The sequence below is a fragment of the Pantoea sp. YU22 genome (genome assembly GCF_003970755.1).
Classification (GTDB): Bacteria; Pseudomonadota; Gammaproteobacteria; order Enterobacterales; family Enterobacteriaceae; genus Pantoea; species Pantoea piersonii.
In genome coordinates, this window is sequence record NZ_RYDU01000006.1 from 172,376 (window position 1) to 230,046 (window position 57,671).

General features: G+C 56.3%; 55 protein-coding genes (2 of these 55 running past the window's edge). 35 read left to right on the forward strand and 20 right to left on the reverse strand.

The features are described 5' to 3' along the window. From EKL29_RS11390 to EKL29_RS11420, 7 genes are all read left to right on the forward strand, one after another. Positions 1-963 carry the 3' portion of a putative FMN-dependent luciferase-like monooxygenase gene (locus EKL29_RS11390; protein WP_126689734.1) on the forward strand. The gene continues 48 nt to the left of window position 1, outside the view, so only the last 963 of its 1,011 coding nucleotides appear in the window; its start codon lies off the left edge, out of view; its stop codon occupies positions 961-963. Next, a complete protein-coding gene (locus tag EKL29_RS11395; protein WP_126689735.1) occupies positions 960-2,072 on the forward strand; it encodes an alkylhydroperoxidase domain protein in 1,113 nt (370 codons plus the stop codon). The genes EKL29_RS11390 and EKL29_RS11395 overlap by 4 nt, the downstream gene beginning before the upstream one ends. Positions 2,073-2,074: 2 nt before the next feature. Beyond that, on the forward strand, positions 2,075-3,211 hold the full coding sequence (locus EKL29_RS11400; RefSeq protein ID WP_376749714.1) for an amidohydrolase: 1,137 nt from the start codon (positions 2,075-2,077) through the stop codon (positions 3,209-3,211). Positions 3,212-3,231: 20 nt separating this feature from the next. Then, positions 3,232-4,080 (forward strand): VOC family protein, encoded by an 849-nt coding sequence (locus EKL29_RS11405; RefSeq protein ID WP_120456476.1) that lies wholly within the window; start codon positions 3,232-3,234, stop codon positions 4,078-4,080. An 85-nt stretch (positions 4,081-4,165) separates the two neighbouring features. Beyond that, a complete protein-coding gene (locus EKL29_RS11410) occupies positions 4,166-5,488 on the forward strand; it encodes a glycoside hydrolase family 10 protein (RefSeq protein ID WP_311779014.1) in 1,323 nt (440 codons plus the stop codon). Between the two features lie 108 nt (positions 5,489-5,596). Beyond that, positions 5,597-5,833, forward strand: a complete 237-nt coding sequence (gene hipB / locus EKL29_RS11415; RefSeq protein ID WP_126689738.1) for a type II toxin-antitoxin system antitoxin HipB — start codon at positions 5,597-5,599, stop codon at positions 5,831-5,833. After that, positions 5,833-7,140: a type II toxin-antitoxin system HipA family toxin gene (locus EKL29_RS11420; RefSeq protein WP_126689739.1), complete on the forward strand. Its 1,308-nt coding sequence runs from the start codon at positions 5,833-5,835 to the stop codon at positions 7,138-7,140. The genes hipB and EKL29_RS11420 overlap by 1 nt, the downstream gene beginning before the upstream one ends. Positions 7,141-7,525: 385 nt before the next feature. Here the strand turns inward: EKL29_RS11420 and fhuE are convergent, their stop codons facing one another. Continuing rightward, positions 7,526-9,691 (reverse strand): ferric-rhodotorulic acid/ferric-coprogen receptor FhuE, encoded by a 2,166-nt coding sequence (gene fhuE / locus EKL29_RS11425; RefSeq protein WP_311779015.1) that lies wholly within the window; start codon positions 9,689-9,691, stop codon positions 7,526-7,528. A 1,093-nt stretch (positions 9,692-10,784) separates the two neighbouring features. Between fhuE and EKL29_RS11430 the strand changes: the two genes are divergently transcribed. After that, positions 10,785-11,186 carry an H-NS family nucleoid-associated regulatory protein gene (locus tag EKL29_RS11430; RefSeq protein WP_120456486.1) on the forward strand — a complete coding sequence of 134 codons (402 nt, stop codon included), beginning with the start codon at positions 10,785-10,787 and terminating at the stop codon, positions 11,184-11,186. A gap of 81 nt (positions 11,187-11,267) precedes the next feature. Here EKL29_RS11430 and EKL29_RS11435 read toward each other — a convergent pair whose 3' ends face one another. Next, the gene (locus EKL29_RS11435) at positions 11,268-12,569 is read right to left on the reverse strand and encodes an LLM class flavin-dependent oxidoreductase (RefSeq protein WP_126689741.1); all 1,302 of its coding nucleotides are present in this window, start codon (positions 12,567-12,569) and stop codon (positions 11,268-11,270) included. Between the two features lie 503 nt (positions 12,570-13,072). Here EKL29_RS11435 and EKL29_RS11440 point away from each other — a divergent pair. From EKL29_RS11440 to EKL29_RS11490, 11 genes are all read left to right on the forward strand, one after another. Beyond that, on the forward strand, positions 13,073-14,374 hold the full coding sequence (locus EKL29_RS11440) for an MmgE/PrpD family protein (RefSeq protein ID WP_126689742.1): 1,302 nt from the start codon (positions 13,073-13,075) through the stop codon (positions 14,372-14,374). Positions 14,375-14,812: 438 nt separating this feature from the next. Further along, positions 14,813-17,005: a TonB-dependent siderophore receptor gene (locus tag EKL29_RS11445; protein ID WP_126689743.1), complete on the forward strand. Its 2,193-nt coding sequence runs from the start codon at positions 14,813-14,815 to the stop codon at positions 17,003-17,005. A gap of 217 nt (positions 17,006-17,222) precedes the next feature. Next, positions 17,223-18,152: a myo-inosose-2 dehydratase gene (gene iolE, locus EKL29_RS11450; RefSeq protein ID WP_126689744.1), complete on the forward strand. Its 930-nt coding sequence runs from the start codon at positions 17,223-17,225 to the stop codon at positions 18,150-18,152. Then, complete coding sequence (locus tag EKL29_RS11455; protein WP_120456496.1) at positions 18,149-19,327, forward strand: Gfo/Idh/MocA family protein; 1,179 nt, start codon at positions 18,149-18,151, stop codon at positions 19,325-19,327. The genes iolE and EKL29_RS11455 overlap by 4 nt, the downstream gene beginning before the upstream one ends. 156 nt (positions 19,328-19,483) lie before the next feature. Next, the gene (locus EKL29_RS11460) at positions 19,484-19,687 is read left to right on the forward strand and encodes a hypothetical protein (RefSeq protein WP_120456498.1); all 204 of its coding nucleotides are present in this window, start codon (positions 19,484-19,486) and stop codon (positions 19,685-19,687) included. Positions 19,688-19,874: 187 nt separating this feature from the next. Then, positions 19,875-21,131, forward strand: a complete 1,257-nt coding sequence (locus EKL29_RS11465; protein WP_120456500.1) for a mechanosensitive ion channel family protein — start codon at positions 19,875-19,877, stop codon at positions 21,129-21,131. Between the two features lie 201 nt (positions 21,132-21,332). Then, the gene (locus EKL29_RS11470; protein ID WP_120456501.1) at positions 21,333-21,518 is read left to right on the forward strand and encodes a general stress protein; all 186 of its coding nucleotides are present in this window, start codon (positions 21,333-21,335) and stop codon (positions 21,516-21,518) included. A 339-nt stretch (positions 21,519-21,857) separates the two neighbouring features. Next, positions 21,858-22,115, forward strand: a complete 258-nt coding sequence (locus tag EKL29_RS11475; protein ID WP_120456503.1) for a hypothetical protein — start codon at positions 21,858-21,860, stop codon at positions 22,113-22,115. Positions 22,116-22,516: 401 nt separating this feature from the next. Further along, positions 22,517-23,410, forward strand: coding sequence for a dihydrodipicolinate synthase family protein (locus EKL29_RS11480; RefSeq protein ID WP_126689745.1), 894 nt, complete (start codon positions 22,517-22,519; stop codon positions 23,408-23,410). A 180-nt stretch (positions 23,411-23,590) separates the two neighbouring features. After that, on the forward strand, positions 23,591-24,052 hold the full coding sequence (locus tag EKL29_RS11485; RefSeq protein WP_120456509.1) for a YlaC family protein: 462 nt from the start codon (positions 23,591-23,593) through the stop codon (positions 24,050-24,052). Between the two features lie 81 nt (positions 24,053-24,133). Further along, on the forward strand, positions 24,134-24,391 hold the full coding sequence (locus EKL29_RS11490; protein ID WP_120456510.1) for a hypothetical protein: 258 nt from the start codon (positions 24,134-24,136) through the stop codon (positions 24,389-24,391). Positions 24,392-24,642: 251 nt separating this feature from the next. On the opposite strand, the gene EKL29_RS11495 is transcribed toward EKL29_RS11490, so the two are convergent. The 3 genes from EKL29_RS11495 to EKL29_RS11505 form a co-directional block, all read right to left on the reverse strand. Further along, on the reverse strand, positions 24,643-24,918 hold the full coding sequence (locus EKL29_RS11495; protein ID WP_120456512.1) for a biofilm development regulator YmgB/AriR family protein: 276 nt from the start codon (positions 24,916-24,918) through the stop codon (positions 24,643-24,645). A gap of 128 nt (positions 24,919-25,046) precedes the next feature. Next, positions 25,047-25,268, reverse strand: a complete 222-nt coding sequence (gene ycgZ / locus EKL29_RS11500) for a regulatory protein YcgZ (protein WP_120456513.1) — start codon at positions 25,266-25,268, stop codon at positions 25,047-25,049. A 292-nt stretch (positions 25,269-25,560) separates the two neighbouring features. Beyond that, positions 25,561-25,869 carry a hypothetical protein gene (locus EKL29_RS11505; protein ID WP_120456515.1) on the reverse strand — a complete coding sequence of 103 codons (309 nt, stop codon included), beginning with the start codon at positions 25,867-25,869 and terminating at the stop codon, positions 25,561-25,563. 416 nt (positions 25,870-26,285) lie between these two features. Here EKL29_RS11505 and EKL29_RS11510 point away from each other — a divergent pair, with 416 nt between their 5' ends. Then, on the forward strand, positions 26,286-27,458 hold the full coding sequence (locus EKL29_RS11510; RefSeq protein ID WP_120456517.1) for a diguanylate phosphodiesterase: 1,173 nt from the start codon (positions 26,286-26,288) through the stop codon (positions 27,456-27,458). Between the two features lie 126 nt (positions 27,459-27,584). Continuing rightward, entirely contained in the window at positions 27,585-28,217 is a 633-nt protein-coding gene (locus tag EKL29_RS11515) for an alanyl-tRNA editing protein (protein ID WP_120456519.1), read from the forward strand. Positions 28,218-28,237: 20 nt separating this feature from the next. Here EKL29_RS11515 and EKL29_RS11520 read toward each other — a convergent pair whose 3' ends face one another. Together EKL29_RS11520 and EKL29_RS11525 are read right to left on the reverse strand one after the other, a co-directional pair. Beyond that, on the reverse strand, positions 28,238-29,494 hold the full coding sequence (locus EKL29_RS11520; RefSeq protein WP_126689746.1) for a Gfo/Idh/MocA family protein: 1,257 nt from the start codon (positions 29,492-29,494) through the stop codon (positions 28,238-28,240). 12 nt (positions 29,495-29,506) lie between these two features. Next, positions 29,507-30,169 (reverse strand): DUF1275 family protein, encoded by a 663-nt coding sequence (locus tag EKL29_RS11525; RefSeq protein WP_120456523.1) that lies wholly within the window; start codon positions 30,167-30,169, stop codon positions 29,507-29,509. A 215-nt stretch (positions 30,170-30,384) separates the two neighbouring features. On the opposite strand from EKL29_RS11525, the gene EKL29_RS11530 reads away from it, so the two are divergent. After that, entirely contained in the window at positions 30,385-31,353 is a 969-nt protein-coding gene (locus EKL29_RS11530; protein ID WP_126689747.1) for a zinc-dependent alcohol dehydrogenase family protein, read from the forward strand. Positions 31,354-31,425: 72 nt separating this feature from the next. Here the strand turns inward: EKL29_RS11530 and EKL29_RS11535 are convergent, their stop codons facing one another. The 4 genes from EKL29_RS11535 to EKL29_RS11550 all read right to left on the reverse strand — a co-directional run bounded on the left by EKL29_RS11535 (position 31,426) and on the right by EKL29_RS11550 (position 35,809). After that, positions 31,426-32,157 (reverse strand): DUF421 domain-containing protein, encoded by a 732-nt coding sequence (locus EKL29_RS11535; RefSeq protein WP_120456527.1) that lies wholly within the window; start codon positions 32,155-32,157, stop codon positions 31,426-31,428. Between the two features lie 6 nt (positions 32,158-32,163). Then, complete coding sequence (locus EKL29_RS11540; RefSeq protein ID WP_120456528.1) at positions 32,164-32,856, reverse strand: DUF421 domain-containing protein; 693 nt, start codon at positions 32,854-32,856, stop codon at positions 32,164-32,166. A 243-nt stretch (positions 32,857-33,099) separates the two neighbouring features. After that, positions 33,100-34,593 (reverse strand): carboxylesterase, encoded by a 1,494-nt coding sequence (locus tag EKL29_RS11545; RefSeq protein ID WP_126689748.1) that lies wholly within the window; start codon positions 34,591-34,593, stop codon positions 33,100-33,102. 73 nt (positions 34,594-34,666) lie between these two features. Continuing rightward, positions 34,667-35,809: a YbfB/YjiJ family MFS transporter gene (locus tag EKL29_RS11550; protein ID WP_311779009.1), complete on the reverse strand. Its 1,143-nt coding sequence runs from the start codon at positions 35,807-35,809 to the stop codon at positions 34,667-34,669. Between the two features lie 147 nt (positions 35,810-35,956). Here EKL29_RS11550 and EKL29_RS11555 point away from each other — a divergent pair, with 147 nt between their 5' ends. Next, positions 35,957-36,730, forward strand: a complete 774-nt coding sequence (locus EKL29_RS11555) for a helix-turn-helix transcriptional regulator (protein WP_126689750.1) — start codon at positions 35,957-35,959, stop codon at positions 36,728-36,730. Between the two features lie 363 nt (positions 36,731-37,093). After that, positions 37,094-37,372: a hypothetical protein gene (locus EKL29_RS11560; RefSeq protein WP_269950561.1), complete on the forward strand. Its 279-nt coding sequence runs from the start codon at positions 37,094-37,096 to the stop codon at positions 37,370-37,372. Positions 37,373-37,511: 139 nt separating this feature from the next. On the opposite strand, the gene EKL29_RS11565 is transcribed toward EKL29_RS11560, so the two are convergent. Further along, a complete protein-coding gene (locus EKL29_RS11565; RefSeq protein WP_120456536.1) occupies positions 37,512-37,820 on the reverse strand; it encodes a hypothetical protein in 309 nt (102 codons plus the stop codon). 111 nt (positions 37,821-37,931) lie between these two features. Here EKL29_RS11565 and EKL29_RS11570 point away from each other — a divergent pair, with 111 nt between their 5' ends. Both EKL29_RS11570 and EKL29_RS11575 read left to right on the forward strand, forming a co-directional pair. Beyond that, positions 37,932-38,213, forward strand: coding sequence for a VF530 family DNA-binding protein (locus EKL29_RS11570; protein WP_120456538.1), 282 nt, complete (start codon positions 37,932-37,934; stop codon positions 38,211-38,213). A 115-nt stretch (positions 38,214-38,328) separates the two neighbouring features. Beyond that, a complete protein-coding gene (locus EKL29_RS11575) occupies positions 38,329-38,931 on the forward strand; it encodes a LysE family translocator (RefSeq protein WP_126689751.1) in 603 nt (200 codons plus the stop codon). An 84-nt stretch (positions 38,932-39,015) separates the two neighbouring features. Here EKL29_RS11575 and EKL29_RS11580 read toward each other — a convergent pair whose 3' ends face one another. From EKL29_RS11580 to EKL29_RS11615, 8 genes are all read right to left on the reverse strand, one after another. Next, positions 39,016-40,206: an L-dopachrome tautomerase-related protein gene (locus tag EKL29_RS11580; protein WP_126689752.1), complete on the reverse strand. Its 1,191-nt coding sequence runs from the start codon at positions 40,204-40,206 to the stop codon at positions 39,016-39,018. A 326-nt stretch (positions 40,207-40,532) separates the two neighbouring features. Further along, on the reverse strand, positions 40,533-40,742 hold the full coding sequence (locus EKL29_RS11585) for a YdgH/BhsA/McbA-like domain containing protein (RefSeq protein WP_126689779.1): 210 nt from the start codon (positions 40,740-40,742) through the stop codon (positions 40,533-40,535). 269 nt (positions 40,743-41,011) lie between these two features. Then, positions 41,012-42,463 (reverse strand): flagellin, encoded by a 1,452-nt coding sequence (locus tag EKL29_RS11590; protein WP_126689753.1) that lies wholly within the window; start codon positions 42,461-42,463, stop codon positions 41,012-41,014. Positions 42,464-42,781: 318 nt separating this feature from the next. After that, positions 42,782-43,789: a substrate-binding domain-containing protein gene (locus EKL29_RS11595; RefSeq protein ID WP_120456547.1), complete on the reverse strand. Its 1,008-nt coding sequence runs from the start codon at positions 43,787-43,789 to the stop codon at positions 42,782-42,784. A gap of 35 nt (positions 43,790-43,824) precedes the next feature. Continuing rightward, on the reverse strand, positions 43,825-44,844 hold the full coding sequence (locus tag EKL29_RS11600) for an ABC transporter permease (protein WP_371315560.1): 1,020 nt from the start codon (positions 44,842-44,844) through the stop codon (positions 43,825-43,827). Between the two features lie 33 nt (positions 44,845-44,877). Further along, entirely contained in the window at positions 44,878-46,383 is a 1,506-nt protein-coding gene (locus EKL29_RS11605) for a sugar ABC transporter ATP-binding protein (protein WP_126689754.1), read from the reverse strand. Then, positions 46,380-47,897, reverse strand: a complete 1,518-nt coding sequence (gene xylB, locus EKL29_RS11610) for a xylulokinase (RefSeq protein WP_126689755.1) — start codon at positions 47,895-47,897, stop codon at positions 46,380-46,382. Before xylB ends, EKL29_RS11605 begins: the two co-directional genes overlap by 4 nt. Positions 47,898-47,900: 3 nt before the next feature. Beyond that, complete coding sequence (locus tag EKL29_RS11615; protein WP_120456554.1) at positions 47,901-48,935, reverse strand: NAD(P)-dependent alcohol dehydrogenase; 1,035 nt, start codon at positions 48,933-48,935, stop codon at positions 47,901-47,903. A gap of 220 nt (positions 48,936-49,155) precedes the next feature. Here EKL29_RS11615 and EKL29_RS11620 point away from each other — a divergent pair, with 220 nt between their 5' ends. The 9 genes from EKL29_RS11620 to eptA all read left to right on the forward strand — a co-directional run. Then, the gene (locus EKL29_RS11620; protein WP_371315504.1) at positions 49,156-49,698 is read left to right on the forward strand and encodes a D-lyxose/D-mannose family sugar isomerase; all 543 of its coding nucleotides are present in this window, start codon (positions 49,156-49,158) and stop codon (positions 49,696-49,698) included. Between the two features lie 83 nt (positions 49,699-49,781). After that, positions 49,782-50,783, forward strand: a complete 1,002-nt coding sequence (locus tag EKL29_RS11625) for a LacI family DNA-binding transcriptional regulator (RefSeq protein WP_120456556.1) — start codon at positions 49,782-49,784, stop codon at positions 50,781-50,783. A 271-nt stretch (positions 50,784-51,054) separates the two neighbouring features. Then, a complete protein-coding gene (locus EKL29_RS11630) occupies positions 51,055-52,113 on the forward strand; it encodes a catalase family peroxidase (RefSeq protein WP_126689756.1) in 1,059 nt (352 codons plus the stop codon). Further along, positions 52,110-52,649: a cytochrome b gene (locus EKL29_RS11635; protein ID WP_120456560.1), complete on the forward strand. Its 540-nt coding sequence runs from the start codon at positions 52,110-52,112 to the stop codon at positions 52,647-52,649. The genes EKL29_RS11630 and EKL29_RS11635 overlap by 4 nt, the downstream gene beginning before the upstream one ends. Before the next feature lie 9 nt (positions 52,650-52,658). Continuing rightward, on the forward strand, positions 52,659-53,168 hold the full coding sequence (locus tag EKL29_RS11640) for an RNA polymerase sigma factor (RefSeq protein WP_120456561.1): 510 nt from the start codon (positions 52,659-52,661) through the stop codon (positions 53,166-53,168). Further along, positions 53,165-53,902, forward strand: a complete 738-nt coding sequence (locus EKL29_RS11645) for an anti-sigma factor (protein WP_126689757.1) — start codon at positions 53,165-53,167, stop codon at positions 53,900-53,902. Before EKL29_RS11640 ends, EKL29_RS11645 begins: the two co-directional genes overlap by 4 nt. A gap of 97 nt (positions 53,903-53,999) precedes the next feature. Continuing rightward, positions 54,000-54,497, forward strand: coding sequence for an adenylate kinase (locus EKL29_RS11650; RefSeq protein ID WP_126689758.1), 498 nt, complete (start codon positions 54,000-54,002; stop codon positions 54,495-54,497). A 223-nt stretch (positions 54,498-54,720) separates the two neighbouring features. Beyond that, the gene (locus EKL29_RS11655) at positions 54,721-55,332 is read left to right on the forward strand and encodes a class I SAM-dependent methyltransferase (protein ID WP_126689759.1); all 612 of its coding nucleotides are present in this window, start codon (positions 54,721-54,723) and stop codon (positions 55,330-55,332) included. Between the two features lie 1,184 nt (positions 55,333-56,516). Beyond that, positions 56,517-57,671: the 5' portion of a phosphoethanolamine transferase EptA gene (eptA, locus tag EKL29_RS11660; protein WP_126689760.1), read on the forward strand. 495 nt of this gene lie beyond the right edge of the window; 1,155 of the gene's 1,650 nt are visible here — the first part of the coding sequence; it begins with the start codon at positions 56,517-56,519; its stop codon lies off the right edge, out of view.

Here is a 57,671-nt window from a genome sequence, read left to right on the forward strand (position 1 = left end):
GCGCAGCAGCGCTACCGGCTGGCAACCGAACAGATCCAGCACGCCGAACGGCTCGGCTTCAACAGCGCCTGGATCGCGCAGCACCATTTTCACGAAGCGGAGGGTGGCCTGCCCGCTCCGCTGGTTTTTCTGGCGCACGCGGCGGCGCATACCCGCACCATCCGTCTCGGTACGGCGATCATCACCCTGCCGATGGAGAATGCGCTGCGCGTGGCGGAGGATGCGGCGGTGCTGGATCTGCTGGCGGAGGGACGCCTGGAAATCGGCCTGGGCTCCGGCGGCACGCCCGCCTCCTTTCTGCCCTTCGGCCTGACCTTTGAACAGCGCGCCGCCGCGTTCGCCGATAACCTGCACCAGCTGCTCAGCGCCTGGCGCGGCGATTCGCTGGGTCATCCCGATAATCATCTTTACCCTGCCGCGCCGCAGCTGGCGCAGCGCGTCTGGATCGCCACCTTTTCCGCTGAGGGAGCGGCGCGCGCCGGGGCTGCCGGGCACGGCCTGATGCTGTCGCGCACTCAGCCGCGTCCGGCAGAGGATCCGGCACGCACGCTGGATGCGATACAGAACCCGCTTATCGACGCCTACCTTGCCGCGCTGCCTGCGGGCGTCGCGCCGCGTATTCTCGCCTCGCGCACCGCTTTTGTCGCCGATTCGGACGCCTGGGCGCGTCGCGTCGCCGAGCCGGGCATTCGTCATCAGGCGCAGCAGTATCGCGCCGCCGGGCATGCGCTGCGTGGCGAGTCGCTGGACGATATTTTCGCGCAGTTCGACGCCCATATCGGCGATCCCGCCCGGGTGCGCGCCGCGCTGGCGCAGGACAGCGTGCTGCCGCGCGTTACCGATATCTCTTTTCAGGTGCACTCCGTCGAGCCGTCGCACGCCGATACCTTGCGCTCCATTGAACTTATCGCCGAACAGATCGCGCCCTGGCTGCGCACGCTGACTTCTCAGGAGAAATCATGACTCAATCCCACGATCTGCTGGCCGAACTGGCCGATATCGATCCCGCCAGCGAACTGGCGCAGGCGCGCGCCACGCGCGATGCCGCCACCCGGCATACGCAGGGCAGCTATGAGGTGCTGTTCAGCCAGCAGGAGGCCGATTTCCCGCTGGCTGAACGCGTCGCGCTGGCGGCGCAGGTGGCGGAGTGGCATGGCGCTGAACGGCTGCGCGCGCACTATGCCGCGCATCAGGCGTTCCAGCCGCTCGGCGACGCCGCGCGCCAGACACAGGCGCTGGCCTTTGCCAGACGCCTTACCTTTGAGCCGGTCGCCGCCGCGCCTGAGCATATCCAGGCGCTGCGCGACGCTGGCTGGAGCGCGCGCGGCGTAGTCACGCTGGCGCAGCTGGTGGCCTTTATCAGCTTCCAGAGTCGGTTGCTTGCCGGTTTGCGCCTGCTACAGGGCGAAGAGGCAAGTCCCCCGCCGCGCGCCGCCGTCGCAGGCCGCTGGCATACCGCCGAACGCACCGCCAGCGGGCAAACCGCACCCACCGCCTTTACCCAGGCGGAACTCGGCTGGGAACCCTGGCTGGCGGCGAAGCCGCTGGCGGAGTTTGACACCGAAGAGCAGGCGATTCTGGCGCGTTTCGGCCACAGCGACTCCGACTATTTCCGCCTGCTGGCGCGCAACCAGCCGGTGCTGGAGCAGCGCACCCTGACTGACAAGGGCATCTTCTATACCGCCGGCGGTTTATCGCGCGCCGAACGCGAACTGGCCGCTACGGTAGCCAGCAAGATCAACGGCTGCATTTACTGCGCCTCGGTACATGCACGCAAGGCGGTGCAGCTTTCTAAAGATAAAGATGCAGTGCAGAAACTGCTGAATGTCGCGCCCGGCGCGGCGCTGTCGCATGGTCAGTCGCCGCGCTGGGCCGCCGATATCGATTTCGCCGCCTCGCTCTCCGTTACGCCGCCCGTCGCCAGCCAGGCGCAGCTTCAGGCGCTGCGCCAGCAGGGGCTGGATACGCTGGCGCAGCTCGATCTGGTGCAGTCGACCGCTTTCTTCGCCTGGGCGAACCGCCTGATGCTGACGCTCGGCGAGCCCTTTCTGCCTTCTGACGCACAAGGATAAGTATGTTGTCACCTGACCAACTGATCGCCTGGCGGCGCGAGCTGCATCAGCACCCTGAACTGTCGAATCATGAATTTCAGACCACCGAACGCATCACGCGCTGGCTGCGACAGGGCGATATTCGTCTGCTGCCGCTGGCGCTGAAAACCGGCGTGGTAGCGGAGACAGGCCAGGGCGAACCGCTGATTGCGCTGCGCGCCGATATCGACGCTCTGCCTATCGACGAGGCTGTCGACCGGCCGTGGAGGTCGCAGCAGCCTGGCGTTATGCACGCCTGCGGCCACGATCTGCACACCTCGATAATGCTCGGCGTGGCGCACCGCCTGCGGCAGCAGGAGCAACAGCTGCCAGGGCGAGTGCGCATTCTGTTCCAGCCGGCGGAAGAGACCTTTAACGGCGCGCAGCAGCTGATTGACGCCGGTGCGCTGGAGGGCGTACAGGCGATTTTCGGCATGCATAACGCGCCGGATCTGCCGCTCGGCACGCTGCGCACGCGCGGCGGCGCCTTTTACGCCAACGTTGACCGCTTCACCATCCATATTCATGGCCGGGGCGCACACGCCGCGCGACCGCATGAGGGTATCGACGCCATTGTGATCGGCAGTCATATCGTGACCGCGCTGCAGACCCTGCCGAGCCGCGTCTTCAGTTCGCTGGAGTCGGTGGTGCTCAGCGTGACGCGCTTTACCGCGGGCAATACCTGGAATGTGCTGCCACAAAGCGTGGAGCTGGAAGGCACGGTGCGTACCCACAACGATGCGATTCGCAACGCCATCCCGCACAAGATGCGTCAGCTCATCGGCAGCATCGCCGCCGGCTTCGGCGCGCAGGCGGAGCTGGAGTGGATCGCTGGCCCGCCTGCGCTGGTAAACACGCCCGCCTGGGCCGATTTTATGCTGGCGCAGGCGCAGGCGCAGGCGAGCGGCTTTCGTACCGAACGCGGCACGCCGCAGATGGGCGGCGAAGATTTCGCCTTCTACCTGCACCATGTGCCGGGCGCGTTTGTCAGCATCGGCAGCGCCAGCGAATGCGGGCTGCATCATCCCGGGTTCGATCCCAATGAAGGCATTATCGAACCGGCGGTGAGCTACTTTACTCAGCTTGTGCCGCGCGCGCTGGATATCCTGGCCAGCGCATGACGAAAAAGAGGAAAAAAGAGATGGCGATCCCCGTTCCTGTACCGGTGCTGGATCACGCAGTCATTAATGTGGCCGATCGGCTGGATGAGGCGAGCGCGCTTTATCGTCGGCTCGGCTTTCAGCTCAGCGAGCGCGGCCACCATACGCTCGGCTCCAGCAACCATCTGGCGATTTTCGGCGAAAACTATCTGGAGCTGCTGGGCTACGAGCCGGGACGCGGTGAACGACGCGCTGACCTGTGGCAGTCGCCGCTCGGCCTGACCGGGCTGGTCTGGAAAACGCAGGATGCAGAGAGCGCATTTCTGCATCTGCAGCGTCAGGATCTGGATGGTGATGCGCCCGCCTCGTTTCACCGCCCGGTGACGCTGCCGGACGGCGAAGCGAGCGAGGCGCACTTTCGTACCGTACGGCTGCGCCCGACGCTGATCCCCAACGGCCGCAGCTTCTTCTGCCAGCACGACACGCCGCATGCAGTGTGGCAGGCCGCCTGGCAGACGCACCCTAACGGCGTGCAGGCCATCAGCGAGTTTGTCATTGTGGCGCAGGACCCGGCGCACGCCGCCCAGGTGTACAGCCATTTATTCGGCGCGGATCGCATTCTGGCCTGTCAGGATGGCGCGTTCGTGCTGAAGGCCGGGGAAGCGAAGGTGCGTTTCGCCTCTGCCGCCTATGCGCAGACGCGCTTCGGCTCGCTGCCGGAGGATTATGACGGCTCGCCGCGTATGTCTGCGCTCAGCTTCCGCAGTGACAGTCTGGAGAAGGTCAAAGCGAGCCTGCTGCTGGGCGATATCCCCTTCCGCGAAGCGCAGGATGCCATTGTAGTACCGGCGGAACAGGGCTTTAACCTGGCGCTGCGCTTTCATCAGTAAGCGCGCGGCGGCCTGGCGGTTGACTTGCGCCGTAATAACCTGAGAATGAGGAACCTCAGATAAAGGAACAGCTAAAAAGGAGTTTATCATCAAGGGTTCCCTCGGTTTTTTCTCTACGGCGCGCAAAAAATCCCTGCTTGCCGCCGCGCTGCTGCTGGTCGGCTGCGCCTCCGAGCCGCCAAAGTCGCTGGTGACGCCCTTTCCCACCGTGACGCCGTCGCAAAAAACGCAGCCTGCCCCCGCGCAGCAGCCAATGCGCGGCGTCTGGCTGGCGACCGTCTCCCGTCTCGACTGGCCGCCGGTTAATTCGGTCAATGTCAGCAGCGCGGCGCTGCGCATCCGCCTGCAGCAGCAGGCGTTGACAAATAAACTCGACAGGCTGAAAAGTCTCGGCATCAACACCGTCTTCTTTCAGGTGAAGCCGGACGGCACCGCGCTCTGGCGCTCAGATATCTTGCCCTGGTCCGATATGCTGACCGGCGCTATCGGTGAGGATCCCGGCTACGATCCGCTGGCGTTTATGCTGGATGAAGCGCACAAGCGCGGCATGAAAGTACACGCCTGGTTTAACCCCTACCGTGTCGCCGTCAATACCCGACCCTCGACGATCGCCGGGCTGAACCGCACGCTGACGCGCCATCCCGCCAGCGTGTATGTGCTGCACCGCGACTGGATCCGCACCGCTGGCGACCGTTTGGTGCTCGATCCCGGCATTCCGGACGCGCGCGACTGGATTACCAGTATCGTGGCGGAGGTCGTGGCGCGCTATCCCGTTGATGGCGTGCAGTTCGACGACTATTTCTATGCAGAAACCTCCGCCTCGCCGCTTAACGACAGCCAGACCTACCGCGCTTACGGCCAGGGATTCGCCTCGAAGGCGGACTGGCGGCGCCACAATACGCAGCTGCTGATCGAACAGGTTTCGCGCACCATCAAACAGCTTAAGCCGCAGGTGCAATTTGGCGTCAGCCCGGCAGGCGTCTGGCGCAATCTGTCGCACGATGCGGCTGGCTCCGACACGCGCGGCGCGGCGGCCTATGATGAAGCCTTCGCCGATACCCGGCGCTGGGTGCAGCAAGGGCTGCTCGACTATATCGCTCCCCAGCTTTACTGGCCTTTTGCGCGGCAGGCGGCGCGCTACGACGTGCTGGCGCACTGGTGGGCGGATGTGGTGAAGCCGACCCATACGCGTCTCTATATTGGCGTGGCGCTCTATAAAGTGGGCGAACCGTCGCGCACCGAGCCGGACTGGACGGTCGGGAACGGCGTGCCAGAGTTAAAAAAACAGCTCGACCTGAACGAGTCCACGCCAGGCATCGATGGCACGATCCTGTTCCGGGAAAACTACCTCGAACAGCCGCAGACGCAACCGGCGGTGCACTATTTGCAAAGCCGCTGGGGCCGCTGAGTTATCCGCGGGTGCGGATAAGCTTTACTTTATCCTCTGGTGGGTATAACTTCTCGTTTATCCGCGGGAGGGGATATATTCCCTCCCCGCCTTACCACAGGAGCAGCGATGATCTACAGCCCACAACAGCTGGCCCATCTGATCAGGCTTGAACGGCAGAAGCGCGGCTGGACGCAGAGCGACCTGGCGCGCCGGGTCGGCATCAAACAGGCCACCGTGTCGAACTTTGAAAATAATCCTGACAAGACTACGCTGACCACGCTGTTTAAGATCCTGCAGTCGCTGGAGCAGGAGCTGGTAATTCAGAATAAATCGACGCAGAGCGGCAAGGAGCTGGAGTGGTAATGGATCAGCTCAACGCCTGGATGAACGGCGAACGCGTCGGCACGCTGACGCGCCAGAAAAATGGCGCGCATATCTTTCAGTATGAGCCAGGCTGGCTGAGCAATCCGCTGGCGAGGCCGCTGTCGCTCTCGCTGCCGCTGCAGTACCCCGCTATCGCCTCCGCCAGCGTCATCAACTTCTTCGATAACCTGCTGCCTGATAATCCTCGCGTCAGAGAGCGCATTCTTAACCGTTATCGGGCGAAGTCGATGCAGCCGTTCGATCTGCTGCGGGAAGTAGGCCGCGACAGCGTCGGCGCGGTAATGCTGCTGCCCGTTGAGGCCGCCGCGCCCGATCTCTCTGTACGTTATGAACCGCTCGACGCCGCGCGGCTGGAAAAAATACTTTCGGCGTACCAGAGCGATATTCCGCTGGGGATGATCCCGGAAGAGCGCGACTTCCGCATTTCCGTCGCGGGCGCGCAGGAGAAAACCGCGCTGCTGAAAACCCCTCAGGGCTGGGCCGTCCCTCAGGGGCCGACGCCCACGTCGCATATCATTAAGCTGCCGATCGGCGAAATTAAGCAGCCTTTCGCGACGCTCGATATGCGCGACAGCGTGGAAAACGAATATGTCTGCCTGGCGCTGGCGCGCGAGCTGGGTTTTCGCGTGCCTGACGCCGCCATTATCACGGCCGGCAAGCTGCGCGCGCTGGCGGTAGAGCGATTCGACCGACGCTGGAGCGCTGACGGCGTCCGGCTGCTGCGCCTGCCGCAGGAGGATATTTGCCAGAGCCTCGGCCTCGCCTCCGCGACAAAATATGAATCTGACGGCGGGCCGGGCATTGCGGCGATCATGTCGCTGCTGATGGGCTCCAGCAATGCGCTGGAGGATCGCGACGATTTTATGAAGTTTCAGGTGTTCCAGTGGCTGATCGGCGCGACCGACGGGCATGCGAAGAACTTTTCGCTCTATATCGAGCGTGGTGGAAGCTACCGGTTGACGCCGTTCTACGACATTCTTTCCGCTTATCCGGTACTGGGCGGCACCGGCCTCAATATTCGCGAACTGAAGCTGGCGATGGGACTCACCGCGTCGAAGGGCAAGAAAGTGGAAATCGATAAAATCTTTCCGCGCCATTTCCTCGCCACGGCGGCAAGCGTCCGCTTCTCCACCGAACGGATGACGCAGATCCTCGCTTTCTTCGCGGAGGCGTTTCCGGCCGCCGTGGCGCGCGTCAGGGAGCAACTGCCCGCCGATATCCCGCCCGCAATTGCCGAGGCTATTTTCAGTAACGCGCTGAAAATGGCGGAGCGGCTTAGCCGGTAAAGGACGGAATAGCGTTTTTGCGTCCCTTGTGCGGTAATAAATAAGCAGCCGAAAAAAGACGCTTTTTACTACCGGCAAATATAAATAAATCCCGAATTTAAAGCAGAGTATTATGCGCGCGAACAATACATGCTTATCGACCGGGGTTTCCGACGAAAAGCGGCAGAATAGATGCGCCTGCAACAGTACACTACTGATTAACCAGGGAAACAGGTGATGCGAATATGCGCGCTGATGCACCAGCTAGCATAGCGACCTTTATCAACAAACAGCACAGCGGGTCATTACAGAATAAAACTGCTTAAATGGCCGTTAGCATTTGTCAGAACGAAAACGCCGCCGCAGGTAACCTGCGGCGGCGTTGCTGTACAGGGCCGAAGCTTTATCAGAAGCGATAGGTCGCCGATACCGAGAAGTTGCGCGGCTCGCCGTAGACGTTATAGGCGCCGACCCAGGTGTCATACTCTTTGTCGAACAGGTTGTTCAGATTGGCCTGCAGCGAAAGATTTTTCGACACATCATAACGCGCGAAAAGATCCACCAGCGCATAGCTGCCCTGACGCGCGCGCCACGTGCCGTTCCCTTCCGGCGCGCCGACATCCTGCCAGGTATGCGTCTGCCAGTCTACGCCGCCGCCCAGCGTCAGCTGCTCCAGCATTGGCAGGCGATAGCGGGTAAAGAGATTGAAACGGGTGCGCGGCAGCTGCGAGTTATAGGCGTTGCCGTCGCGATCCTCCGCCAGATAGGTGGTGCCGCCGAAGGTCATCTGCCAGTTATCGGTTAGCGCGCCGTTCAGTTCAAACTCGACGCCGCGGCTGACTACGCCATCTTTCGCTACGTAAGCGGTCGACTGCGATCCTGAAATAATCTGACCGGTGTCTTCGCCAACGTTGTTCAGCTCGGTACGGAACACCGAGAGCGTGGTGGTCAGACGGCTGTTGAGCCAGTCAGATTTCACGCCCACCTCGTAGTTTTTCCCGATAACCGGCGACAGGAAAGCCCCGCTGCTGTCGCGGTAATCCTGTGGCTGGAATACCGAGGTATAGCTGGCGTAGGCGGACCAGTTCTCTGCAAAGTCGTAAATCAGCCCGCCGTATGGGGTGATATTGTTCTTTTCCAGCTCCTCGCCGGTGGTCAGCGTCTGACGATTCCAGTTGGTGTAACGCGCGCCCAGAATCAGATGCAGCGGATCGGCGAGCGAGATGCGCGTCGCCAGATAGACCGATTTCTGGCGGACCGTGGTGCTGTCGTCGGTCAGCGCGCGCGAGCCCCAGCTGGTTTCCGGGAAATCGCCGTTAAAGGTATTGTAATCGCCCAGCTCGTCCGCCGAGATATTGGCCCAGGCGCTGTAATACTTATTCTGCTGACGACTGTAGTTAACGCCCAGCATCATCTCATGTTGACGGCCCAGCAGCTCATAGGGGCCGCTGGCGAAGGCGTCGACCGCATCGACTTTGCGCTTGCCGGTGTTATAGCCGGTTCCGCCCACCACCGGATAGTTTGCATATTGCGAAACGCCGAGGCCGCTGGTTTTATCAAAGTAGCCGTCAAGATAGAGCTGCTTACTGTCGAGGAACATCTCGTTATGCGTGCCGTTCAGCGTAAAGTCCCAGCCGTTGTCGAACGTCTGCTTGAGATTAACGAAGAGTTTCTTGTTCTCTTTATCGTTGTAGGCCCACTCCGGCGCAGTGTTATAGCCGCGACGGGAATGGATTTGCGTGCCGTCGGTGTACCAGCGCGGCGTGCCGCTCCACATCGGCGAGTCAGTATTGACCTGCGAGAACTCATAACCTACGGAAAGGGTCGCGGAATCAGTCAGGTCCGCGTCCACTACGCCATAGACAAACTGCTTCTGCGCGCCGTAGCGTTCGATAAAGCTGTTCTTGTCATCATAGCCAGCGACCAGACGACCGCGCACGCTGCCGTCGCTGTTTAGCGGGGTAGAGAGATCGGCGACATAGCGCTGTTTACCCCAGTTGCCATAGGTAGCAGAGACGCTGCCGGTGAATGTTTTGCTGTCAGCATGTTTCCGCACCATATTGACGGCGGCGGAGGGGTTGCCCGGCCCGGTCAGCAAACCGGTTGCGCCGCGCACCACTTCCACACGCTCATAAAGCGCCATATCGGACTGGGCATCGCCGAGATTCCAGCGCGAGGCGAAGGTGGTCGGGATGCCGTCGACCATAAAATTGTCGATAGGAAAACCGCGAGCGTAGTAAGTCGTGCGATCCATATCGCTACTCACGCCGGTAATCGCCGTGGTGGTATGCAGCACGTCATTCAGCGACTGAAGCTGCTGATCTTCCATGCGCTGCTTGCTGACCACGGTAACCGACTGCGGAATATCGCGTGCGGTCAACGCCATTTTGGTGCCCGCGCGGGTGATCGGCACACTGTAATCCTGGGCGGCCTGCTGTCCGGTGCTGCTGACGCTGGCGTCTACGTTAAGCGTCTGCTCGTCCGGGGCGGCCGTATCGGCGGCCTGAGCGCTTTGCGCGACGCTGGCGGCGATCAGCATGGCCAGCAGCGAGCGTTGCAGAGGGTGTTTCATGGCGCTGGCGCAACCGCCCTCGCACAGTTCCCTGACGCGGTGAACATCAAAAGACATCGCTGTTCCTCTTTATCATTATTAGGTGTGGCTGCCACTGGTTGCCGGAGCACAGGGCCTGTCCGGCTGTAAGACGTTGTACTGACGTGATCCTGTAATAAAGCAAATGAGAAATATACGCATTGCCTTTATCATTGCAAGCAATTGTTAAAAAATGCTGCAAAATGCCCATAGCGCGGCAGGGCATTAAAGCCACTGATAATTAAGGGGTTTAATCAGGAGTGAAGGCTGTAAAACGCGGGAGAACTGGAAGTTACCGGAAAGCGCACAGGTTGTGGCACAACCGGGCGGCATGCATTAACGCTGCCGCTCAGGCTAAGGGTCGGTATTTATCTGAACACATAGTCACCTTAAGCCGCTCTACTCTTTTCTGACACTTCCGCTATAACAGCGCTATTTCCGCGCCTGCAGTCGGGAATAAGAGAGAGACAGCGCATTTAATTCCATGATTAAACACTGACTAATATAGCAACAGGCTTCTGCCTGACAGAGAAAATTTATTTCATATTCACCGATAGTGGAACGACTTACGCTAATTTAGCTGCCGTGATGGTTTCGCGCGTCACTACCGCTGCGCCACGATATTTACCCCCTGACTTTCCCGCCCTGGGAATATTTCAAACATCAACGATAACGCTGCGAAAAGGCCCACTGTTTAACAAGCATATAACCCTCTGCCGCTTATTCCTGAGGCGCTGTTGAATAAGTGAAGCGTAAAATATCACCGACGATATAATGGCCTGAGCTGTACAAATGCCATTTTTTCAACCAGATAACAGATGAAAGATAAAAGAAGCGCCCTGCTTTATGGCATTATCACGGCCATTTTGCAGACGCTCATGCTATTCAGTACCTGCTGGCCGACAGGCTGTTTTATATTTGGTCTTGTTTTTTTATGCTAACGCATTAACCCAGACGGGTGAGCAACTGCTCTTTTCTTTTACCGGCTATATCTGTGCTTCAGCTTATTTCCTTTATCATTTTTTTACCGTAAACTGCGCGCTTTACATATTTTGATTCGTTAAGGGTTATATCCATGAGTGATGCGCTGAAAGCATTGAATAATCTTCGTACGCTGCGCGTTCAGGCACGAGAAATTGAGCTCGACGTGTTAAACGAAATGCTCGAAAAGTTCTCTGTCGTTGTCGCTGAACGCCGTGAAGAAGTGAATGCTGAGCAAGCCGCGCAAAAAGAAAAAGCGGAAAAACTGGCGTTGTATAAAGAGATGCTGATGAAAGACGGCATTGATATTTCCGACCTGGCCGATCTGGCGCAGAGCGAAAGTAAACCAAAAGCGAAACGCGCGCCGCGTCCGGCTAAATATAAGTTCACGGATGAAACCGGCGAAACCAAATTCTGGACCGGTCAGGGCCGCACGCCTTCGCCGATTAAAAAAGTGCTGGATGCAGGTGGCTCGCTGGACGAGTTCCTGATCTGATAAAAAAGGCGCTGATATTCAGCGCCTTTTTTTACCGCTTTTTACGCCCCGCCGCCCGACGGCGGTAAAGCGTCTCAACCATCAGACCGTCGGCAGGCCGAGGTTTTCACGCAGCGTGGCGTAGGCATACTCCGTTGGGAACAGGCCGCGACGACGCAGTTCTGGAATAACCAGCTCCACAAACAGATCCAGCTGCTCCGGCATGATGGCTGGCATAATATTGAAGCCGTCCGCGCCGCCCTGCTCCAGCCAGAGCTGGAAGTCGTCGGCGATATCTTCCGCGGTGCCGACGATAACCCGATGCCCGCGCGATCCCGCCGCGATAGCCGCCAGCTCGCGCAGCGTCAGGTTCTCGCGCTTCGCCATATCGGTCATAAGCTTCACGCGGCTCTGGTTGCCTTCGCCCAGCGGCACTTCCGGCACCGGGCCATCCAGCGGGTAGGTAGAAAGATCCATGCCAAAGCGCAGCGAGAGCTGTTTCAGCCCGTTGTCGATATCCACCAGCGTATTCAGCTTTTTCCACAGCGCTTTCGCTTCCTCGCGCGTGCGGCCGACAATCGGCATCACGCCCGGCATAATCACCACATGCTCCGGATTACGGCCCGCCGCTTCGATCTGCGCTTTCTGCGACTGATAAAAGGCCTGCGCCTCTTCCAGGCTGGCGGCAGCGGTAAAGACCACTTCAGCAGTTTCGGCGGCGAGCTTCTGCCCGTCGGCGGAGGAGCCTGCCTCGATGATCACCGGACGACCCTGCGGTGAACGCGTGATATTCAGCGGCCCCTGCACCTGGAAATGTTCGCCGACATGGTTGATCGGGTTAATCTTGTCGTTAACAAAGTATTGTCCCGACGCCGGATCCGGCTGTACTGCGCCCTCTTCCCAGCCTTCCCACAGCTTGTTCGTGACCTGCAGAAACTCGCGCGCCCGCGCATAGCGCTCGGCGTGGTTCGGCATATCATCGCGGCTGAAGTTTTTCGCTACGTCGGCAGAGAAAGAAGTCACCACGTTCCAGGCGGCACGGCCACGGCTGATATGATCGAGAGAGGAGAAAGTGCGCGCCATGGTAAAGGGATCGCTGAAGGTGGTCGATGCGGTAGCGGCCAGGCCGATACGCCGGGTGTTCACCGCGACCGCCGACAGCATGGTGAGCGGTTCAAGACGCGCCATGGTGGACGGCAGTCGATACATACTGGTTGCCAGCGCATCGCCGACGAAAAACAGATCGAAACGACCCGCCTCCGCTTTCTGCGCCAGGCGGATCAGCCAGTCGATATCAGTGGGTGCGCCCAGCTCTTCGGTCAGGCGCCAGCCGCTGACGTGATGCCCTACCGGCTGAACGAAAAGACCAAGACGCAGACGATTTTTTGCAGATGAACTGTCCATATTGTTTCCCTGATTGCGATAAGCGCCCTCTTTGGGCGTCGATAAAAATGATCGGTGGCGATAAGCGCTTTACCTGCGCCGCGCCCGGTTCGTCAGCGCTATAAAGGACGAACCCGCAGGTGCCAGAGTAGCGTGCATAGCATTTGCCCGTCCAGCCAGCACGCTGACGATATGCCCGCAATGAGAAAAAGCCGTGGCTGCCATTGTCTGCCGACCGCTCAGGCGGGCGGTAAGGCGAAGGCTAACACGACGTATCGAGTTGCTGGCTAAAAAACCCGCTTTAACAGAATGTTAGCGACGTTGCGTTTCACGCGTATCGGTAAGACATAGTACGACAACCGTTTATTCAGGCAACCTTATAACTGGCTCCCCTTATTCACAAATTTGCATAAGCTTAGTGATATTTCAGATATAGCCATCTGCGCCTTTGTTGCTACCCTCTGAGTTCTGCTTATTCCCAGGGAGACAGTGATGCGCTTTTTCCGTTATCCGGCGGCAAGGCTATGAGCCTGACCGGGCAGCTCAGCCAGCTTATTCGTCTGGCGCCAGCCGATACCTCCGCCCGTCAGCACGCGCGTCTAGGGGTACAGGATTTTCTCGCCGTAAGCTGGCCGGTGCTTAACCGGCAGGTGCCGGACAGCGGTTTGCCGCTGTTGCAGGGGCTCTACCGCGACAGCGGACCGGCATCGCGCGCCCTGCTGCTCGGCTATGCCGGACACGCGCTCGACTACGACGATTTTCACGCCGATTTCCGCGGTCATCCCAGCGTGGTTATCCTGCCAGCGCTGCTGGCGTGGGCGGCGGAAAGCGACAGCTTTGACGTGGCGCGTTTTCTGGATGCTTATATCACCGGCGTGGAGATGGCCGGTCGGCTGGGCCTGGCAATGACGCAACAGCACTATACGCTCGGCTATCACAATACCGCTTCGCTCGGCACCCTGGCCGCCGCCGCCGCACTGGCGCGCTTTACCGGCGCGGATGCGCGCCAGTGTGCGGTGCTGCTCGGCATCGCCGCCACCGAGGCGAGCGGGCTGCGCGCGCAGTTTGGCTCAGCGGTGAAGCCGTTGCACGCAGGCTTCGCGGCAGAGCGCGCGGTGCGCGCCGCACAGCTGGCGCTGGCGGGGTTCGACGGGCAGACAGAAGGCGTACTGGAGGCTTTTATCTCGCTGGGAAGCAGCAACCAGGCCCAAAGAGAAAAGCTCACTGAGGGCTGGGGCGCGCCCTGGCGTATCGCGGCGCCAGGCCTGGAGTTCAAGCCCTTCGCCACCTGCGCCGGTACGCACAGCGCAGCGGAGGCGACGCGCGAGATCCGCCAGCGCTGGACTGGCTCTGCGGCTGAACTGCTTAGCGCCATCGATCGCATTACCGTCGCATTTCCACCAGGCGGCGATATTGCCGCCTCGGTGCGGCAGCCGAAAAACGGCATTGAGGCGCGCTTTAGCCTGGAGTATGTCATTGCCGCCATGCTGATTTATGGCGACCTGCGCATGGCGGACTTTGCCGAAGGCGAGGTCAATCCACAAATTATGGCACTGGCGGCGAAGGTCACGCGCCAGCCTGATGAGAGTGCGCCGCCGGACGCGATTAACCCTGCGCTGCGCTTCCATGAGGTCACGCTGTTCCTCAGCGGCGGCGAAGTGTTGCGCCAGCGACGCACCCGCCAGCAGTCACTGGCGACGCCGGTGGATGTCGCGGGCAAACTGCGCGCGGCGCTGGTCGACCAGCATCCACTGCTGGCCAGCAGCGAGTTACGCGACGATGAAGATCTTCGCCACCTGGCGCAGACGTTAATCGCCAGGCTGTAGCGCCGCGTATTCAGCCTTCAGACGGCGTAAAGGCGGTGGCGCTGACCACCGCCTGCACGCCGGACAGATGAACCCTGCGCTTTTCCCGGCTTTCTTCCCCCCCTTCGGCGATGCGCCTCTTCGCATGTATGGTCGCATTCGCGGGAAGCGAGACTGTTCCTTTCCTGAACGCGCGCATGTGATTTAATGGGTTCAGCCTGCCTGGTTACCGATGTGTTAGCTAAAAAGCTCTCTCTGCTGCTCCATCGACACTCCCCCTCTTTTTATCCCCTCGCGGGCGGCACAACGCGTCTCGTTCTGGACTGAAATTTTTCCTGTTTGCTAATTAACCTACTGTGCAGAAATGTAAAGATGCTTTCACCATCTATACAATGATAATCATTCTCATTATCATGCGCATTTGCTTACATTGATAAACATATCAGGGAGAAAGATTAAGTGAATGTAACCTTCAATGTCAGAAAGCGTCCCGGCGCCCTGCTGATTGCCGGTCTGCTGAGCGCCACGGGCGTCAGCGCCGCAGAAGAGACAGAAGCACTGGCGGATGATGAGGCGATGCTGGTCACCGCTGAGCAAAAGCTGAAGCAGCAGCCCGGCGTGTCTACTATTACTGCGGAAGATATTAAAAAAAGCCCGCCGGTTAACGATCTCTCCGACATCATCCGTAAAATGCCCGGCGTCAACCTGACCGGCAACAGCGCCAGCGGCAGCCGCGGCAATAACCGCCAGATCGATATCCGCGGCATGGGGCCGGAAAATACGCTGATCATGGTAGACGGCGTGCCGGTCTCGTCGCGCAACTCCATACGCTACAGCTGGCGCGGCGAGCGCGACACGCGCGGCGATACCAACTGGGTGCCAGCAGAGATGGTAGAGCGTATTGAGGTCATCCGCGGCCCGGCGGCGGCGCGCTACGGCTCCGGCGCGGCGGGCGGCGTGGTGAATATCATCACCAAACGACCAACCACCGACTGGCACGGTTCATTCTCGCTCTTTACCAACCAGCCGGAAGACAGCAAAGAGGGGGCGACTAAGCGCGCCAACTTCAGCCTGAGCGGGCCGCTGGCGGGCGACGCGCTGACCATGCGTATGTATGGCAATATTAATAAAACCGACGCCGACGACTGGGATATCAATACTGCACAAAACGGCTCCTATGCAGCGGGCCGCGAAGGCGTGCGCAATAAAGATATCAACACGGTACTCTCCTGGAAAATCAATCCAGAGCAGATGCTTGATTTCTCCTGGGGCTACAGCCGCCAGGGCAATATCTACGCGGGCGATACGCAAAACAGCAACGGCAATAACAGCGCCAATGGGCTGGTGGAATCGCTGGTCGGCAGCGAAACCAACCGGCTTTACCGCCAGTCTTACGGCCTGGCGCATAACGGCATCTGGGACTGGGGCCAGTCAAAGCTGACCTTTAACTATGAAAAAACCAACAATACGCGTCTCAAAGAGGGAACCACAGGCAGCGTCGAAGGGATGATCAACAGCAACACCTTCGACACCAGTCGACTGGAGAGCTATCGCGGCAACGCGGAAATTAACTTCCCGCTCGACTGGCTACGCGAACAGACGGTGACGCTGGGCGCGGAGTGGAATCATGACAAGCTCAACGATCCCGCATCAATGCAGGGCACCAATTCGTCGGGGGTCACTATCGGCAGCGTCAGCGGCAACGCGGCGGATCGCAGCAGCACCAACAGCGCGACTCTCAGCTCGCTCTATTTTGAAGATAATATCGCCGCGACCGACACTACCGAAGTTATTCCCGGCATTCGCTTCGACTATCACAACAGTTTTGGCGCCAACTGGAGTCCGAGCCTGAACCTGTCGCAGGGGCTGGGAGACCACTTCAAGCTTAAGGCAGGGATCGCCCGCGCCTTTAAAGCGCCTAATCTTTATCAGTCTACCGAAGGCTATCTGCTCGCGACGCGCGGCAACGGCTGTCCGAAGAATATAACCTCGGGTAGCTGTTACCTGCTGGGTAACGCCGATCTTGAGCCAGAGGTGAGCGTCAATAAAGAGCTGGGTATTGAGTACACCCAGCAAGGCTATGTGGCGGGCATCACCTGGTTCCGCAACGATTACAAAAACAAAATTGTTGCCGGCAGCGAGATAGTTGGCAAAGCGTCCAACGGCTATAACATTTTGCGCTGGGAAAACGGCGGTAAAGCGGTGGTGGAAGGGCTGGAGGGCAACCTGACGGTGCCGCTGATCGAAGATACTCTCGAATGGCGCAGCAATGCCACTTACATGATTAAATCGGAAAATAAAGAGACCGGTAATCCGCTGTCGATTATTCCCAAGTACACCATTAACTCGCAGCTGGAATGGCAGATAACTAGCGATCTCTCGGGCAATATCAACTGGACAATGTATGGCCGTCAGAAGCCGCGCCAGTATTCAGAAACGCGTCTGGATACCAAAAGCGCGATGTCGCAGCGTGAAATCGGCGCCTATTCGGTGCTGGGCCTTAATTTCAACTACGATCTGACGAAGAGCCTGCGCGCCAATGCAGGCGTCAGTAACCTGCTGGACAAGCGTATCTACCGTGAAAACTCGGGCGCATCGACCTATAACGAACCCGGCCGCGCTTACTATGCCGGATTGACGTATACCTTCTGACGTCGCCCCTGCCGCCGTTGCCTGCTTTTACTGCGCGACGGCGGCTTTCCGCTTACAAGAACAGAGGTTAAGTCTTTCCTGCTTCGCTCAGCGCCTGCTCGAATGTTGCCTTTCCCGGCGCGCCCCGGTTGATGTTAATCACTCAAAATGGACGTAGCCTGGCCGATCGCCCTGCCTTATTTTTTTCCTGTTTTCACTCTCTGAGGAAGCAGGAAAAATGCGTCACAACACCTTTTATTCACCTGGCACCGCCGCGCCTCAGCTGGGCGTCAGCCCGCTGTCATGGGTTAATGAAGTGCTCCACCATCTGGGTGCAGGCACGACCGCAGAGCAGTGCCTGCGCGAAGCGGCACAGGCTGGCTTTCAGGGCGTAGAGCTGAGCCGCCTGTTTCCGCGCGACGCCGACGCGCTCAACCTGCTGCTGGGGCAGCACGATCTGCAGCTGATTTCTGGCTGGTACGACGGCTTTCTTACCGAGCGCAGCGTGGAGGCGGAGCTTGAAGCGGTGCAGCAGCACGCAACCCTGCTCAGCCGCGGCGGCGCGAAGGTGATGGTTTACGGCGAATGCGGATGGATGGCGGAAAATGCGCTTGATATCCCGCTGCGGCAGCGCCGTCTGCTGCCCGCCGACCGCCTCGAAGCCTATGCTGAGCGTCTGTCGCGCTTCGCTGAGGCGCTGCTGCGCAACTATGGTTTGCAGCTCGCCTTTCACCATCATCTGATGATGACGACGGAAACCTTCGATGAAATCGCGCTTCTGCTTAACGCCTGTTCGTCCGATGTCGGCCTGCTGCTCGATACCGGCCATGCCTGTGCGGCGGGCTTCTCTTACCCGCTGCTGATTGACGCCTTCGCCGATCGAATCTGCCATATCCATCTGAAAGATGTGCGCGCCGATCGGCTGCAGCAGGCGCGCGCCAGCGACTGGACCTTTAACCAGGCAGTGCTGAACGGGCTGTTCTGCGTACCGGGCGACGGCGACGTCGATTTCGCGCCGCTGTCGCGCTTTATCGCCGAGCGCGGCTATAACGGCTGGCTGGTGGTTGAAGCCGAGCAGGATCCCGCCATCGCGCCGCCGCTTGAGACGGTCACGCGTGCCCAGCGCTATGTCGCCCGTCATATTCTTCCCCAGGAGAGTCTCGCATGAGCAAAAAACACCTTAACGTTGGCCTGATTGGTTCAGGATTTATGGGTCAGGCGCATGCCGACGCCTGGCGTCGCGCCGCGCTGCTTTACCGCGATCTGCCGCTGCAGCCGCTGTTGCATACTCTTGCGGACGCCACGCCTGCGCTGGCGCAGGAAGCGGCGCAGCGATTCGGTTTCCGCCAGGGAACCGCGGACTGGCGGGCTATGGTGGAAGATCCCGAGATCGATATCGTGGATATCACTACGCCAAACAGTATGCATGTTGATATGGCGCTGGCCGCGATCCGCGCCGGAAAGCATGTTTATTGTGAAAAACCGCTTACCGTGTCGCTCGCCGATGCGCAGATGCTGGTGGAAGAAGCGGAACGTGCTGGCGTACAAACCTTTGTGGCATTTAATAATATTAAAACGCCCGCCGCGCAGCTGGCGAAACAGCTTATCGCGCGCGGCGATATCGGTACGCCGACGCGCTTTCGCGGCTGGTTCGATCAGGGATTTTTTAACGATCCTGAACTGCCCTGGAGCTGGCGCTGTTCGCGCGAACAGGCGGGTTCCGGCTCGCTGGGCGATTTAGGTTCGCACGTTATCAGCGTGGCACAGTATCTGATGGGCCCGGTTGAGAGCGTCGTGGGGCAGGAACAAATCTTTATCGACAGCCGTCCTGCGCCGGGCAGCGGCTCTGGCTATGGCGCGCAGGCCGATCGGCACGCCGCGCGCCTGGCGGTAGAGAATGACGATCAGTTTCAGGCGCTGGTGACCTTTGAGAATCGCGCCGGCGGCGTCATCGAGTCCTCACGCATTGCGGCCGGCAAAGTGTTCGGCATCGTCTGGGAGATTTCCGGTACGGCAGGCACGCTGATGATGGACGGTGAACGCTTTAATGAGCTAAAAATTGCGCGCTACGGCGACGATAAACGCGATCGCGGCTTTAAGACGCTCTATGCCGGTTCACAGGTGGACGCCTTTAGCGGCTTTTTCGGTTTCGATTTCGCGGGCGGCGGTCTCGGCTATTTCGACGTCAAGGTGATTGAGATTTTCGATCTGATTGGCGTGCTGAGCGGCGCGCGCGCGCCAGTAGCGGATTTTCGTTTCGGTCTCGAGAATCAACGCATTATCGAAGCGATGGTGCGCTCCTCTGCGGCGGGCAGGCGGATAAAGATTGCTGATTTATCCTGATGTAAAGCGAAGCGCGTAAGGTTATGATGCAGGCGCTGCGGGTCATGCGTCGTCAATATCCGCCGCGCCTTGCGGGAAAAAGCAGACAGATGCACAGGCGCGGGTTTCGACGCCAGGCTACGCTGAATAAACCCGTAATTCAGGAGAGAAAAGCCCGTGAAATTTGAAAATCAGGATGCGTTTAAACTGGCGGTGGCTTATATGGAGCGAAAAGAGAATGTCACCGGCATTACCGTCTACTTTAAATCCTTTATCGAGACCTATGTGAAATTCGATCGCTGGCTGAGCGCGGCCGATCCCGTACAGGCTGTCGAGGAGGAGAAAAAAGCGGCTAAAGCCAATCCGGATTCTCTGCTCTGACGCGTCGCCCGGCGGCGTAAGGCGGTCGGCTCTCCTTCAGCCTTAGTCTGTCAATATGGCATCCCTCGCCCGGCTCCGTCTGGGCGTTTTCACCTCTTTACAACAATGCTGTGACGCATTCGTCGCTTATCATCACTCTCCGTTTTATGCTTAACTTTCGCTCTACCTTTCTCAGTACGTGGTAAAAATGCACTATTTTAATGATCTAATGGGCTTTATTGAGGGAAATGTCGCCTTTTCAACCACCTTCAATATTATTATGCTGATCCTCGCCGGCATGATTGCGCATCTTGTCTGCAAGTTCTTCGTGGTCAAAGTCGTTCGCAAGGTCTTTTTCAGCGCCCATAAAAGCGACGTCCCGCTGGATAAAGATGTCAGGATATCGGAGAAGCTCTCCAACTTTATTCCTGTCATCACCGTCTACTATCTGTTGCAGTTTATGCCCGAGCTGCCCGAGCATCTGCAAATAGCCATCAGGACGCTATGCGGCATCCTGTTCTTCGTCTATTTATCGCTGTTCTTTAATGAAGTGCTGGAGATCGTTAACATCTCCTATTCAAAAAAGTCGAAGCGCAAGAATCACTCGATTAAAGGCTATATCCAGATCGGCAAAATCTTTGTGCATATTCTTTCGGCGATTATGATCCTGGCGATTATGTCGAATAAATCGCCGGTGATTATTATTTCGAGTCTGGGCGCGGCCGCGGCGGTTTTAATGCTGGTTTTTCAGCATACGCTGCTGTCGCTGGTGGCTAATATTCAGGTCTCCTCTAATGATGTGCTGCAGCTGGGAGACTGGATTGAGATGCCGGATAAAAATCTCAGCGGCGAAGTAACGGATATCGCGCTGCATACCATTACTATTCGCAACTGGGACAATACCATTTCCCGCATTCCCACCAAGAATTTTTTGACGGAAACCTACACCAACTGGCAGGCGATGTTTTCATCGGGAGCGCGTCGTATTATGCGCAGCTTCTATCTCGACCTCGACTCCGTCACTTTCGTCAATCAGGAGATGCTGCAGTCGATGGTGCAGCTGCGCGGCGTCAGCGAACCGCTCTCTGCGCTGCTCGACGGTCGTGATATCAGCGCCGTGGGCGATCGCTGGTTTATTGAAAACGGCATGACCAATCTTACCGTGTTCCGCCACTACCTGACGGCATGGCTGGCGCAGCGCGACGATATTCGCAAAGATATGTATATCGTGGTGCGAGCGCTCAAGCCTTCGCCCGATGGCCTGCCGATCGAGGTTTATTGCTTTACCTCGTCAACGCTGTGGGCCGATTATGAAAACTCGCAGTCGGCGATTTTTGAGTATATCTATGCGGTCGTCGGCCTGTTTTCTCTGCGCATCTATCAGCACCCTTCCGGCTCTGATTTCTGGCGTCTTTCGCGCCATCGCGCTCAGCCATCTGAAGAAAATCGCTCGCCTTACGCCTGAATACCTGGCGTTTCAGACAATTGCACCTTTTTCTTTCATTATGCCGCTGCGCGCAGCGGCACGCCCTGCAGCTTTGTTAAGTTCCCGAAAAACCGCACCTTTTGCTGTGATGTTCACTTGCGTAGAGAGAACCCCGGGCTACGCTTAAAGGGTGACTAGCTAGTCCTTTTATCTAATGGAACATTGATAGGAGTTCTGTCTATGACACAACAGAAGTACAGAGGCGGTGCTGGTAATTTTGCTAACGATCCGGAACGCGCAAAAGAAGCAGGCAGCGCAGGAGGCAAAGCCAGCGGAGGCAATTTCAGGAACAATCCTGACAGAGCCAGGGAAGCGGGCCGGAAAGGTGGCCAAAAAAGCCGTCGTCCGCCGGGTAATTCTGAGTAAGGTACCTTCAGGATGTTGTTCGCCATGGAATGGCGATTTTTCTTGCTCCTGTCCGTCCTCGCATAAAAAGGGGACCAGAAGTCAGGGATACGCCCCACCCGGCGCTTATCTCCGGCACTCGTAATGGCTTAGCTCTTGAAGGGGCTTAAGAATAGTCTCATAAAAACTTATGCTGACTTTAACCTTTTTTGCGCATGCGATTATTAGCCTGCTAACTTAAAGCCGCAAGCATTCAAGCGGCCGCTTCCTCTTTTCTGACGCTCCTCCCTGCTTTTATAGCTACACTAAATCAATCACCGGCTTTTTTGCCGCGCTGCTTTTACTGACGAGGTCAAGCTTATGCCGTCCGGACAGTTTTATATACTCGATAAGCCTGAGCTTTCTTTTAGCTGCCATTATCATCTCGACACCGTTGCCGATCGCGCTTTTGAATCGCGTATGCTGCTCGAGATCCAGAAAGATAATCAGCCGGTTGAGGCGTTTGCGCCGCTCAGCATTGGTCAGGATGTGGTGTTTGTTTCGCCCAGCGGCGAAGCGAAAAACCTTTATTTAATCAGCGAAACCGATACCCATTTTATTTTCTCTTCCCGAGCCTGAGGGCCAAACAGGCGTTTATATCGGCTCAACCCGCGTGAACGCCTGTACCGGGCATCACCTTATCAAGCCCGTTAGTCAGCAGCGTAAAGCACTGCAAGCACCTGCTCAGACAGGCTCTCCTTCTTTACAGGTATCGGTGGTTTCCGTATTGTCAGCAATGATGAGCCGGAGCGTTCCCGGCCATCCGCAGGAAAACCCAGAACGGCTTCATATCGCTGCCGGGACCTTGCTGCTAACGGACAATGACGAAGCTTTTACGCTGCAGGCGGGCTGCTCAGCTGTGGCGATATCGGACGCGCCGCATAGCTACACCTGCGCGAATGATATTCCGCTCGCTTTGCCTATGACGGCGCATGATAAAGCGCGCTGAACCTTCCATTAAACGAGACCAGGACCCTGCTATGTTTACCGGCCTGAGCGCTTTTCCCCTTACGCCCGTTACAGCATCGGGCGTTGACGAAAAAGGGTTTACCCGCATCCTTGCGCGTCTGACGGCGGCAAACGTTGACGCGATCGGCGCGCTGGGCTCGACGGGCAGCTACGCCTATCTGACACGACAGCAAAGAGCGCGCGTCGCCGCTCTGGCCGTCGAGCATGCCGATAATATTCCAGTGATGGTCTGCGTCGGCGCAGTCAGCACGGCTGAAGTGCTGCACCTGGTTGATGATGCTCAACGCGCGGGCGCCAGCGCGCTGCTGTTGCCGCCGGTCAGTTATCAAAAGCTGAACGACGATGAAGTTTTTGGCTTATTCGAAACGGTATCGCAGCACGCTTCGGTTCCAGTCTGCGTTTACGACAATCCTGCTACGACGCACGTTGAATTCTCCGTTGAGCTTTATCAGCGCATCGCCGCGCTGCCCGGCGTACGGTCAATTAAAATTCCCGGCGTGCCAGCCGATACGGATAAGGCGCATGCCCATATCAGGCAGCTGCGCGCGGCTCTGCCGCAGCGAGTCAGTCTTGGCGTAAGCGGCGACGCCTTCGCCGGGACGGGTCTCAATGCCGGCTGCGATCTCTGGTATTCCGTCTGCGGCGGTCTCTTTCCCCATACGGCGAAAGCGATCACCACTGCTGCCGCGCAGGGCGATGGTGCGCGAGTCACGCAGCTATCTTCGCGCCTGGAGCCGCTCTGGGCGTTGTACCGCAAGCACGGCGGCAGCATTCGCGTAATGGCCGCCGCCGCGGGGATACTCGGACTGACCGATCACGACGCGCTGCCTCGTCCACTTCAGCCACTTTCGGCCGCGCACAGGCGCGAAGTCGCTGAGATCATCGAGGCGCTTGAGCTGAGCTGATATTTTATCTTTTTTGCAGCAGCCAGCTTTTCCTGGCGGTAGGCCGGTTGCGCAATTATCCCGATTAACGCTTCGCTCTATTGTTAACGGGTTGCCTTTGTTTTTGCGCTTAAAAAGCGGTGTCTAAACAAAGGCAATTCATCTATACTTTTGGGGTTATTTTTAGCAGAGAGCAGTTACATGTATAGTGAATTAGAGAGCTTATTGCAGCAGGAGCTGGATCAAATTAACCGCGCTGAAAATCGCAACGACCGCCCCTATTTTGACGTTTCTTTTATTAAGCAATACCCGGGCCTTTATGGCTTAATGTGTTTTTTGTTTATTATCACTATGGGCGTGCTGCTTTACTCCTCCTCATTCGGCACTATTGAATATATTGTCTGCTGCGTAATATTCGCCATCTGTAATTTCTTTTTCTTTTTCCATATCAATCCTTCATATAAAGTAAAAGATATTGATAAAGGCGCGCTGAAAAACTGCTACACCGGCGACTGGTATATGGAAGTTCACGTACGCGAGGCCTTTATTCAATCGCTGCTTGCTGGCAACGTTCTTAGCGATGAAGAGAAGACGCGTCTGAAGAGCCAGTACGATAAAAAAGGCTATCTCTACTTCGCAGATATTTATCGTCTCCGGCGATAGCGGTCGTTTAGCGCAGGAACGGCCTGCAACCAGGTTTTCCTGTGCTAAGCTTTTTGCATATTTCGGGCGAGACGAGGAAATATGGAAAATCATTCACCAGATAAGATGACCAATATCGTTATTGGTGAAGCTGTCATGCAGTTAGTGAGTGCAGGTGCGGAGATCTCCTGGCGCGCCGTGACGGAAACGCTGCAGCGTCAGCTAAAAACAGAACAGGACAGTGAGCGCCTGATGGCGATGCGTCACGCCATCAATCAAGTGCATGATGAACTACGCGCTCATTACGGATCGCATGAATCGCTGTCGGGTCATCCTGCGGCTGAAAGATTGCTGCACTAAGACCGGCAGCTTTTGTTCGCCGTTCCCCTCTCCAGCCGCTCTCAGAAAAATCCTTTTATCTTTATAACGACTTTCGCTGGCGCGCTCGCGTGCCAGGCTTAAGACGCTTAACGAAAAGAGAACAGGAGAGAGCCATGAAAATCTGGATTGCCGTTTCCCTTGCCGCCGCGCTGAGCTGCTCCGTTATGGCGTCGCAGGGCCAGTTTGAAACTACCGCGCCGACGCCTGCAGGCCAGACGGCGCATCGCTGATCAAATGCCTTCGTCGTCCGGCGTGCGTCCAACCACGATTTCCAGGCAGTGGCGCAGGACGTCGAGCTGTACAACATCATTGGTGCTCTCCAGCTCAGCGATAAGATAGATAATGATCGCTTTGCTGGTCACTCGCTTTCCGTGGATAACAATATCGCGAATAGCAGCGTCCAGCACCCGGGATTCCGCCTCGAGACGATCGCCCGCCTCGCGAAAATGGTGAAGAATTTCGGCTTCGGCAGAGAGGGTACGCTGAGAATGAGTGTATGTTTGCATGAGCTATTCTTATCGTATGGCCTGCGAAATGAATAGCAGTGCCGTTAACAAGGATGTTAAGGTCAGGCGAATCCGTTGAAGCCTGAGCGTTAACCTGAATAAAAAATGATCGCCGCGAAGATGAGCGATTAAAAAAGCATACCGATAAGCTGGTGAAGCTGCTGCTCTTCTTCCGGGCCAGAAGCCAGCTCCAGGCGACGGATAAGGCGCGAGCAGAGCGCTTTTCGGTTAAGATTTTGACCGGCGCGCAGGATCTCCGTCACAACCTGACCCAGAGTTTCCTGCTGCGACGGTTGCGCAGCGTTGCTGATATAGCGAACTGTGTCTGAAATGACGACGTTATGGCGCATGGTAAATCCTCTGCGTTAACAATTGATTAAATAGTGCTCATCAGAGCCTGCAGTAAAGTTATACAACTCTTACAAAGTTGTACAGCCTTTACGAGGTTGTACAGGTCTTATTTTTGTGCAAAAAGTGCTTAATCTGTCATTACAGCTGCTTAACCATGCGTTAAAGCGGCGAAAAGAAGGTTTAGTAAAGTTGTACAACTTTACAGACAGGTAACGAAAAGGCGGATAAAGCGGGTGTCTTCCCTGACAACGATCTCCAGCCGGGACGCGTCAGACGCGCCCGATAATGAGGTTATCTTTCATCGTCGTTTTCCGACCGGAGCCGAATAACGTCTTCGCTGTGTCTTCCCTTATCTTCCCGACTCGCTACCGTCAGCCAGTGCAATTCGGTACGATCCCGGTTGTCATGATGCTGATAACGCTTTAGCCAGCGTCTGGCCTCCGTGATTTCAGTGAGCCTTGCGGCACGCGTTTCATTTTCCGCCATCAGACTAAGCTCAGCGATGAGTGTCTCAACGCTTATTTCCTTCTCACCGAGAGCCAGGCTGATAACCGCTTCGCCAATAATGGCGTGGCCTATCTCATCGTTGCGAAATAACACGTAATTTCCTCCTTTTCCGAATTTTGCATAACCTCATTTGTCAGTTTAGTGACCTGGGAACTTGTACACATTTATTATTTTTGTAAAGAAGCGGCTTTTATCCCGAAAAAGAGATCGGCAAGATGAGTCCTAAATTCAGCAAAATATGTAACTCCACGTAAAGCGAAGCGGTAAAGCGGAAAAACCTGATACTTTAAATTTAATTAACAGCAAATACAGTCAGTTGCATTATGGATAATCATTAACTTTTACCTCTACCCCTGGGGGAAATTGGCTGAATTTCCTTTTTTATTTAGCTTTTATTGGCAGAACAGACCGCTTTAATCCTGTTAACGCACAAATTAATCAGCGTTAATTGGCGTTGCCCTGCCTGTAGCTGTTAAGGTGACGTCGACAATCACGAAACCGGAGCATTCATGCTTACAACAATAATTTATCGCAGCCACATCGCTGACGAGGTTCCAGTCAAATCCCTGCCGGGTATGGTGGAGAAGGCAAGCCTGCTTAACGCCTCACATCAGGTAACGGGTATTCTGCTGTTCAACGGCACCCACTTTTTCCAGATCCTTGAAGGACCGGAAGCGGGCGTGCTGGATATCTATGGCAGAATCTGCAACGACAAACGTCACCATAACGTAGTGGAACTGATGCGCGACTATTCGCCGTCACGCCGTTTCGGCAACGCGGGTATGGAGCTGTTCGACCTGCGCGAACACGATCGCTCAACCGTGCTGCAGGCGGTGCTGGATAAAGGGACATCGCGCTATCGTCTGACCTATGACGATCGTGGTTTGCAGTTTTTGCGCACCTTTGTCGAATCGCGCGAAAAAGAGAATTATTTTGAAGTGCCGCCGGTTGAATACTGGGATTTCATTGCCGATCAAACGGGCGCATCAGAGGCATGGCCGGTCGATCGCGGCGTGACCTTTAAGCCGGTTATCGACCCGCTGGGTCGCCAGGTGACGGCGATCGAAGCTATCGCGACGCTCGGCGACGGCACGGCGCTTGAAGGCTTGCCAAAATATCAGGCGAGTCTGAATGCCGCCAGACAGGCCTTCGCCCAGGCGGGCAGAGCCTGCCCGGAAGGCATGCCGCTCTACGTCAGCCTGCTGCCAATGACGCTGGTAGCGATCCCCGAAGCGGTGCGCATTATCGTGGATGAAATCCGCAGTGCCGACCTGGTGCCGGAACAGGTGATTATCGGCGTCAGCGAAACTGAGGTGATTTCTCAGCTCGATGCGTTTTCGATCGCGGTAAGACAACTTAAGGAAGCGGGCATCAGTCTGTCGATCGATAACTTCGGTGACGGTTCGGCAGGACTCTCGATGCTGACGCGCATACAGCCTGACCGCATTCGTATCGACGCGGGTATTATTCGCGATGTGCATCGCAGCGGCCCGAAACAGGCGGTAGTGCAGGCCATTATCAAATGCTGCTCGGCGCTGGAAATTACCGTCATCGCCGCCGGTATCGAGCGTCCGGAAGAGTGGATGTGGCTGGAAGCAGCGGGCGTGATCAACTTCCAGGGCCGCCTGTTCAGCGATACCGGCGCCGCCGTCGCCTGGCCGGAGTTCCGCGAAGCTATTTAACGGACTGTATGTTGAGCAGGGATGCTCGCGCACTGTCTCTCCCCCTCACTGCAACAACGCCCCCCTTTTTTATCACCTGCAGACTCAGGTATGCTGCTGCCTTACTTTCGTTTGACAGGAGTCGCCGTGACAGAAAAACGCTACTACAACAGCGATGCGCTTGAAACCGAGACCAGCGTAATAAGCTGCACGCCTCAGGGCGAAGATCGCTTCTGCGTCATTCTCTCCGCGACGCTGTTCCATCCTCAGGGCGGCGGGCAGCCCTCTGACAGAGGCACCATCAACGGCGTAAACATGCTGCAGGCGGTGCAGGATGGCGATGAGGTTGTCCATTTCACCGATGGCGCGCTGGAAATCGGTCCGGCGCATTTAAGGGTGGATGCTGACCTGCGCGCGTTCCATTCCCGCTACCACTCAGCCGGTCATCTTATTGGCCTGGCGGGGGAAAAATATGGCTGGCTGGGAATAAAAGGCAACCATAAGCCGGGTGAAGGACGCATCGTTTTCGAACCCGCTGGAGCCTTACTCCCCGTCACGGTTGACGACCTCACCGCAGATGTGGCGGCGCTGGTTAAGCGCGGCGACAGACGCGCCATCAGCGAAGCAGCAGGCAAACGCCTGGTGACCTGGGGCGATCTCAAGCCTTACGCCTGCGGCGGCACCCATGTGCTGAATACGGCGGAGATCGGCACCATTCGCATCCTTAAGATCAAAGAGAAAAAAGGCCAGCTCTCCGTTCAGTATGAACTGGATCGCTAACCCCAGGCGCGGCCTGCTAACTAACGCGCGTCGGCAGGAACGGGCGGATGCGCGGATGCGGCATCGATCTTAACCGGCACGCCTTCCCGCGCGGAACGATAGATCGCCTCCATTAACAGATGATCCTGCAAGCCCTCCTCGCCCGGCGTGTTCGGCGTGCGGTCATGCAAGACGCAGTCAGCGAAGTGGTCGATCTCCAGCGCGAACTGGTTTTGCGGCGCGAGCCGGATCTCACTCATCTGCTCCTGGCCATCCTGAAGCTGGGCCACATAAAGACGTTGTCCCTGGTAGGCAAACGCATTTTCCAGCTCAAGCGACCCTTTCTCGAGACGAATCTCCATATTTTTGCACTCATGCGCGCCGTAGCTGGTCGCGCAGTTAGCGATAGCGCCTGAAGGAAAACGCAGCGTAAAGGAGAGGGTTTCCTCTACTTCTTTGTAGCGCTCATCCCCTACTGGATTCACTATCTGCGCGTACACCTCGGTGGGATCCTCTCCCAGCATGGTGCGCACGCCATTAAGACAGTAGAGGCCGATATCAGGCAGCGCGCCGCCACCTGACAGCGCGGCGCGAACGCGCCACTGATCGCCCGAGCCGTGCACCTGTGTATTGGTCGCATGTATAATGCGCGGCGCGCCAAGCTCGCCAGACTGGGTCAGGCGCGCCGTCTCAAGGTTAAACAGCTCATACTGGCAGCGGTAGGCGATCATCAGCCTGACGCCAGCCTCCCGGCAGGCTGCGATCATCTCTTGCGCCTCCGCCGAGGTGTTCGCCATAGGCTTCTCGCACAGCACATGCTTGCCTGCTTTTGCCGCCGCCAGCGCATGATCGCGGTGCAGGCCATTGGGCGTCACGATATACACCGCCTCAATCTCGCTGTTTTCCGCCATGCGCGCCATCTCGTCGTAGCCATAGATGGCGGCCGGATCGATGCCATATTGCTCCGCGACGGCGCGCGCCTTTTCTGGATGTCCGGAAACGAGAGCAACCGGACGCGCAAGCTGACTCTGGCGAAAAGCGGGCAGGATCTGATTGAGCGTCAGACGTCCCAGCCCGACAATCGCCACGCCCAGGCGTTTTTCTGGCGCGCGCAGCGTTTGCGGCTGCGGCTCAGGTCGATCGCCCGCGCCTTTCCAGTTTTCAAAGGTAATACTCTGCTGTTCAACACGGCCGATATCTATCGGCTGCGGCGGGAGCGGTTTGCCCGCAACGGGCAGCTGTGGGCCGGTCGCGGTTCCTGGGCCAGCAGATGCGAACTTCGGTGATTTATGCGACATAGTGCCTCCTTTTCAGGCGTCCTGAGTGGTGAAGCATCGCTCAATGGCACTAAACAGGCTGAACGCAGCCAGCATCAGCGACCAGATAGCGATAACCAGTAAGGCGAATGGGGGAAACCGGGCATCAAGCAGCGCGCCTGCCCAGGCTGATAACAGCCAGACCAGCCAGCGAAGCGCCAGCGGCGCGGCCGTGGCAACCTCTCCTTTGGCCAGGATGCGGCCCAGTCTGACCAGCGTGCCAGTCATAAAGGTCACGCCAGACTCCTGGCTGCAAACCTGGTTGAGCGCGCCCATCGCCAGAGCGATAAGCACCACCAGCGAATAAGGGTAATCAGGCGCGCCGGCAGGCCAGGCGACAAAAAAGAGCAGCGCGACCAGCGCCAGCAGAACGGGTGCCCGTCGGCCAGCAAGCCGGTTGCCAAGCCAGGCGGTAAACGTGGTGCTGATAAAAAAAGCGAATATAATGCCGAGCAATGGCAGCGCCTTGGCAACATCGCCCTGCTGGAGAGACTGCGCCAGTTTGCTGGTATCGCCAGTAATATAGACCGCCAGAAGCTCTTTACTGTGTTGATAAAGCAGGGAGTCGGTCAGTCCGGCGACGGTGACCAGTAGCAGGACAAAGGCGTGGTACAGCACCTGTGCAGAGGCAGGTTGAGTATCGCGGAGTGACGGCATAACGCTCCAGATTCTGGCAATAACGCATAGGGTTAATATCCAGATATAGGCAAAAACGGAGCGTTAAGCCAAACGGAGCGCAAGAAAAACGATGTATCCAACGGCGCGACCGCCCTTTCAAGCGGCAGCCTCCGCCACTCTTTTCGAGCGACTAACCTATTGTTTTAAAAAGGGACTGTACAGGCAGTGCAGATGAGTCAGGATCAAGGTAAACCATGAAAACAGGCGCTGAAGAATCGAAGCTTAATCAGGCTCTCTGGTATCGACATTTCGGTGAGCCTGAACAGGTTCTCTCTCTGGAAGCGGCACCGAAACCGCCTCTTGCCGCGGGCGCTGTCCGGGTTAAAATGCGCCTCGCGCCGGTTAACGCCTCTGATTTAATTCCAATAACCGGCGCTTACCAGCACCGCATCGCGCTGCCGCAAATCGCTGGCTATGAAGGCACAGGCGTCGTCACCGAAGCGCCTCACTCCCACGCCTTTCTCCTTGGCAAACGCGTGCTGGCCCTGCGGGGCGAAGGAACCTGGCAACGCTTTACCGACGTCCCTGCCGACAGGGTGATCAGGGTGCCGGAGAATATAGACGACACCCTGGCCGCGCGCGCTTATATCAATCCCCTTGCGGCCCGTCTGATGCTCGACCACTTTTCGCCCGCGGGTAAACACCTGCTGCTTACGGCGGCTGGCAGTGATTGCGCGCTGCTGGCGGGACAGTGGGCGCTTAAGGCGGGCGCGCTTTCCGTAACGGGCGTTCATCGTTCGCCGGTCCATGCCGTGCGGCTGGAGGCGTGCGGCATAACGCCGGTACAGCAGGACGACAGCGCAGCCCTGCACCACTATGCTGCCCGCGCCGCGCTGGTATATGACGCGACGGGCGGCACGCTGGCGGAAGAGATACGGGAAAGGATGCCGACATCCGGCCAGTTTATTTCTTACGGCCTGCTCTCCGGTCAGGCATTCCCTCTGCGCCAGGCTCTACCGCGCGTTCACTGGTTCCATATCAGAAACTACCTTCCGGCGATGGACGCCCAGGCGTGGCAGGCTATCTTTGCTCGTCTCTGGCCAGCGCTGGCGCAAAGCATAACAAGCAGCGCAACCTGCTACGCCTTCGACGACTGGCGTGCGGCCATTACAGAGTGGCGTTCCGCCGGGAGAACCAGCAAGCCGCTGCTGCGTTTTGCATAAGTCAGCGTGGCTGGCGTTTCAGGCCTGGCCGTTGAGAAAGGTTTGCTTAAGCAGCAGGCAGCCTGATGTTGTCTACGCCGCCGTATCGTCATTCTGCGCTTCTCGCGATCGCTCCTGATAGAGTTTATCGGTGCCCAGCCGTTTAACAGCGCGCTCCCAGTGCGAATGCCGACAGTAGCGGCACGCTTCCTCGGGTGCCGACCGCTGTTCAATAACATAACCGCAGTTGCCGCAGGCGTAGCTGTTATCCACCAGGATGCGCTGGTCAAACTCTTTGCTTTGACCCGGCAGGATCCACAGTCCGGAGCGCGGCTGTCGATAGCGCAGCAGGCTGACGCGTCCAGACGGCTCCAGCCAGGCACGCCGCACTTCGCCAAGGTGCTGAATATCCAGCGCGCGCAGTTCGGAAAAAATGCGCGCGCGGGAAAGCTCTGCGTGACGCAAATGCTCCTGCGCCAGCCTGCCGTCCTGCACCAGCATCGTGGCGTCGCCCTGACTGAGGATCTCCATCTTATGCGAGCGAAAAGTGAGCCAGGAAAGCAGGCGAAAGCAGCCTACCAGCGTCACCAGCAGCACTACGGTAGGCAGAATGCCCTTTTCCGGAGTCTGGAGCGGCGCGCCGATGGCGGCACCGAGCATCACCATAATCGCCAGCTCAACGATGCTGAGCTGACCGGCAAACCGGCGTCCCATAAGACGCAACACAATCAGCAGCGCCAGATAGATAATGACAAAACGCAGCAGCACTTCGAAAGCAAAGCTCCAGGGCGCTTCGCCAATCAGCCACTTATGCAGCATTTCCATAAACGGTCAGTCCTCCAGCGTAATGGATGCGGGCGCCCACTGCCTGGCTTCGCAGGCGCGACAGTTTTCCTCAAAGCCCGCGCTTTCTAGCTGGCCGCAGCGCGTACAGACGCAGTGTTCGCTGTCACGCATCGCCTCGCGCAGTTCGCTGTCTCTTTCAGGCACAATAGCGAGTCCGGCACCCGGCGTGTCGCTCCATACCAGCGTCAGGGCGCCCGAAGGTTCAATATAGACCCGGCTCAGCTGACCCAGCTGCTGCACGCCGCGTCCGCGCAGCAGCGAAAAAAGTTTTTCACGCGACAGCGCGGTAGACTGCAGCGAATCAAGATCGAGTCGGCCTTCGCTCAGCGCCACGCTGGCGCGGCCTGTTAAAAGCTGATCGAGGCGACGGTTACGCACGCTGAGCATGCCGAGAAGATGCTGCAACGCGACGATACCGCCCACGATCAGCAACGGCGGCAGCAGGCCGCGTTTTTCATCCAGCAGCGGAACGCCGATGGTGCCTGCCAGCGCGATCACAGCAGAAAGCTCAATCAGCGTATATTGCGAGGCGACGCGCCTGCCCAGCAGGCGCATGGCGAGAATAATCAGCACAAAAAACAGAACGGCGCGGCCGACGACTTCCAGTAAAAAAACGGGCGGTGTCTGTCCCAAAAAAATGCGTGTCATATCGGACAGAAAGATCTCATCTTGCTTCATCACAACGTCCTCAGCGAACCAGCAGAATGATGAGTATAAATGCTTTTTTTGACCTGCCGCCGTTATCGCCTTTCAGAGATATCGACAGAACGTTGCGTTCCTCACAGCGAAAATCGGTGCCGCTGCGCTATGCTAAAGCAGTAACACACAGCAACGTGTTGCCTACGAAATCAAGAAACTAAAGACACTCTCTGCTGCCCGCCTTGCGCGGGCTTTTTTGTCTGGCGGGTGGCTGGCCGAGCGTTACCGGCCGATGCAGGCAAGGTAATCCGCCGCGCTGCTGCAGGAAATATGCGCGTTTATGCGCGCCATCATGTCGCTGAAAAAAGGATTTGAGGTGGCCCGCATAAAGGTTTCCGGCCCTACCGTCAGGCTGTCGGTTTCCCCGCGCAGCGAGATCATGCCCAGCGAGATGCCATAGCGGTTCGGCTCGTCGGGCTGTTCGCCATAGAGGGCGTCGCTCAAAGGGAAAGGCACAGCGATATGCGATAAAGAGAACATATCCTGCGGCCATGGCAGGTTTAACGGTTCTACCCGCTCTGCCGCCTCACCCGCCGGGAGAGTGCGAGCGACCGTCTCGTATGTATCAGGCGTCCGGTTAGTTATCACCACGCTACGCCAGGCGCGCGGCGCGGCAGGCAGCAGACGACTGACCGCCGTGGTGAGAGGCGCGCGGAATAACGCGCTCATATTGGCGGCCTGATTGATATCGACGATCACCAGCGTGCTGCCGTTGCGCGGCAGATAACGATAAAGCGCATCGACAACCGCGCGGGTGCTGACCGTGGCGTCCATGACCGACTGAAAGGTGAGCACAGGCGCAAGCGCGGCAAGCTGCCCACTGTTTGACGCCTGCACAATTTGCGCCTGCAACGACTGCGTCAGCAGCCAGGACTGACGCGCGGCGTTGACAGGAAAAGAGTTATATTTAAAAGGGTTATATTCGGGAAGAACGTTAAGCCAGGCCGCTCTGGCAAAGGCAGGAAAAAGTGCGGGCCAGCCCGCAATCCCGGCAAAGCGGGCATAGCCGGTGACGCCGATCATCGGCGACAGCAAAACGATCTGCTGCGGCGCGCGCAGCTGGCGATCGCTCAGGCTATCCAGGGCATACTTCATCGCCAGCGCGCCGCCGTTTGAATAGCCCACCAGATGAAGCGGTCGTTGCGCTCCCGCCAGGCGAGTCGCTTCCCGCACAGCCAGCCGGGTCGCCGCCATCCAGCTCTGCCAGCTTACCGCCGTGAGCGATCCTGGCGCGGTACCATGTTCCGGCAGACGCGGCGCAACGGCAACAAACCCTCGCTGCCGATAATCTTCTGCGAGATAGCGCACGCTATAGGGCGAATCGGTAAGACCATGCAACAGCACCACCGCGCCGCGAATTTCACCTTTGGGCATCAGGACAAACGAACGGTTCCAGTCGGTCTGGAAATGCGCCGGGTAGACCGCGCTGCCCGGGTAAAAGCGGTTCAGGGCGTTTTTATCCCCCTCGCTCAACGCATCGTTAAGGTTAACTTTCATATCCTGAAAGATGCGCGCCTCCTGCCGCTGGTAATCGGCAAAGCTGGCGCGGTCCATCTCAGCGGGCGTCATCTCATCAGCAACCCAGCTATGCCAGAGATGCAGCGGCGGCCCCTGCTCCGACTGATAAATCCGACCGATGAAAAAAACCAGCAGCAGAACGGCGACGCCGATAGCGGCTCGTCTGGCCAGCGTTACGATAGTGTGAGTGCGCGCCATCTGATTGTCCCTTTGTCAACTGACGCCGATTCTGCAGCAGAAGGGGCCGCACAACCAGAGCAGCGCCGCTTTTTTAACGTTTAATCGCGACGGCCACCATAAGCCCGCCGAACGCCAGACCGGCTGCTGCCAGCAGCAGCGCAGGATGCAGCGAGTGAAACAGCGTTACGCTCGCCGACGACACCAGCGGGCCGACCAGCTGTCCAGTCGCATAGCCTGAGGTCAGCACCGCCACGGTTCGCGCAATGGCACCCTGCGAGATATCGCGCGCAAGACGCATAGTGAGCTGCATTATCGAGAGAAAGCCCAGGCCGGTCAGCAAGGTGGCGATAAGCAATCCTTTCACATCGTGAAATATCACCACGCTGGCTACGCCCATCGCCTGCACGATCATCGAGGCCGCCAGCGCATGCTGGGTATTCAGACGTGAAGCGAAGGCGATAACCAGTAAAACACCCGCCACCGCAGCGAGACCAAACAGCGGCCAGAAGAGCGCAGCCTGATTGCCGCTGGTAAAAAAGCTATGCGCCATCTGGGATAAAAAGGTCGCGGGCAAAATATAGCCAAAACCCGCCAGGCTATAGGCTGCCAGCAGATATTTCAGGTTGCGGCTGAACGGCTCCGCCTTAGTCGGCCGGACTGAAGCGGGCAGGCTCCGCGGCAGGCGGCTAAAAATAAGCAGCGCGGCGGCGGCGGCCGTCAGTCCGTAGACAAACCAGGCCTGGGAAGCGTGCAGGCCGCATGCGGCAATGCCCCATGCCAGCAGACCGGTTAACGTGATGCCGATGCCGGGGCCGGTAAAAACCGCAGCTGAAAGCCGGGGCGCCTGATGCGTCGCCAGCGTCAGCTGCGTCCACGAGGTCACGATAATCAGCGCCCATGCGCCACCCACGCCGGAAATAAAACGAAACAGAGACTGCAAAACAAAATTCCCGGTCGTGGCAGAGAGTAGCGTCACCACAACCGTTGCCGCCAGGCCGACCTTTAAATAAGCCGCATGATGTTTTTTTAAACGGCTGACGTGAAGTGCACCCAGTAAGTAGCCGATATAGTTCATCGCCGCCAGAATACCTGCGCTGGAGAGCGTTAACGCCCCTTCTTTTATCATCAGGGGGATTTGCGGCGTTAAAGAGAAGCGGCCAATTCCCATCACCGCCACCAGCGTCAGAATGCCGGTCAACAGCGTGCCGATGGCGCCCGGCGGGCGATGGCTCAAATGTTCCTGCTCAGATAAAGGTTGAATCGACATATTTTGCTTTTTGCTCGCTAAGTCACTTAATCTTGCGGCCATAATAAAACCGCAGGGCTTAGCCAAAAATGGGGCGAATTATCCTATGACCAGAGGTCATACCCAGGAGTACAAATGACGCGCAATGAGAATGTGAAAAATTTTCTGGTTCATTACCGCGCGCGCGTTAATCCGGAAGATTATGGGTTCAGCAACCGTCATCGCCGCGTACCGGGCCTGCGCAGAGAAGAGGTCGCCCAGCTCGCCGCCGTCAGCGTCAGCTGGTACACCTGGCTGGAACAGGGCCGCGACATTCGCATCTCCTCTGCAGCGCTGCAGCGCATTGGCAAGGTGCTTCAGCTCTCCCCCACTGAGCAGGATTATCTCGACGCCCTGATTTTCGGTAAGAGGAACACGCCGGCGATCAATGCGGTTATCCCATGCGAGGTAACGGCCATGGTCGATGCCCTGTCGCCACATCCCGCGTTTATTCGCCGCGCCAATATGGACATTCTTTACTGGAATGAGGCGGCTCGCGTCCAGATATTCGACTGGTCAACCATTCCTGAAGAGGACCGCAATTCCCTGAAGCTGATTTTTATTAATGATGGGTATAAAAAGAAAATTCATGACTGGGACCAGGCGGCCAGACACAACATCGCCGCGTTCCGCGCCTATTACGCCGCCAGTAATCATAGCGAAGAGTTTGAAAAGGTGATCCGCGATCTTACTGCGCGCAGCGAGCTGTTCCGCACAATGTGGCACGTTCAGAACGTCAATAAAGTCGGCGCCGGAAATAAAGCGATCATCGATAACGACGGAAAGATAAATCATTACACCTATACCGCGCTGGAGGTAGAAAGCGCGCCGGGCATATTCCTCATTTTCTATCTTGCGCGTGACGCTTAACGTCACGCTTTTTCTGCAGAAAAAACAATTTTCCGCGCGCGTCCGAAGCGGTTCACTCCGCTGTCGGGCCGCCGCTTGAAACTGTGCGCAGCAACACACCGCCTTTTTTAAAATCATCCATAGTTAAAGGTTTAATTAAAAAGAAAGGCGTTATTAATAATAGTTCCAGCATCTGGTAAATAACCCGCCCTCTCATATACTCATATTAAGCCCTGAGGTGTAGCAATTAACCCTCTGGCAAAACAACCGGCCTTGCATTATTCAGATCTGACGGGGAGCTTTCCGATGCGTAATAATAAGTTACCGCTGTTGATCGCCCTATTTCTCTTATGCGGCTGCCAGGTAACGCCGCAGGAGACAAGAATGAAATCCGCTGATTTTAATCAGGTTAGCGATAAAAGCGCCGGACAGTTAAGTGAATGCATCTATCGCGGCTGGTCTTCCACCGACGTTGTGCAAAAAGATAATACCACGCACCTTGAACATGAAAACGAAAGGGTGTCGGTGTATACCTGGGAAGACTCGATGTTCGCAGATATCTATACGCGGCGGGGTGGATCGGAGGTGCGTTTTTATAAAACGTTTAGCATGGGGCCAGAAGTACTCGCTGACCGAAGCCGAATCGTAAAACGCTGCGCCTGACAGGCGCGCCCACGCACGGACGCGCTGCAGTTAACAGATGAGCATGCAGAGTATGAATAAGATGCGCGCTTATTCATACTCGTTATTTTGTCTCTCTCCTCGCATCAGCCAGACTGACGCAGCCCCTTTTAACGGCCCGCTAGCGGCGGCCTTTAATGACCGAGGCCTTCCAGCTGAAATCGCTGACTTCGCTCTCTTTCATCGCTTCCGGTTTTTTTCTGCGCGTCGGCGCCTTTTTAGCTTTATCCGCCCGGGCTTTCTCTTTAGTCAGCTTAACGCTCATGATCTGCTGCCTGGCTTCGGCGGTAAACTCTTTCTCTTTCTTTGCATCAGGCTCTTTGCCGGTGCGCTGGCGATACTTCTCTGTTAAACCTTTTAAAACGCCTTCAACCGCCAGCCGCTCATCCGCGTCGAACTGGTCGATGGAGATCATCTTTTTATCGTTCATAACGTACCGTCCTGAGTGAATTCGCAGCGATGAGTGTACTCTGAATAGCCTTTGATTGCTGCTGCTTCGGCTTTCTTGTAACCTTCGCGCTCTATATAAAGAGGAATTTTCATGACCGATCATCGCGCTAAAGACCCGCTGCACGGCGTCACGCTGGAGATGCAGGTAAATGCGTTAGTGACGCGCTTTGGCTGGCCGGAACTGAGCAAGCGGATCAATATCAACTGCTTTAAGAAGGATCCGAGCGTTAAATCCAGTCTGAAATTTTTACGCCGTACGCCCTGGGCGCGCGCCGAAGTTGAAGCGCTTTATCTGGAATCGCTGGATAAGCCCGCAGCCGAAAAAAACAGCGAACCTGCGTTTAATCCCTGGACTGCCGGACGGGATAAGTAAAGTGTCCCGTCATCAATAAGCCAGACCGCGCCGGGTAAAGGCGTTGCTCTGTTTATCTTTCCCGTCTCGCCGTAAATATTTAGCGCGGCAGGTGGGAAGTTGCTAATTTGAAACGATGGATATCAATCTCTCCGGCTTTATCCCCGCGCTGTTGCCTGTCGCCCTCTCGCCTGGGGCGAGCTTTACGCTGGTGATGAATAGCGCGCTCGCCAGTGGACGTAAAGGGCTTTTCAGCACGCTGACCGGCACTGCGCTGGGCATCTACACCCATGCCCTGCTTATCGGGCTCGGTATTACCGCTGTGCTTGCATCGGTACCGGCGCTTTTTGGCGTTTTGCGCATTGCCGGCACGCTCTATCTTCTCTGGTTAGGCATACAACTCATTCGCAGCGGTATCAAAGCCAGGCAGGCGACCCCTGAGGGCGGCGTCGTTTCCGTTACGGTAAAAGAGGCGTGGCTGGCTAATATTCTCAACCCCAAAGCCGTTATGTTTTATCTGACGGTTGTTTCACAGTTTGCCGGTCATCAAGGCGGCATCGCTGATTATCTGGCGCTGGCGTCCGTGCACGTCATGGTAATGAGTCTCTGGCTTATTGCCGTCAGCCATACTCTGATATTTTCAGCCAGGAACGCCGATCCTGTGCGCCTGAAAAAATATGTCAATATCGCTGGCGGCGTGCTGCTTATGGTGATTTCGGTGAAAAGCCTGTTTCACTAAATTTATTTTTTTCAGCATCACTGGTCGTTATCCGCCTCGCGCCTGTGAGGCTGAATAACAGGGGCCAGCGGCCCCTGCTCCCGGTTAGCGCGTCGGTGCCGGCGACGCGTTAATCTTCACGCGTAACAGGGCGTAGGGTTTCTGGCGCAGATCTTTACCGCCGTGGAAGCCAGGCTGACGGTTCAGCTGGTTTACGGTGAAGTAGAGATAGCCATCCGGCCCGACCGACAGCGTATCCGGCCAGAGAATTTCCGGGCCATGCGCAAGGGTGGTCCACTGACCGCCGACGGGCAGTTTGCGGATAGCATTGCGCTCATAGTCTCCCGCGTAAACCGCGCCGCTGGCATCGCTTTCCAGCCCGTCAGACGCGCCCTTTTCACCTAAATCTTTGACCGCTGCGGAGAGCTGCGCCTCTGTCACCTGCGGATCGCGCAGCAGTGCGGTTGATACCGCATAAAGATGACGGCCGGAAAGCGGACTGAAGTAGAGCGTTTGACCGTCCGGGGAGAGAGCGATGCCGTCGGAAGCCACGCTAAACGGCGCGGTTGTGCCGTCCGCATGGCGCTGCAGCAGGGTCTCACCCTCAACGACCGGCGAAAAGCCAGGCTCAGGCGAGGTTGAGCGATCGCCCTCCAGCCGACGCACCGCCTTGCCGCTTTCAAGATCGATGACGATAATCGCGCCGTTCCCGGAGAGTGAGGAGTCGGTAACGTAGGCCACACCTGCTTTGCCGATGCGGAAGTCAAAGCGCATATCATTCACATAGGTCGCGGGCCTGATCACCTCTGCCGGAAAGATAACGGTTTTTTCAATCTGGTTAGTTTTCAGATTCACCGCCACCAGCTTCGCTCCGCCTGCGACAGGCTGCGAGAAACCCGGCGCGGCCGTATCCAGTATCCACACCCTTCCCTGACCATCCGCCACAACGCTCTGCACGCTCAGCAGATGCGAACCAGGCTCGGCGTTATCTGCCCGGTTTACCGCCGCATTCGGGTAGGGAACCAGACGGTTATTCTTCACTTCCGCGACGGTAAAAGGGACGTCATCCCCCCAGCGCGGGAAGTTGACGAAGATACGGCCCTCTCGGGTAACGGTAACGCCGGTAGGCATGGCGCCGTTAAAGGTTGTCACCACCTCTGGCTTACCGATAGCGCGGTCCTGCGCCAGCTGGTCGAGCGCCAGCGGGCTGCTGCTGTGCGTCGCTGCGGCGACGCTTCCGATAGCCAAGGCGACAGAGAGCGCCGCTGCGGTTTTCAATATATTTGTTGTACGCATTTTCCATCCCAGTAGTGGATTGCACCGGTCAGCGGGCTGCTGCGGTTTCGTTACCGGGAGATTACGGGAGCCTTATGCGCGGAAAAACGGGGGGACGGCATCAACACTTTCACTCGGCGAGTGAAAGTCGCGGCGGACGACTATCGCTCAGGGCAGGATAAAAGGAAAAGAGAGAAAGCAGCTGAAGGGTGTTTTGGCTGGATGGACGAAGAGATAATTCAGTAATGACAAGACGTTTAGTGAGGCGCCTTATACATCGGGAGCAATCAAAGCCTGTAATGAGAAAAGGCCATCTGAAATATGGCCTTTTTCACTCGGTGCCGTTTCTATTTAAATAATTCTGCCGTCATATGTACCTGATTCCCGGCGTAACTTTCGGTGATTTTATAGGTGGAATCTGCCTGTTTCGCCTGCCGGGCAATACGCGCCTCAGCCTCATCCAGCGTTGAACCCGTCGCGGTAATGGTTTGAGCAAAGCTGCCGAAGGATACAGATGACAGCATGGCGACGATCAGGGCGGATTTTACAGTTTTCATGGCTTCTTTTCCTTTATGAGGGTTTAAAATTTCTCGCTTCATTTATCAGGGCCGCCTTTCATCCGGCTGCCTTGCGTGAGAGGAAGAATAAGAGAAAAGGCGTTAGCGAAACAGCGGCGTTAAGCGCAAAGACTTTCACTTGAGGAGTGCAGATACGCTGTGGCGTAACAGCCCTGAAGAGTGGGAGAAAACCATCCCTGGTCATACGGAGGAGAGAGGAGAAAGCGCGTGAAACTGGCGTGACGGAGAGTGAACGACAGAAGAAAGCGTTAGCTACGCAGCAGCGCCAGCACCATATCCGGCGTCTGATTGGCAATCTTCATCACCGCGTTTTGACCCTGCTGCAAAATTTGCGCCTGGGCCAGACGGCTCGCTTCCTGAGCGTAGTCCGCATCCTGTATGCGGCTGCGCGCCGACTGCGTGTCGATGCTCTGCTGCGCCAGAACCGTTTTATTCGATTCATAACGGTTGATCTTCGCACCGTACTGAGAGCGATAAGCGCTGACTTTATCCAGCGCCGCATCCAGCGCTTTCATCGTGACGGAGATATCGCCAGGGGTTAACAGCGTCGTATTCTTGAGGCCCAGCGTTTTCAAATCAGCCGGCGTTGGCTCAAGGGTGTCAGTCTGCATCTGCTGACCGAAATCGGCGCTGGTCACTACGTCGAACGGTCGGCTCTGCTTCGGCGGATCCGCTGGCGTGGTGGTCGGTTCCGGCAGCATGCCCCAGGTGAGCTGGCTGGTAAAGGAACCATTGCCGACCACCACCACAATCAGATCTTCGGTGACGTTATCCAGGCTGATGCGCTCCAGCGGATTGCTGAGGATAGTGCCGTTGTTATAGTCGCCGGTGGTTTTGTCTTCGTAACGATCCCCATCGCCGCTGTAGCTGATGTTCATGCCGTTATAGCTCATTGAGGCGCTGCCGTTCAGCGCCCAGCTCGCCCCGCCCTGAAGCAGCTGCGAATCGTCATAGGCAGCGCCACTGGCGAAGCCGTTAGCGTTGGTCAACAGCGAAGCGGTCGCGGTAGCGTCATCGGTAATCCCCTTACTCACCCATGTGTAGTCGGGATCGCTGCCGTTGATCGGCGTACCTACCAGATGTTTGCCGTCGCGCGTGAACAGCTGCAGGTCATCATCCTGGCTCAGCGAGTCAATGCTGATGGTAATGTGGGTGGCGCCCGCGGGGATATAGGCCAGCGGCACCACGCCAGAGGTGAACGAGTAACTCTGGCCCGCAACGGGAAACCTGTTTTTGATCGGCTGCACGTTGCCTAACAGTGCAGGAGGCAGATCGGGATCGTCGGTGGCCAGCGGATACTGACCAAAAATCTCCGTTTGCTCAGAAATATCCGTGATGCCTGCCAGAATCTGCTGATACTCGGTATTAACGCTGGCGCGGTCGGCATCGGAGAGCGTGCCGTTGGCAGCCTGGATCGCCAGGCTTTTCGCGCGAATAAGCATATCGCTGACGGTGCCTAAACTGCCTTCTGCGGTTTGCGCATAGCTGATAGCGTCGTTCAGGCCGCGCGAAACCGCACTGTCCGCATTGACGTTGGCCGTCATGCGGTTAGCGGTCGCCTGTCCCGCTGCGTCATCTTTTGCGCTGTTGATACGTGAGCCTGATGAGAGCCTTTCAATAACCTCATCCAGTACTGACGCGCTTTTATTCATTGATTTACTTGCCAGCGCGGCATATTCGTTGTGGTTGATTGTTAACATTACCGATACATACCTCATGGAAACTGTATAATTTATCGGCCTGTCTGATGGCGGCTTTAACCGCGAACCCTGAAGAAACGCCGCGTGGCGGCCCGTTTGCGTTTAAGTCGCTGATCGAAAATTGATTTAAGTTGCAAAAAAATTACACTATTTTTGCGGCAGGAAGGGTTCTGAATGATTATTCGGTCGGGCGAGCGTTTTCTGGTTAAAGCAGAAGCGGAGAATGCCTTATCTCATTCTCCACCCGCCTGAACCTCTTACTTCGACAACTTTTGCCAGCCATTTTGTTGCCCGACAAAAGCGCTTATCTGATGCTTTTTATTTGCGCGCATCCAGCAGCTGCTGCGCATTCTCCGGCGTTACCACCGTCCAGGGAATGTAATAGTGCTTACTGGTGCCGCCGTTCCAGGCCAGTTCTTTCGCGTACTGTTTCCAGATATCGGACTCAGGCTTATAGCTGTCGCCTTTCGCCGCGCGCATGGCGACGTCGATAGCGCCCTGCATCTGCCCTTTCGCATCCTGAAGGATGGAAACCATTTCGCCAGCCTGCACCGCGTGGATGGCATCAGAGACGCCGTCAACGCCCGCGATGGCAAAATCTTTTACGTTCAGCCCGGCGCCTTTGATCGCTTCGATAGCGCCCAGCGCCATCTCATCGTTCTGCCCAATCACGCCATTAATTTTCCCGCGATGTTTCTGCAGCCAGTTTTCCATCAGCGGCTGCGCTTCGGCGCGCGACCAGTTGGCGGTCTTACGCTCCAGCACGGTCACCTGACCTGGGCCACATTCGGCAATGGCTTTGTCGTTGCCTTTACCGCGCTGAATTTCACCGCTGCCGCCCTTCGGCCCTTCGATGATAACCACATTCACTTTTTTGGTTTTGCACTGGAGCTTATCCAGCACCGCTTTAGCTTCAAGATAGCCGCCCAGTTCGTCGTTTGAGACCACTTCCGACGTCATCTCTTCGGTATTGAGGCGGGCATTGGTCACGACTACCGGAATTTTCGCTTCGTTGGCATTGGTTACGATGTCGATATTGGCTTCAAAATCCATCGGGTTAACAATAATGGCGTCAGCGCGAGTCTGAATAGCGGTAGCGGCCTGGTCATTCTGTACCGAAGCGTCGTAACGGCCATCGTAGAAGGTCAATACCGCATCGCCGCTTTTCACTGCCGGATGCTCTTTGCCGTAGCGTTCCATTAGCTGGACAAACTCAGCTTTGTTGCCGTACATCAGCACCGCGATTTTTACCGGCGCAGCCTGTGCCGCCGCCATCTGGCCCATCATCATTGCCGAGGCGAGCAATGCCATTTTGCTTATTTTCATTCTTATCTCCTGGTCGGGTTTTTATATAAGTAGGGTTAATCGCGCTGTTGTTTGCGCGAAGGGTCGAGTAATACAGCCACTACAATCAGGGCGCCCTTAATGATCTGCTGGTAATAGGACTGCACGCCCAGCAGATCGAGGCCGTTATTCATCACGCCGATTATCAACACGCCAAAGAAGGTGCCGAGCAGAGTACCAACGCCGCCTGCCATACTGGTGCCGCCAATCACAACGGCGGCGATAGCGTCCAGTTCATAACCTGCGCCGGCATTGGTCTGGGCGGAGCCGGTACGGGCAGTCAGGATCAGACCCGCAACGCCTGCCAGCCCGGCGCACAGGGTATAAACCAGCACCTTGATGCGCACCACGCTAATGCCGGAGGTACGGGCGCTTTTGGGGTTACCGCCCACCGCATAGATGTAGCGACCAAAAATGGTTTTGTTGAGCAGCAGCCAGGCGAGGCCAAACAGCACCATAAAAATGATCACCGGTACCGGAATGCCCGCAACGTAGCCATTTCCCAGCCAGCGGAAGTCGCGATTGAGCTGTGAAACCGGGTTGCCGTCGGTGGTCAGCATGGCCAGGCCACGCGCTGCCGAGAGCATGCCCATCGTGACGATAAAGGGTTGCAGGCGGTAACGGGCGAGCACCGTGCCGTTAATCAGGCCGCAGATAATGCCGATACCCAGCGCGATAATGAGCGGCATCATGACCGCATGCGCGGTGTCGCCAATCGCCATCCCGCTGTTATTCGTGGCGAAGCGTGCGGCGACAATACCGCTCAGCGCCAGTACCGATCCCACCGAGAGATCCACGCCAGCGGTAATAATGACGAAGGTCATGCCGATAGCGAGAATGCCGTTGATCGATACCTGCCGCAGTACAATCAGCATATTTTCATTGCTGAGGAAGTAGTTGCTGGTCCAGGCGCCCTTCGCTACCTGAACCTCGCCGATCGCCGCAACAATCAGGCAGAGCACAAAGAACGCGATAATGATGCCGTACTTGTGCATACGGCGCTTATTGCGCGTAAAAAACGAAACCCCGGGTGTCATTGAATGTGTACCGTTCATCTTGTTATCTCTTTGTTATACCGCCAGCTTCATCAGCTCGGCCTGGGTGGCCTGCGCCGCCGTTAATTCGCCAGCCACCTGCCCGTCGCGGAAGACCAGAATGCGATCGCTCATGCCGATGATTTCCGACAGTTCGGAGGAAACCATGATGATCCCTTTGTTTTTCAGGGCAAATTCCGACATAAAGCGGTAGATCTCTTTTTTGGCCCCGACGTCGATGCCGCGCGTAGGTTCATCCAGCAGCAAAACGTCTGGATCAAGCAGCGCCCAGCGTCCCAGCACCACCTTCTGCTGATTGCCGCCGCTGAGGTTGCCGACGATGTGAGCGCCATCCGGCGTTTTGACGTTAAAGCGTTTGATCATCTCGCTGGCGCGATCCCGTTCCCGCTTTTCATTGATAAAGCCCGACCGGCTGATGGCGCTAAAGGAGGAAATATTGATGTTCTCGCTGACCGAACGGCACAGCACCAGTCCTGTCTGTTTGCGATCTTCGGTGACATAGGCGATGCCGCATTTAATCGCCTCTTTCGGTGAGTGGCGCCCAAGCAGGGTATCGCCCAGCTGTATAGTGCCGCTGTCGGCATGGTTGATGCCGAATACCAGATCGAGAAACTCACTGCGTCCCGAGCCAACCAGACCATAAATGCCGAGGATCTCGCCCCGCTTAAGATGCAGGCTGATATCCTTGATCTTGTTACGCCAGCGCAGGTTTTTAATCTCCATCATCACCTCTTCGCCCGGCTGATTAAACTTGGCAAATTCGCTGTCATATTCGCCGCCAATGATGTGTTCAATCAGCTGCTCGCGGGTGATATCAGCGATAAATCCTTCATGGATATAAGCGCCGTCACGAAAGATGGTGTAGCTGTCGGCGATCTGGAAAATTTCGGACAGCCGATGCGAGACGTAAATGATCCCTTTTCCCTTCTGCGCCAGCCGGGTGATCGTCTGGAAAATTTTCTGGGCATCCTCTTCCCCAATCGCGGAAGTGGGTTCGTCCATGATGATAATGTCGGCATCCGCATGCGAGAGCGCCTTTGCGATCTCCACCAGCTGCTGTTCGGCAACGCTCAGGTTGCGCATTTTTTCAGTGGCGGAGAGGTGAAAATCGAGCTCTTTCAGCAGGTCGCGCGTGCGCTGGTTCATGGTGGCGAAATCAACAAACCCCAGGCGACGCGGCTCCCGTCCCAGCCAGATATTTTCTGCCACAGTCAGATCGGGGATCGCGCTTAACTCCTGCTGCACGATCGCGATCCCGGCGGCCAGCGCATCCCTGGGATGATGAAACTCGCAGCGTTCGCCGTTGATGAAAATGCTGCCGCCGTCAGGTTGAATAAAGCCCATCAGGATGCTCAGGAAGGTCGATTTTCCGGCGCCGTTCCCGCCGCAAAGCGCATGGATAGAACCCCGCCGCAGGGCGAACTCAGCGTTTTTCAATGCCACGACCGGGCCAAACGCTTTTTTTACGCCAGTGACTTCCAGCAGGTAAGCGGGCTGTTGGGTTTGCGGGTCGCGTGTCACAGTGATGCCTCCGGGTAAGCCTGTTGCAGGCGTTGCAGGTAGCGTTGATAAAGCGCGTCATACTGCGGCTGACGTCTGGCATCAGGCGCGGCGCGGGTGGATTCATCAAGCGAAACAAAACGCTGGCACAGGTCGCTGAGCACGCCGTCGGCCTGCTGGTGGGGCTCCTCCGCCAGCGCGGTAGCCCACATGGCCTGAATCGCTCCGCCCAGCGCCGCCGTCTCTTTTACCTGCAGGCAAACCACCGGACAGTTCATCACGTCCGCCACAATCTGCCGCCAGCGCGGGCTGCGGGCCCCGCCGCCGGTGAGTCGGATTTCGCGCGGTGATATGCCCTGACGTCGAAAGAGTTCCATGCCGTAGCGCAGCCCGTAGGTGGCGCTTTCCACCACAGCCATGCAGAGATTGGCGCGAGTAAAGTTGTCGCTGTCGAGGTTGTGCAGGCTGGCGCGCGCGTAAGGCAGCTGCGGCACGCGCTCGCCGTTAAAGAAAGGCAGCATCTCTAATCCGCCAGCGCCCGGCTCAGCCTGGTCAAGCAGCCGATTAAATCCGTCGACATCTTCCTCCAGCAGCGCCTGCACCGCAGAGGTCGCCGACGTCACATTCATCGTACAAATCAGCGGCAGCCAGCCGTTGGTGCTGGAGCAGAAACCGGCAATCATTTCTGATTCGGAGACAACCGGCGCAGCGGAGCAGGCGAACAGCGTGCCGGACGTGCCGAGACTCATGGTTAGGGTACCGACCGCGATATTACCGGAGCCGATAGCGGCCATCATGTTGTCGCCGCCGCCGGTCGCGACGCGCGTGGCGGTAGAGAGCCCCAGCCTTTCCGCCGCTTCTGAACGTAGCGTGCCGATACAGCTTTCAGCGCTTTTAAGCGGCGGCAGCGCATTCCAGAGGCGTCCGCTGTCGTCGATCAGGTCGACGGTACGGCGATCCCATTCGCGGGTGCGCACGTTCAGCAGGCCGGTGCCGGAAGCGTCGCCATACTCCATTACGCGCTCTCCGGTCAGCCAGAAGTTAAGGTAGTCGTGCGGCAGCAGCACGGTATGCAGACGGGACCAGAGCTCAGGATGCTGCTGTTTAAACCAGATGATTTTCGAAGCGGTATAACCGGTCGCCACCATCAATCCTAACTGTGCCAGCGAACCGCTTACGCCGCCCAGCTGCGCCAGCAGCGCCTCGTTTTCATCAGCGGTCTCGGTGTCGCACCACAGCTTGACGTTGTGCAGCACCGTGCCCTGCTCGTCCAGCGGCACAAAGCCGTGTTGCTGACCCGATACGCCCAGCGCCTTGATCTGGCGCGCATCCACGCCCGCGTGGGAAACCGCCTGATGGAATGCGGCGACAAGCGCCTCGATCCACCAGCCAGCCTGCTGTTCACGGCGGCCGTTTGAGTCGCTGATAAGAGGGTGAGCAGCGCTGCCCTCACCGAGGATCGCGCCCTGCTCGCTGTCGACAATCACGACTTTGGTGCCCTGTGTTCCGCAGTCAATGCCAGCAAAGAGCGACATGGGTTACTCCATTTCCAGCATGATTTTGATATCAGAGGCGTTACCGGCCGCCGCGCGCTCAAAGGCGGCGACGCTTTCGCTAAATTTATAGGTCTGGCTAATCAGCGGCTGCACGCGCAGCTTGCCGCTGCTCAGCAGACGCAGGGTGCGCGGATACATATTGGCGTAGCGGAATATGGTCTTGAAGGTGATCTCTTTCGCCTGCGCGGCCACGATATCCATTGGTGCGGCATCGATCGGCATGCCAACCAGCACTGCGGTCGCGCCAGGCGCGGCATGTTCCGCCAGCGTTGCGATGGCGGGTTTAGCGCCGCTGCATTCAAACACCACATCAACGCCGTTGCCGCTGGTTAGCGCAGCTACTTTAGCGGCCAGGTCGCCGCTTTTGATATTGACGGCGTGCAGCCCATCATAGTTAGCGGCGACCGCCAGCTTTTCATCAAACAGATCGCAAATGATGACGTCTGAGCATCCGCCTGCCAGCGCGGCCAGCGCCGTCACCACGCCGATAGGACCGGCGCCGATCACCAGCGCGATATCGCCAGGCTTGATGCCCGCTTTGGTAGCGGCATGCATGCCAATTGCCAGCGGCTCTACCATCGCACCTTCCGCAAAGCTGACGTTGTCCGGCAGTTTGAAGGTAAAAGCGCCAGGATGGATGACGGTTTCGCGCAGACAGCCGTGCACCGGCGGCGTTGCCCAGAAGCGAACGGCGGGATCAAGGTTGTATATCCCGGCGCGCGACTGGGCTGAATTAAGGTCAGGGATGCCCGGCTCCATGCAGACGCGATCGCCGGGTTTAACGTGTGTGACATTCTTGCCGGTAGCCAGCACGACGCCAGAGGCTTCATGACCCAATACCATCGGTGCCTCAACGACAAAAGGACCGATACGGCCATGCTGATAGTAGTGAACGTCACTGCCACAAATGCCTACGGAATGGATTTTGATTTCGACGTCGTTGTCGCCGAGCGTCTCATCAAACTCGCGATTTTCAATAGCTATTTTGCCCGCTTCTGCCAGAACTAACGCTTTCATCTCCGCTCCTTTTAAGATCATTTTAATGGTATCGATATCATTGCGATGCGGCGATACTGTCGAAAAAAATGCTATAAAACCGTGACGCCTGTTAAATATTCGTCAAATAAGTAAACAACCCGGCTACCTCAGGATGAATATCATTGAAGGCGATCACAGATTATCGCTGCTCAGCCTGCAATAAATGATATCGATACCATTATGATGAAGTGAGGACGCCATGAAAGCGATGAATGAATATGTACAACAGACGTTTAATTTCCTGCGACAGGCTGAGATAACGCTGACGGATGAAGAGGTAAATCGCATTGAGGTCGCGACGTTTGGATTGCCGGACTACCCCGCTTCCGGTCTGCAGTTGCTGACCTATATAAACTCGCCGCGCTATTGCGCCAAAGAGCTGGTGCTGTTTCCCAGACAGACCTGCCCAGAACATCGGCACCCGCCGTTCGAGGGGACGCCAGGCAAGCAGGAAACGTTTCGCTGTCGCTGGGGCGAGGTCTATCTGTTTGTCGATGATGACAGCCTGACCCAAAACGATGCCGACGGGCAGCCGGTTTGTCAGGTGCCAGAAGGCAGCGAAGCCTGGTATACCTGTACCCGCTACGTTTTACTGCGGCCAGGAGAGCAGTACACCATTCCGCCGGATACCCGCCACTGGTTCCAGGCAGGCGATAAGGGCGCCGTTGTCTCGGAATTCTCATCCGAAAGCCGCGATGAACTGGATATTTTTACCGATCCCCGTGTTAACCGACTGGCATAAAAATCAGCGTTAGCTTCCCGCCACTGGATCTGTCATGATTTGTAAATGATACAAAATGATGTGTTTTAATAAAGGAGCCGCAATTGGCAGCAGGTCGGGGACGAAAGGCGACGCTGGCAAGCGTCGCCGCGCAGGCGAACGTCAGTAAAATTACCGCTTCCCGGGCTTTTTCGCAGCCTGAGAAAGTGCATCCGGAAACGCTACAACGCATTCGCGATACGGCTGAACAGCTTGGCTATGTGGTGAATGCCGCCGCACGCAACCTGCGAGCGAAAGCGAGTAAAACAATCGGCATCGTCAATCCTGATATGGCTAACCCCTTTTTTGGCGGGCTGACGCGGCTGATGACGCTGGAAGCGCAAAAAATGGGTTACGACACGCTGGTGTTTGACTCGTATGAATCGCAAGAAGCGGAAGACCGCATTATCGATAAGCTGATTGGTTATAACGTTGATGCCATCATCCTTTCGGTGATTTCCAATGACGTTAACTATCATCCTGCCTATATGAAGCGGCTGGAGATACTCAATATTCCAGTGGTGCTGGTCGATCGCGAACTGCAGGCTTCGCATTGCAGCGGCGTCTATATCGATAATCTGGACTGTGGGTTGCAGACCGGACGCTGGCTGCTGGAGCACCAGGCAAAGCGGGTCGTCGTGGTTTCCGGGCCAGAAAATTCAAACGTGGCGCGCGAAAGGGTGACCGGTTTACAGGCGGCTTTGCTGGGCAAGGTGGAATCGTTTGAAGTTCTGCATGCCGATTTTTTTATGGATGCTGCCTGGCGTGAAACCAGCCGCTGGCTTAGCAGCCACGCGGCCCCGGATTATTTTGTCGGCTGTAATAACCAGATTTCGCTGGGTATCGTTAAAGCCTGTATCGAACATAAGCTCAGGCTTATGGAGCAGGTCAATCTCTTCAGTATTGATGAGGTCTCCCACGCTGAGATTTACGGTTTCCATTTCCCCTGTTTTACCCATGATTTGCAGGAGATAGCCTGGCAGGCGCTCAATCTGGCTATCCGACGCGTTTCGGACAGTGACAGCAAACCCGGGAAAGTTATCGTGCGCGGCACGATAGCCTCATAGGCAAAGATTTTATTTAGACGCCCCCTTTTCTGTTATCAGACAGCCGGGGGCAAAGCATCTGCCCTTTAACATCCTGTTTTTATAACCCGACGTCCTGTGCTGCTGTTCTGTTTCCCTGCCCGCCGCTAATTTTCAGTGGGCATATGACTGTCTGTAAAAATAATGACTTACCGCTCGCCCTCTGACATTGCATAAAAAATTATCTGGCAACGGGAATAAGCTGCTCGCTGGTTCGTTTTATCTGCTCTTAGCACACAGATGAGCCCTTAACATGTCGCACTCCTTACCTTCACTCAGGCATAAACTGGCACGCCTTTTACTGGTCGCTGCCGTTCCGCTGGCACTGATACTTCTGTTTTTATGGGCCGGTGGCTGGCTGGCCCCGCAGCGCCTCTCCGCTGATAAGCTTATTAACGTTCTTGAGCAGTCGGGCGGAAAACACCCGGGCTACCGCCGCAATCATGCCAAAGGCGTATGCGTGGTGGGCAATTTTATTTCCAGCGGTAACGCCAGTGGCCTCTCACACGCGGCGCTCTTTGCGCAGGGGATCACTACGCCGGTGACGGGGCGGTTCGCGATTGCCGGCGGTAACCCGGACGCACCCGATTATGCCGTTCCTGTTCGCAGTATGGCGCTACTGTTTCAGCTGGCAGATGGAGAGCAATGGCGCACCGGGATGAATGCTATTCCGTTTTTCCCGGTGTCAACGGTGCAGGGATTTTATGACCAGCAGATAGCTTCGCGACCCGACCCGGCGACAGGGAAACCGAGCCCGACAGCTATGCAAGACCTCCTTCATAAGCATCCGGAAATCGCCCCTTTTCTGAGCTGGGCAAAACAGTACGTTCCGTCCTCCAGCTGGGGCAGCGATCGGTTTAATAGCCTTAACACCTTCTTCTTTGTCGATAAAGGAAATAATAAACATCTGGTTCGGTGGAGTATGGTGCCGCACACGCCGCGTCAGCCAATAACGGCTGCGGAGAGGAAGGATAAAAACTTTCTGCAGGCAGATCTGCAACAGCGCCTGGAGAGTGCGCCACTGGAATGGGATTTAATTATCACTTTAGCCAGCGCAGGCGATCCCGAGGACGATGCATCCAAAGCCTGGCCCGCTGACCGGCAGACAATCAATGCCGGAACGCTCCGCATAGAGCGTGCGGTCCCGCAGCAGCAGGGAGCATGTAATGATATCAATTACGACCCTCTGATCCTGCCAGATGGCATAACCGGCTCCAGCGATCCGCTCCTCAATGGGCGTTCGGCTGCCTATGCCAAATCTTACAATCTTCGCACTCGCGAGCAGTCTGAACAGTCAGGACACGCATTATGAAACAGGTTACGCATTTTCACCCCGCGCTGCGCGTGGTGCACTGGTTAATGGCGATCGCGATTCTGACCATGTTGTTTATTGGCGTCGCTATGGTATCCACTGTTTCTTCGCTGCACGCGCTGATGGTCTCTCTTCATAAACCGCTGGGTCTGATGATATTGCTGCTGGTGTTAGTGCGCTTATGGTTGCGTTTCTTTACCGCAACGCCAGTCTTGCCCCGCTCGATTCCAGTCTGGCAGCGCGCGCTGGCTCATCTTTCACACTGGGCATTATATGCGATGATGCTGGCTCAGCCTCTGATTGGCTGGGCGATGCTCTCTGCAGCTGGCTACCCGATAACAATTGGAAGCGGCATAGTATTACCTCCCATACTGCCCATCAATAACGATGCCTATGCTCTGTTACGTTCACTGCATACGCTCGTGGCCTTGTTGCTGTTTGTGACCATAGTGGGACATCTGGCGGCGGCATTACTGCACGCGCTGATATTACGTGACGGTGTGTTTGAGAGTATGACCGGGCATCGCAAACGATGAGGGGCGGCTATGTCATATCTGACTGATGATGAAATTCGGGAATTGATGCCGCATTTGCAGCGCTTTGCACTGTGGCTCACCCGCAATCCGCACAGTGCCGATGACCTGGTGCAGAGCTGCCTGATTAAAGCCTTAACCCACAGGCCGCAAAACATCCCTGCGCAGAGCATGCGTACCTGGTTGTTTTCCATTCTCTATCGGCAATTTATCGACGGGGAGCGGCGGCAAAAACGTTACCGGGCTATTCTGGCCTTTTTTACGGGCGAAGCGTCTCCGGGCCCCTCTGTCGAAGCGATGGCAATTGCTGACGATACGCTGGCGCTGTTCGCTACGCTGCCGACCGACTATCGCGCGGTGATGTTACTGGTGAGCGTGGAAGGGCTCAGCTACAAAGAGGCCGCTATGACACTCAATATCCCACTGGGAACAGTCATGTCCCGTCTTTCACGGGGGCGTAAAATGTTATATGAGCAATCAGAAGGTAAGGTGAGTCCGATGTCATTGAGGAGGCTAAAATGATACCCGATGAACAGTATCTGCACGCCTGGATGGATGGCGAGCTGGATGAGGCGACTGCGCAGCAGGTAGAGCATTATCTGGCGAAAAATCCCCAGGTTGCTGCGCAAATGCGGGAACTGCGTGATGATGCGCAGCGTTTACGCCAGGCAATGAACCGGCAGCCCCTGAACATGAAGAGTATTGACCCTCACTATTTTCGCCGCCGTGTGCGACAGCAGCGGCAAAGAAAAGTGGCGCTGGCCTGCCTGTTTATTCTGTCACTCAGCGTCGGCGGATTTACCGGCTGGCAGCTTAAAGATGCACAACTGTCAGCGCCTCTGCCAATGGAAGACGCCGTTCAGGCTTATAAGCTGTTTGGCGATGAGACAGAGCTCCCGCTTGACGTTAACGCCAGTCAGCACTCAGAGCTGGCAAGCTGGGTCACTCGCTATTTTATTCGCGGTGCCCTGCCGCCCAATCTTGAACACTATGGCTTCAAGCCGCTCGGCGCCCGGCTGATGGCAACCGCTCAGGGTCCCGCAGCTTTAGTGATGTATCAGGATCCGCGCGGCATCCGGGTTGCATGGTATATCCGGCCGCTCAGCCAGGTTCAAATATCGCAGGGAGAACGTCAGGCAGAAGATGTCATGGCACAGTACTGGAGCGATGCGCACTATAACTATGCCCTGGTGACACCGCTAAAGGCACCTGAAGCGAACAATGTTCGCAAAGCAGTTTTTCCAAAACTGAGTTAGCTTCCAGGCGGAACAGATTGTCACAGTGACAGGAAAGGCAGTGCCGCGTAGCGCTGTGAGCGGGTAACAAGAGACTCTTCCTGATATGAAGCCAAAGATGAGCAATAACGTAAAGCGTGTACTGATAATGGGAAACAGCGGTTCAGGCAAAAGCTGGCTGGCAGCACACTTATCTGCGCTGACAAACCTGCCTGTTACAGATTTAGACACCCTCAACTGGGAGTCAGAAGGCTATGGCAAAGCCCGGAAAAAAGCCGATGTGCTCAATGATGTTCAGGCGATAGCGAACCAGGATCGCTGGATCATCGAGGGCATATATGGCTGGATTGCTGCCACCGTCGCTTTATATGCCACGCAGGTTATATGGCTGACGCCTGCTTCAGCCGAGTGTGTTGAAAACATCAAAGCAAGGGGGATAAGAAATAACGGTTCGCCTGAAGAATTTGCCGCGTTGCTGGAATGGGCGTCTTCCTATGAAACAAGAACCGGGTCAAGCAGCTATGAGGGCCATCTTAAGGTTTTTTCTAAAGTCTCTCCTGACAGCCAGATTAAACTGACCAGCCGTGAAGATATGCACCGGTTTCTTATTCAATGATGATTTCATCAGTTCAGTAATACCCGCTTTTTGCTTACAGCGGACCTTACGCCTGCGTCAGGCTGCTTTGTGCCAGAAGCCGTAAATATTATCCCGCCGCGTTAAATCTGCGGCCTGGTTAATGCTTGCCGCAATATTTAACAGGCGCGCTCATGGTGAAGGTTTGCTACGCTACGTTGCACAGTTTTAAACTACCTGATAACTGCTATCAAAAAGGAGAATGATGAGCGATCAAGCCTTCAAAGCCGTTATTTCACTTTATGAGAAACATGCTTCTGCCTTTGCAAAAATGCGTCCTGCCAGTCTGGCAGAAAAGGCATGGCTGGACAGGTTCTTAAGCTCTCTTCCCCCGGGAGGACATATTCTGGATCTGGGGTGTGGTAATGGCTCCCCGATTGCAGCGTATTTTCTTAGTCATGGTTTTAAAGTAACGGGTGTCGACTCCTCACCCTCCATGATATCTCAGTGCAGAGATAAATTTCCTCACGAAACCTGGTTAGTCGCCGATATGCGGGAGGTGAATCTGGGAATGAATTTCGACGGCATTCTTGCGTGGGACAGTTTTTTTCATCTGTGTCATGCTGATCAACGTAAGATATTTGCACTTTTTTCTGCTCATGTAAAAGAGGGTGCGGCTCTTATGTTCAATGCCGGCCCGGAAGAGGGTGAGGCCATTGGTGAGTTTCAGGGTGAGCCACTTGCTCACGCCAGCCTGTCCGCCCTTGAGTACGAATCACTAATGCACAACTATGGCTTTCAGTTGATCGGCCATGTTGTTGAAGACAAGCAATGTAATGGCCGCACAATATGGCTTGCGACGAAATCTGTTAACTGACCGCCAGCCTGCCGGACAACAGTACGGAAGACATCGTGCCGAGCATTCTTACTGGCCTTATACCGGGTGCTTACAATTTGCTGATGGAACTTCGCCATCCTCGAAAAACCGCTTCGCTGTCTCCTCAGGAACCTGAGTGGATAATTCCATCAGCATAACCCCCTCCCCTTTTAAACCAATTCTGTTAGTAGATTAATTGCGAATTTACGAGTAATCGTGCGGGCCAGACATAATTCATATGCGAGGTGATGAGTCCCTGTTCATATAAGGATCGCGACAGCCGTAATGAGACCTATTATTCAGTGCCATGCCCATATACCACGAATGGTGCCACTTCACTTTTAGCCACGTCGCCAAATTTTTGCTTACTTTGCCATTGAGTGATGCGTTACAGCATCCGCATTAATCAGCACGTCTTCTGTTTCAGGCAGGCGCAATAACAAAGACTGATTGCGCTACAGCACCCTACACCAACAGTTAATCAGGTTCTCATCTGTGGGATAACGGGGACCGGCTCCCACTTCCACCCTGGCAGAGTCGTTGTTGAAAGACTGGAGTCATCCGTCACCTGATGAACTTGCCGGGATCAGGTCTGCGAGCATCCAGAACCAGTCTGCTTTCACTGACTACATAACTGACATATATCCTGCCAAAACGCGCGCGGGGGAAAACAGACTGAATACGGTTCCGAATGTGATGACTGTCTGAAAGCAGAAACGGAGCGGATAAAGGGAGTGAATACTAAGGAGCAGCCCCCTCAGGCCGTATTAAGGTCACAACAGTCAGAAAAGCCTGTTCAGTAAAACTATCTCGGCAGGTCCTTTTATGTCGGAAGCAGGCACCTCGAAACGTAAGCGGCTCTAATCGAATAATAATCATACAGGCACTGACAAAATGGCATTTGTTGCGTGATCCGCCTCACATAATATAAAAGTAAAAATCTGAGAAAACACGCATTTAGTTTACTTTTATTTAACTCTTACATCGGTGAACTTATAAACTTGCGAGGCAATTTTTATGCTGAAGTGGTCAGCAAGTGAATGTTTTTCTGTGATTATCTCTGCAATTACAGTGATCGTTTTTTTGGCCATATGGTTCACTGCATAACAATTTTTATTAACGATTGCTAATAAAAACAATTTTATCTTACTGGTTCAGTCATACTGAGGTTACGGAATACCTTTATGTCAGCATTTCACTTCAAGACGCCGGTAATGCATCGCATTACTTTTATTATATTGTTCTCGCTTTATATCTCCGTTTTTCTGAATATCGCTTACTACAGACAGGCTCTCGCACTGATACCACTGACCGGCCTGCACAACATTCTTTTTTTCCTTTCGATGCCCGTAGTGGCCTTTAGCGTCATAAATATTGTGGTCACCCTCGCCTCATTTGTCTGGCTGGACAGGGTAACTGTTGCGCTGTTTATTCTTGTCGCTGCCCCTGCTCAATACTTTATTCAGCACTACGGCATTGTCCTTGACCGCTCGATGATCACTAATATCATCGATACCACACCGGCAGAAAGCAGGGCCTTGTTGACCACCCCGATGGTGCTGGTTTTGTTTTTTTCCGGGATCCTGATGGCCGCTCTGGCTTTCTGGCCACGCTTTAAGAAGTTTATTCCATTATGGAAAGGCCAGATTTACCGTGGCGTAAACATTGTCGCTTCTGTCACCCTGATAGCGCTGGTCGCGATGCTGTTTTACAAAGATTACGCATCGCTGTTTCGTAATAATCGTGAGCTGGTAAGGTCCCTGAGCCCGTCGAATTTCATCGTAGCCTCGCTCTCTTATTACCACCACCGCGAACGGGCTAACCTTCCGCTGGTAAAAATCGGTGAGGATGCTCATCAGCGTCCACAGATGCTGAACGGTCCAAAGAAAAACCTGACGATACTGGTGGTGGGTGAAACCTCACGCGCCGCAAATTTTTCCCTGGGCGGTTATCCGCGCCCGACCAATCCTTTACTGGCTGAAGAAAACGTTGCCTATATTCCTGACGTCATATCATGCGGCACCTCAACGGCGGTATCGGTACCCTGCATGTTTTCCAACATGCCGCGTGCACGCTACGATGACGCACTGGCCAGTCATCAGGAAGGGTTGCTGGATATTATTCAGCGGGCGGGCCTGAGCGTTCTGTGGAACGAAAACGATGCGGGATGTAAAGGGGCCTGCGATCGGGTCCCGAATCAGGATATGACCGCGCTGAATCTCCCTGGCATGTGCATTAAAGGCGAGTGTTACGATGAGGTCCTTTTCCATGGACTTGACGAGTACATAACACGCTTAAAGGGCAATGGCATTATCGTTCTGCACACCATCGGAAGCCAC

Bases quoted from the DNA above. Each gene is read 5' to 3' on its own strand.
- EKL29_RS11395 (WP_126689735.1), top strand. From the start codon at position 960: ATGACTCAATCCCACGATCTGCTGGCCGAACTGGCCGATATCGATCCC.
- EKL29_RS11400 (WP_376749714.1), top strand. From the start codon at position 2,075: ATGTTGTCACCTGACCAACTGATCGCCTGGCGGCGCGAGCTGCATCAG.
- EKL29_RS11405 (WP_120456476.1), top strand. From the start codon at position 3,232: ATGGCGATCCCCGTTCCTGTACCGGTGCTGGATCACGCAGTCATTAAT.
- hipB (WP_126689738.1), top strand. From the start codon at position 5,597: ATGATCTACAGCCCACAACAGCTGGCCCATCTGATCAGGCTTGAACGG.
- EKL29_RS11420 (WP_126689739.1), top strand. From the start codon at position 5,833: ATGGATCAGCTCAACGCCTGGATGAACGGCGAACGCGTCGGCACGCTG.
- fhuE (WP_311779015.1), bottom strand. From the start codon at position 9,691: ATGAAACACCCTCTGCAACGCTCGCTGCTGGCCATGCTGATCGCCGCC.
- EKL29_RS11430 (WP_120456486.1), top strand. From the start codon at position 10,785: ATGAGTGATGCGCTGAAAGCATTGAATAATCTTCGTACGCTGCGCGTT.
- EKL29_RS11435 (WP_126689741.1), bottom strand. From the start codon at position 12,569: ATGGACAGTTCATCTGCAAAAAATCGTCTGCGTCTTGGTCTTTTCGTT.
- EKL29_RS11440 (WP_126689742.1), top strand. From the start codon at position 13,073: ATGAGCCTGACCGGGCAGCTCAGCCAGCTTATTCGTCTGGCGCCAGCC.
- iolE (WP_126689744.1), top strand. From the start codon at position 17,223: ATGCGTCACAACACCTTTTATTCACCTGGCACCGCCGCGCCTCAGCTG.
- EKL29_RS11455 (WP_120456496.1), top strand. From the start codon at position 18,149: ATGAGCAAAAAACACCTTAACGTTGGCCTGATTGGTTCAGGATTTATG.
- EKL29_RS11465 (WP_120456500.1), top strand. From the start codon at position 19,875: ATGCACTATTTTAATGATCTAATGGGCTTTATTGAGGGAAATGTCGCC.
- EKL29_RS11470 (WP_120456501.1), top strand. From the start codon at position 21,333: ATGACACAACAGAAGTACAGAGGCGGTGCTGGTAATTTTGCTAACGAT.
- EKL29_RS11475 (WP_120456503.1), top strand. From the start codon at position 21,858: ATGCCGTCCGGACAGTTTTATATACTCGATAAGCCTGAGCTTTCTTTT.
- EKL29_RS11480 (WP_126689745.1), top strand. From the start codon at position 22,517: ATGTTTACCGGCCTGAGCGCTTTTCCCCTTACGCCCGTTACAGCATCG.
- EKL29_RS11485 (WP_120456509.1), top strand. From the start codon at position 23,591: ATGTATAGTGAATTAGAGAGCTTATTGCAGCAGGAGCTGGATCAAATT.
- EKL29_RS11490 (WP_120456510.1), top strand. From the start codon at position 24,134: ATGGAAAATCATTCACCAGATAAGATGACCAATATCGTTATTGGTGAA.
- EKL29_RS11495 (WP_120456512.1), bottom strand. From the start codon at position 24,918: ATGCAAACATACACTCATTCTCAGCGTACCCTCTCTGCCGAAGCCGAA.
- ycgZ (WP_120456513.1), bottom strand. From the start codon at position 25,268: ATGCGCCATAACGTCGTCATTTCAGACACAGTTCGCTATATCAGCAAC.
- EKL29_RS11510 (WP_120456517.1), top strand. From the start codon at position 26,286: ATGCTTACAACAATAATTTATCGCAGCCACATCGCTGACGAGGTTCCA.
- EKL29_RS11520 (WP_126689746.1), bottom strand. From the start codon at position 29,494: ATGTCGCATAAATCACCGAAGTTCGCATCTGCTGGCCCAGGAACCGCG.
- EKL29_RS11525 (WP_120456523.1), bottom strand. From the start codon at position 30,169: ATGCCGTCACTCCGCGATACTCAACCTGCCTCTGCACAGGTGCTGTAC.
- EKL29_RS11530 (WP_126689747.1), top strand. From the start codon at position 30,385: ATGAAAACAGGCGCTGAAGAATCGAAGCTTAATCAGGCTCTCTGGTAT.
- EKL29_RS11535 (WP_120456527.1), bottom strand. From the start codon at position 32,157: ATGGAAATGCTGCATAAGTGGCTGATTGGCGAAGCGCCCTGGAGCTTT.
- EKL29_RS11540 (WP_120456528.1), bottom strand. From the start codon at position 32,856: ATGAAGCAAGATGAGATCTTTCTGTCCGATATGACACGCATTTTTTTG.
- EKL29_RS11545 (WP_126689748.1), bottom strand. From the start codon at position 34,593: ATGGCGCGCACTCACACTATCGTAACGCTGGCCAGACGAGCCGCTATC.
- EKL29_RS11555 (WP_126689750.1), top strand. From the start codon at position 35,957: ATGACGCGCAATGAGAATGTGAAAAATTTTCTGGTTCATTACCGCGCG.
- EKL29_RS11560 (WP_269950561.1), top strand. From the start codon at position 37,094: ATGAAATCCGCTGATTTTAATCAGGTTAGCGATAAAAGCGCCGGACAG.
- EKL29_RS11565 (WP_120456536.1), bottom strand. From the start codon at position 37,820: ATGAACGATAAAAAGATGATCTCCATCGACCAGTTCGACGCGGATGAG.
- EKL29_RS11570 (WP_120456538.1), top strand. From the start codon at position 37,932: ATGACCGATCATCGCGCTAAAGACCCGCTGCACGGCGTCACGCTGGAG.
- EKL29_RS11575 (WP_126689751.1), top strand. From the start codon at position 38,329: ATGGATATCAATCTCTCCGGCTTTATCCCCGCGCTGTTGCCTGTCGCC.
- EKL29_RS11580 (WP_126689752.1), bottom strand. From the start codon at position 40,206: ATGCGTACAACAAATATATTGAAAACCGCAGCGGCGCTCTCTGTCGCC.
- EKL29_RS11585 (WP_126689779.1), bottom strand. From the start codon at position 40,742: ATGAAAACTGTAAAATCCGCCCTGATCGTCGCCATGCTGTCATCTGTA.
- EKL29_RS11590 (WP_126689753.1), bottom strand. From the start codon at position 42,463: ATGTTAACAATCAACCACAACGAATATGCCGCGCTGGCAAGTAAATCA.
- EKL29_RS11595 (WP_120456547.1), bottom strand. From the start codon at position 43,789: ATGAAAATAAGCAAAATGGCATTGCTCGCCTCGGCAATGATGATGGGC.
- EKL29_RS11600 (WP_371315560.1), bottom strand. From the start codon at position 44,844: ATGACACCCGGGGTTTCGTTTTTTACGCGCAATAAGCGCCGTATGCAC.
- xylB (WP_126689755.1), bottom strand. From the start codon at position 47,897: ATGTCGCTCTTTGCTGGCATTGACTGCGGAACACAGGGCACCAAAGTC.
- EKL29_RS11615 (WP_120456554.1), bottom strand. From the start codon at position 48,935: ATGAAAGCGTTAGTTCTGGCAGAAGCGGGCAAAATAGCTATTGAAAAT.
- EKL29_RS11620 (WP_371315504.1), top strand. From the start codon at position 49,156: ATGAAAGCGATGAATGAATATGTACAACAGACGTTTAATTTCCTGCGA.
- EKL29_RS11630 (WP_126689756.1), top strand. From the start codon at position 51,055: ATGTCGCACTCCTTACCTTCACTCAGGCATAAACTGGCACGCCTTTTA.
- EKL29_RS11635 (WP_120456560.1), top strand. From the start codon at position 52,110: ATGAAACAGGTTACGCATTTTCACCCCGCGCTGCGCGTGGTGCACTGG.
- EKL29_RS11640 (WP_120456561.1), top strand. From the start codon at position 52,659: ATGTCATATCTGACTGATGATGAAATTCGGGAATTGATGCCGCATTTG.
- EKL29_RS11645 (WP_126689757.1), top strand. From the start codon at position 53,165: ATGATACCCGATGAACAGTATCTGCACGCCTGGATGGATGGCGAGCTG.
- EKL29_RS11650 (WP_126689758.1), top strand. From the start codon at position 54,000: ATGAGCAATAACGTAAAGCGTGTACTGATAATGGGAAACAGCGGTTCA.
- EKL29_RS11655 (WP_126689759.1), top strand. From the start codon at position 54,721: ATGAGCGATCAAGCCTTCAAAGCCGTTATTTCACTTTATGAGAAACAT.